A 57,671-nucleotide genomic window follows, 5' to 3' on the forward strand; every position below is an offset into this window, starting at 1 on the left:
CCATCACCCAGTCCGCTTAAGTTAATCCCGGATATGGTTTGTCCTGGCCCTGCAACTGTGCCTGAACCTGTTACAGGAATACCACCTCCAGTACTGCTGAAACTATAATTGTAAGTAGCTCCTATTTCGGCTGCTGTAAAAGTAAAACTTACCGCCGTCTCATTACCACCATTGATAGGATCCTGATTGATCAATACTGTATACCCGCTTGGAGCTGTATTATCTACCAGAAAAGTCGCACTAGGACCTGCAGCAGATGCTGTGTTGCCCGCATCATCAGAAGCTGTTCCAGCAGCTAGTGAAATGCCTAGTGTTCCATCGCCAGTTATACCGCCGATCGTCACTGTTCGAGTAGATCCGGCACTTCCCGATACCGATGCCGAACTCGCCGCAGCTGTTCCTGTTGGGTTCAAGACTATATCATCATCGGATAAGGATATCGAGGACTCCCCTGAATATGTAACAGTGTAACTAACTGGCCCACCCGAAGTGGGGTCTGCACTTGGGGCACTGATTAAAATACCAGGTGGAGTAGCATCATATACAAGTGTAAATGATGGGATTAATAGTAAATTTGGCAATCCACCGGTAGTTGCTACTGCTACACCAGCAGGTATATCTACCGTAACTGTTCCATCAGCTATTGGAGATATATCAACCGTATAGATAGAGTCTCCATCACTTCCTATAAAATTGGAAGTTACTCCATTAGTCACTATAATGTCCGCCTCCACAAAAGAGTCAACTGGTTCACTAAAAGTTATTGTAATACCAAAGGAAGTAGCATTAGTTGGTGAGCTTTCAGTAGTAGTAACGCTCACAATAGGTTGCGCATACCCAAAAACCCCAAACATCAAAAAGAGCCCGAAAAAAAGCAGGCTTTTTGAATTGAGGATACTCCAAAACAATTTCGAGAGGTTTACTAATAGTTTTATTTCCATATACAATCCCAAATAGGCCCTAAATTTGCAACCTGATCGACAAACTACATACTTAAAACAGGGAATCAATATTAAGAAAAATTGAACCCCCAGACTAATAAAAAGGCCTAATTAACCTTTTTTCAGATATATGGCAACTATCACTAAAAATATGGAAATTAACTTTCGGGAAGTTCAGCTGAAGAAGCTACGGCGTTAGGGTCTATCTTCTTCACCAGACCTTGTAAGACTTTGCCCGGGCCAACCTCGATAAAAGCAGTTGCCCCATCGCTGATCATATGTTGTACACTTTGTGTCCAGCGTACTGGGGCGGTAAGCTGAGCGATCAGATTATTTTGAATATCCGAAGCTCTGTTTACAGCCTTAGCAGTCACATTCTGATAAATCGGGCAGCTCGGTTCAGAAAAGGAAGTGTTCTCAATGGCAGCTGCCAATTCTTCCCGGGCTGGTTCCATCATTGGGGAATGAAATGCCCCGCCTACGGGAAGCATTAAAGCCCTTCTGGCCCCTGCATCCTTCAATTTCTCACAAGCCTCTTCAACAGCGCTTATCTCCCCGGAAATTACCAACTGGCCAGGGCAATTATAGTTGGCAGGAACAACAACCCCTTCAATAGAAGCACAAATCCGCTCCACTACACCATCTTCCAGCCCTAAAACAGCAGCCATTGTACTTGGCGCCTTTTCACAGGCTTTTTGCATGGCCATGGCCCTTTTAGAAACCAGTATTAAAGCATCTTCAAATTTCAAAGCCCCATTAGCTACCAGGGCAGAAAATTCTCCTAAGGAATGTCCGGCAACCATCTCCGGGCGGAAAGCATCTCCCAATACTTTGCTGAGGATAACGGAATGTAAAAAGATGGCGGGCTGAGTCACCTTGGTCTCTTTTAATGCATCAGCCGATCCCTCAAACATAATGTCTGTAATAGTAAAGCCTAAAACATCGTTAGCTCGTTCGAACATTTCCTGTGCTAGAGGATACTTTTCATACAAGTCGAGGCCCATTCCACTGAATTGCGCTCCTTGTCCGGGAAATAGATATGCTTTCATTCTCAATTAGGTTTTATGTTTCAAAAATAAACAATTCGAAGAGATCCTACCTAGGCTCTTTAAACCAACTGGCGTATTTCACATAAGAATTTGCGATTCGCCGGATTTCCCCCTCGCTCAAATCCTTGCTCACTTCCTTGATCTTCCTGGCCGGCATCCCGGCATATACGCTTCCGGGTGGCACCCGGGTACCCTTGGTAAGGACCGCACCAGCCGCAATAATACTGTTCGACCCTACTATACAATCGTCCATGATGATGCTTCCCATCCCTATCAGCACATCATCCTCCACCGTACATCCGTGCACTATGGCATTATGCCCTATGGAAACATTGTTCCCGATGGTTGTCGGGGATTTTTGGTACGTACAGTGTATGATCGCACCATCCTGCACATTAACCTTATTCCCCATTTTAATATAATGCACATCACCTCTTACTACAGCATTAAACCAAACACTGCACTCCTCCCCCATAACTACATCACCTACAATGGTCGCATTTTCAGCTATATAACAATTCTCACCTATTTTAGGGGATATCCCCTTTACCGATTTTATGATCACCCTATAACTTTGAAGATTAATAATTCTTGTAAATCCAGTCTTATTCGAAATACGAAAGTAATTCCTTTTTCCTGGACGCCGACACCAGCAGTTCCTTCCCGTTCGATATGACCACACTTCCCCCCTTGCCCTTCCGATACTTGACTACTTCATTAATATTCACAAGAAATGACTTGTGAATCCGGACAAAGTAATACGCCCCAAGTGAATCTTCAAAAAACTTTAAAGTTTTACTAGCTACGATCTTTTTATCCCCGGTATAAATCTCAGTATAATTGTCATCTGCTGCACAATAGAGTATCTCCGACACGTTTAGCACCTGAAAGCCATCTAATTGGGGTACCGTAATCTTCCCTTCTACTTTCCTGACTGATGATGATAGTATTCTATCATGTAAAAGTTCTTCTTTCGAGACAATCTCCTCAACATAGGTCACAGCATTTATAAGCTCATCAATGTTTATTGGCTTCATAAGGTAATAAGCCGCATGCTGATTCAAAGCATCCTTCGCATACTGGTCATAGGCTGTCACAAAGACCGTTTCAAAAGTCCTGTCAGGCATTTTTTCAAGCAGGTCAAAAGCATTTCCAAAAGGCATTTCAACATCAAGAAATACCAAATCAGGTTTATTTTTCTCGATTAGTGCGACCCCCTCATTAACAGACCCTGCTTCCCCCAGTATATCTACCTGATTACAATAGTCCCGGAGATAATTCCTGAGAATTTCTCTGCCAGTAATTTCATCATCGATGATTACAGCCTTTAATTTCATCTTTCCCTATCTATTGTTAATACAACCTTGGTCCCTGTTCCATCTTCCTGTAAATCCGTGACCGTTACCCCAATATTACTTTTATACATATCATTAAGTATGGCGATTCGCTTTTGAATATTCCCCATGGCGGTGGAACGCTGTTTTTTTTGATGCTGTGTTTTGAGGGTGGCCGACTTTCGCCTGCCAATACCGTTATCTTCTATACTTATCTGAAGGCTATTTTTATTTATTTCCGAAATACATATTTTCAGACTCCCCTGCGATTCTCTATAGCGAAGTCCGTGCCAAATAGCATTTTCTATATAGGGCTGTAATATCATTGGAGGGATGGTATAGGCTTCTCTGTCTAAAGCATCTCCTACTTCAAGGCTGTACTGAAATTTATCCGGAAACCTGGAATGTTCCAGTTTCAGATAAAGTTCCAACAGTTCAATCTCCTTGTTAAGTGAAATAAAATCCTCTTCAGAATTTTCCAGAACAGCTCGCATGAGCCTTGAAAAATCACTTAAATAGCGATTTGCACTGCGCTCATCATTTTTAGAGATATAGTTATTGACCGAATTAAGGGCATTGAATATAAAATGTGGATTCATCTGGGAGCGCAGGGATTTTAAGGCCAGCAAATGGTTTGCTAATTTCTGCTTCTGCGTGCTCCTGTAGAAGAAAAAGGCGGCTAATGACATAAGCAACATTCCAAACAACAAGGAATAAATAATCCACTGTTGCCTTTTGTTGCTCTCTTCTGTTAATCGCTGTTCTGCCAGGGCCAGGTCGTATTTACTCTGAGACAATTCGCGCTCCTGCTCCAGCCCTGTAATACGATTCTGGGAGGCAGCAATTTCCCGGTTCAATCTGGCTGACCTGGATATTTCCTGTTCTTTGCGGATATACAAAGTGTCGACTACCGCTACGTATTTTTGATAGGTTTCTAGGGCTTTGTCAAAATCTCCCTGCTGTCTATAAACTTCAGATAGCTTTCGGGTAGCATCCTTTTGAACGACGAGATCTTCCTCCATGTCGGCTGTTGCTATACTTCGTTCTAAATAAGGAATGGCTTCCTCATATTTATCCTGAGCTATATAAGCATTGGCTATTTTGTAGTTGATTCGCTGCTGGGTGATGCTATCAGGGCTTTTAGATACTCCGGGTTCTTTTGTTATCGCCTCTGGAATCTCTTCCAGTTCCCGCAAACTACTCTTACGCAGCTGAATTTCATCATCGAATCGATTCGTTTTATTTAAAAAATCGGCAACTTTTTCCTTTTCCCTGATGGCCCGTTGTGGCGCCTGTTTTTTAGCTTCACTCAGAGAATTGTCGTAATATGCTTTTGCCTCCTCCATTCGATTTACACTGGCATAGGCATCCGCTATTTTAGAATTCAGATCAGGAATTTTAGGGCTAATCTGATTTTTCCTGGCAATATTTAAACCCTCCTGGTAAAAGGCCACCGCCCTGTTGATATCACCAGATCCGGCGTATGCAGCCCCCAGATTTTCATATGTTTCCACGCGTTGATATGGGACCAGAGCTTTGTTTTTTTCAACAGGAGAAAGAATAGATATCGCATCTTCCCATTGGCGGTTCAGGACATAAACCTTTCCCAAGGCCAGGGCGGCAGAACTACTGTAATTCAATTCAAGAGCATCTTCGTAATTAGCAATAGCAAGGTCGAATTGCCGGTAGTTACTATATACCTCAGCCAGAAGTACCAATGAGGCCGCCAGTTCCTTTTTATTACCCTTGGTTCCTAATTCTGATATGGCCCGGGCGATATAATCAATGCTCTTTTCTATATCGGTTTGTTTGTACATCCTGGCTGAATCCAGAAAGCCCTGATGCCTTGCCAAATCAGCCTCAGTATCGGTCATATCCCTACTCTGGAGTTTTGTTTGAGCAAAAACACCAGAGGTTAATAGAACCGTGGTCAAAACCAGAATTAATGTGCGAGAAAACTGTAACATCAGGATAAACTTAGTCCATTTGAACGGCATTAAAAAATGGCTATTAAGGAGTTTGTGCCTGAAAACAGGCCTTTAATTCCACTTCCATAAAACATCATACCCTTTCACTCATTCAAAGGGGCAGTTCCCTCATTGGCGGTTTTTTAAAAAAAAGTATCGTCCTAGTTTGCCACCATTATAATAATCCTTAAAACAAAATGTTATGAAAAAGATTATCAACAAAACACTAATACTCCTCGCTCTAATATTTTTTGGAAAGAGCTTTGCCCATCATGAAGTACTATCCAAAGAATTTGACACTCAAGCCCTGCAGATCAGATCTGAATCGAAAAAACCATACAAAAGGCAAACCGTTAAAATTGCTTTGCTGCTGGATACCAGTAATAGCATGGACGGACTCATCAATCAGGCTAAATCACAACTCTGGGATATTGTAAATCAATTTGCCTTCGCCAGATGCGGCGACAAGAGCAGGCCCGAGTTACAAATTGCTCTTTATCAGTATGGAAATGACGACCTATCGGCTCAGGAAGGTTATATTCAGCAGGTACTCGGTTTTAGCAGCGATCTGGATAAAATCTCAGAAAAGCTGTTTTCATTAACCACTAACGGCGGGGAAGAATATTGCGGGCAGGTTATCCATAAATCCCTAAAGCAGTTAGACTGGGGTAAAAATCCTGATGATCTTAAAATGATATTCATTGCAGGGAATGAACCTTTTACCCAGGGAAGTAAAAACTTCAGGGATTCTGCTGTAGATGCCAAAGAAAAAGACGTCATCATAAACACAATTTTTTGCGGTAATTACTCAGAAGGTGTCAACACCCGGTGGCAGGAAGGGGCTGTGCTAACCGGAGGTGAATACATGGCGATTGACCACAACAGACAGATTGTCCATATTAAAACACCCTACGATGACATTATTATAAAATTAAACACTCGCTTAAATAACACCTATGTCTCTTACGGTCCGAAAGGTGCCAGCAGGAGAGCACTTCAGGAAGTGCAGGATCAGGAAGCCATGGCTTTGGAAGAAGCAGTAGTGGTAAAACGAGCAGTTAGTAAGAGTTCAGCCTATTACAACAACGCCGAATGGGACATGGTAGACGCCTCCAGGGAAGATGATTTTGATTTAAAAAATTACAAAAAAGAAATGTTACCCCAACCTCTAAGGGGAAAAACAGAGGCTGAAATAAACAAATTCCTGGCAGAAAAGAAGGCAGAAAGAAGTAGCATTCAGAAGGAAATACAGGAGGCGAATGCCAAACGAGAAGAATACATTGCCAAACAACAAAAGAGTGAAGCCGGAGAATTGGAAAAGGCTATGCTGCAAGCCATTAAAAAGCAAGCCTCAAATAAAAACCTGTATTGGGAATAAAGTAATAAAGTGACCGGATAAAAGGGACTCCGAAGTAATTTTTGGGGTCCTTTTATTAATTGGCCGCGGGACAAAAACAGTCGTACCTGTTCTCTCTTTCCGGACCAAAATCGTAGCCCAGCGTGATCTGGTGAAATCCGCCATTGTCAAATCGGATATCCCCATTCTGATAGGAGTAATTATAGGAGAACATAAATCGGTTGTAATTAAATCCGACTATTGGAGTGAAGAGCTGCAAACGCTGCTCTCCAAACTGACCATTGGCCTGGTATTGCGCCCCGTCAAAACTTCTTCTGTATGACAATCCAGCCCACACTGTTCCAAAAGAAACATCCCGGTAAACCTTAGCATTGATGTCTATGGTTTCCTCTTCTGTAAATTCGGTAAGTTGAAATAACACAGAAGGTTCAACTCGCCATTCACTCTTTCCAAAAATATAACCTACAGAGAAAAGATATCTCCTCAGATTGTCAAATTCAATGGCCGTGTAAAGATCCCGCCCACTTCCCAAAGCATTGAGCAAAGTAGCGTGAGCATAAAACTCCATATAACTGTAAGACATCCCAAAATCCACATTAAAGTACCCAACACTGTTACGGGCACCGGAAATAATGGGATCTGGTATTACCGATCTGAATTCAGTTTCATCGAGGCTGCTAAGAATAAAACCTGCGCTGAGACCAAAAGATAGTTGATTCAGCAGACGTATATCCCCTCCAAACTGCAGGTGATGGGCGTAAGTTGCTTTAAAACCGGTTTGGGAATGATAGCCGTTGGCATCATTAAATAAGATGGCTCCTACCCCACTTGGGCTTTCCCCAAGGCGGTAATTCACACTCAGGGTTTGCAAATTCGGGGCTTCATCCACATTAAACCATTGTTTACGGGCTGTTAGTCTGATCTTTCCTCCTGCACCTATACCAGCCATAGAAGGATGAACCAGGTAATAATTATCGGATAGATAATCGAAATAAACCGGAATACCTTCCTGTGCATTGGCAAGACCAATACTACTGAGGTAAGCAAACAAAATAAAAAGGATTTTTCTCATCTAGGATGGGACAAGGTGTATAGCCAGGTGTTCAAATATAATGTATAACGGCATAAATAGAACATTATTATATGTTCCGGGGCTGGAAAAATGGTTGTATTTTTGCGAAAAAGAAACAAGGATGAGTGAGTATGTAATTACAGTTAAGGAAACCAGCAATAAAGCCATATTGAAGTTTGAAGCAAATCAGTTTCTTACTACTAACAAAAATTACGAATTCAATAACATTGATGAGGCCAAATCATCACCCTTGGCACAGCAACTCTTTTATCTGCCATTTGTAAAAACAGTGTACATCTCCGGAAATTTTATAGCCATCGAACGATTTGACATTATTGAATGGGAAGATGTGAAGGATGAAGTGGCTCAACAACTTGTAGAATACCTCAATTCAGGCGCTCCGATACTAGTGGAAGAAGAACCGGCATCGGCTATTGCCATCACCTTATACGCTGAAGTGACCCCCAACCCGGCGGTAATGAAATTTGTTGCAAACAAAAAACTGGTCCCCGCTACCTTCGAGTTTAAGAATATTGATGAAGCGAAAGATTCTGAGCTTGCCAGGGCACTTTTCCACCTGCCGTTTGTAAAAGAAGTCTTTATGGATGAGAATTACATTTCTGTGACCAAGTTTGAAATGGCCGACTGGAATGAGATCACTATGGAGCTCCGCGAAATGATCCGTACCCATATCGCCGAAGGAAAAGAAATCGTTTCTTCGGCTGCTGAAAGCACTCAACTCAGACAACAGGAAGGCAGAGGCAAGGTAAACCCTGATGATGAGACTTCGCAGCAGATCATCCAAATCCTTGAAGAATACGTTAAACCGGCAGTTGCCAGTGATGGTGGGAATATTCTTTTTCAGTCCTATGATGAAAAAGACAAAACCGTTAATGTGATACTCCAGGGGGCTTGCAGTGGCTGTCCTTCTTCTACATATACCCTTAAGAACGGCATAGAGACTATGTTGAAAAATATGTTAGGAGATAAAGTTGCTGAAGTGGTGGCCATAAACGGGTAAAAGCCCCTGTTTTATTTGCTTTTTGCCTAAATTCTTCAGACCTTTAAAAGAACCTAAAATTAATACAACATGGCTATTTTAAAAGTTATAGAAGTACTGGCAAATTCCGGTGAAAGTTGGGAAGACGCCACACAGAAAGCAGTTTCTCAGGCATCCAAATCTGTTAAGAATATCCGATCGGTTTATGTAAATGAACAAAGTGCAACCGTTAAGGATGGGAAGGTCGATGACTTCCGTGTGAATGTGAAAATCACCTTCGAAGTAAAATAGGTTGTCTTACGATTTATGAAGCACCTTTCGAGGTGCTTTTTTTTTGCTAAAGTATCTGAAAAGAGCAGTTTTGAAATCAGCCCCCGAACATACAAATTCCTTAATCCACGAGACCAGTCCGTATTTGCTTCAGCACGCACACAACCCGGTAAACTGGTACGCGTGGAAACCGGAGGTGCTTAAAAAAGCCAGGAAAGAAAACAAACCTCTTCTAATTAGTATCGGTTATGCCGCCTGTCACTGGTGTCATGTAATGGAAAATGAATGCTTTGAAGATCAGGAAGTTGCCGAGGTAATGAACAGGCACTTTATAAATATTAAGATCGATCGGGAAGAACGACCTGACATTGACCATATTTACATGGACGCCCTGCAGATGATGACCGGAAGCGGGGGATGGCCACTCAATGTGGTGGCATTACCCGACGGACGACCCTTCTGGGGAGCAACCTTTGTTCGTAAACAGGACTGGATAAAGGTCCTGGAACAGCTTGCAGCACTTTATCACACCAATCCATCCAAAGTGCAGGAGTACGCTGCACAATTGGAGGAAGGATTACATACAATTAATCTTATACCTGCACCGGAGAAGGAAGGGCATTTAACCCAAAAAGACCTCACATCTATTGTAAAAAATTGGTCGCAGTATTTTGACACTTTCCTGGGGGGATATAAAAGGGCGCCGAAATTTATGATGCCCGTTAATCTCGATTTCCTGCTGCATTACAGTACTCTATTTCAGGATTCCGAAACTGAGGAATACCTACATACCACACTTCGCCGAATGGCTTACGGGGGAATCTATGACCATCTTGGTGGTGGATTTTCACGCTATTCCGTGGATGTTAAATGGCATATCCCTCACTTTGAGAAAATGCTTTATGATAATGCCCAGTTGATATCGCTCTACGCCAAGGCTTATGCCACAGTAAATGATCCTCTTTATAAAGATATAGTGGAGGAATCCATTGGATTCGTCACCCGTGAATTAATGCATCCCGATGGGGGCTTTTACTCTTCTCTGGATGCAGACAGTCTGGACAAGCACGGAAATCTGAAAGAGGGGGCCTATTACGTGTGGACAGAAAAAGAATTAACTGACAATCTAGGAGAGGATTATCAAATTTTCAGTGACTATTACAATATCAACTCTTATGGTCACTGGGAGGAAGACAACTATGTATTGATCAGGGATAAAACCGATGAAGAAGTAGCAAAGAAATACAAGCTGTCAGCCAAAGACTTAAGAGCAAGGATAAATCAATGCAAAAGAACTCTGCTAACTAAGAGGGAACTTCGTCCCAGACCACGTCTCGATGATAAAATCCTGACCTCCTGGAATGCCCTTATGATAAAGGCTTTGGCAGAAGCATATCGCTACCTGGGGAAGAAAGAATACCTGGTCATAGCCAGAGAAGCAATTGCATTTCTCGAGAGTACCGTCCTGACTGAAGACGGTGGCCTGTTTCACAATCACAAGGAGGGAAAAAGCACCATTGAGGGCTTTCTGGAGGATTACGCCAACCTGATTAGTGCATATTTGGAACTATATGAGGTTACTTTTGAAGAGTCCTGGGTAAAAAAGGCCAGTAAACTCTCCGAGTACTGCCTCCTTCATTTTTTAAATGACAAAAGCGGCTTATTTTATTTCACTTCAGACAAGGAAGAAGTAACGGTTAGGAGATCCTTCGAAACCGCAGATAATGTCATTCCGGCATCCAATTCTGTTATGGTTCTCAACTTATATAAACTCTCCATACTTTTCCCTGAACAACCATTTGGAAGTATAGTGGATAAAATGCTCTTGCAAATGAGGGAAAGTATACTTGAAAACCCCAACAGCCATGCCAACTGGATGCATCTCCCTTTATATAAGGTTTTCCCCTTTAAGGAAATAGTGATTTCTGGCCCTTCTACTGCGGAGTTTGCAACTTCCCTCCTCTCACGATATCATCCGAACGCCTTATTTGCAGGGGCTGTCAGGGAAGGATCACTTAGTTTGCTCGAGGGGAGAATCCATGCTGAGAAATCTCAGATCTTTATCTGTGAAAACGGGGCTTGTAAATTACCTGTCAATACTCCCGAAGAAGCCTTATCTCTGCTTTGACATGATCTGTAGTTAACAAGACTTTAGTGGTTTAAATTTGAATAGACCGCGAATTTTTGCTTGTTTTGCACCAAAATTTAAGCATATGGCTTCCTTATCGGAATATCAGGAATATATAGATGAAGGTATCAATTGGTTGATGGATATTTTACCCAACCTGATTACAGCAATTGTTATCCTCATTGTAGGTTGGTGGATCGTTAAATTCATCAACAGACTGGTTCACAAATTCTTTCAGAAAAAGGACTACGACCTGGCTCTGGAGTCTTTTCTTCAGAGTTTTATCAGTATAGCCTTAAAACTCCTGCTTTTTGTTTTGGTTATCACTCAATTGGGTGTTAAATCATCCTCCCTGGTTGCCTTAGTAGGTGCGGCAGGCCTTGCTGTAGGCCTTGCTTTACAAGGATCATTGGCCAATTTTGCAGGAGGGGTACTGATTCTCATTTTTAAACCTTTTAAAGTAGGAGATTTCATTTCAGCACAGGGAGTTGACGGCACGGTAAAGGAAATCACCATTTTTACGACTAAGCTCAACACCTTTGGAAACCAGCTTGCCATTCTACCTAACGGTCAGCTCTCCAATAACAATATCATTAATTATAATGCCGAAGATACGCGGAGAGATAAGATTGATATCGGAATAGGCTACGGTTCCAACATTAAAAAAGCAAAAGAGATTCTTCTCGAGATCTGTGCAGATCAGGCCGGCATCCTCAAAGATCCTGCTCCTGTAGTGTTTGTAGGTGAATTGGCTGACAGTTCTGTAAATCTAACCCTGCGATTCTGGGCGAAAAATGAAGATTTCTGGGATGCCCATTTTGCGGTAATCGAAGAGACAAAATTAAGGTTTGACGAGGCTGGAATTGAGATTCCTTTCCCACAATTAGACGTACATCAGAAAGCTTAAAAAGCCTCTTTAGTTTACCAAAAACTTACGATTTGGTTTTGGTCTGAAGGATAAAATCTTTCAGGTAATAAGGTTCAAAATAGGCGACATCCTCAAAATCATCCTTTTCAAACTTTTGATAGGCCGCTCCACACATGGTTATGGATGATGGAATTACCTCATCATCAAAATATAAGTTTGGATGGTCCAGAATCTGTTTGCACTTTGTTGCGCCGCTTCCTATGAGATAGACAGGTCCTTTTTCCGCATATTCCTGGAAGGCATCGGCCGTTATTACCAATGCTTTGGTCGGTGATACTTCCTTATAATCAGAGTCGAAAACAGCCATATAAACTTCCATCCGCCGTGCATCCAGCATAGGAATGATCACGCCATTATTGATCTTCTTTTGAAGGGCCATTCCCCTCAGAGTCCGGGTTGAAATCAGGGGTATATCCAGAGCATAGCAAAGTCCCTTAGCCGTTGAAACCCCAATACGCAGGCCTGTATAAGAACCAGGCCCTTTACTTACAGCAATAGCCTGTAGCTCGGTCATTGTTACTCCGGCTTCCTCCAATACCTCCCTGATAAAAACGTGCAGTTGTTCTGAGTGGGAGTAAGAAGCGCTGTTATGCTCCTTACAGGCAATTAATACTCCGTCCCGTGAAAGCGAAACGGAGCAATTCGTACTAGCGGTTTCTAATTGTAATATCAAGGCCATCAGGCCACAAAGATAGTTTAGTTCAGGACAATAGGAAGCCCGTAAAAGAATTCCAGCACCTTGATCCTGAAAATGTAGTTGTATTTATTACGTACCACCTCAGCTTCGGCATTGTCTACTCTGGATTGAGCCTGACTAAAGTCGAATGCATTCATTAACCCAACATCAAATCGGTCTTTTGAATAGTCGTATGCAAGTCTTCTGGCTTCCAGGGTTTTTTGGGAAGCTTCATAGGCTTTGGCTGAGTTTTGCACATCAACATACGCCTGGTTGATAGTTGTCTCTAAATCGAGTTTGGTCTGTTCCAATTGTAGTTTTGCCTGTTCAACATTTATTTGAGAACGCCTGATATTATTCCTGGCACTGAAACCATTGAAAATTGGAATGGTAAGCTGTGCTCCATAAGATATACCATCATTGATCCATAGCTGATCCTTAAAAGCGATCTTTTCGCCCGTAAATGGATCCCGGGTTTGATCGGAATACCTGGTGTTGTAGTTAAAAAATGCACCTATGGTTGGATATACCGCCCCTTTTGCAATTTGCAGATCCTTCTCGGCAAGAGCCACCCCTGATTCGGAGAATTTGATATCGTTTCTAAAGGTCAGTGCCTTATCAAAGATCACCTTGGGAGAGTACTTCAAAATATCGGAAGGGGGTACATTAAATTCCTCATCGGCAATGTCAAAGTTTTCGTAATCCGTAATCTGTAAAAGTTGTGCCAGCGCGATTCTGGAGAGTAAGACCAAATTCTGGTTGTTGATGATGGTCTGCTCCTGCGTTGCGGCAGTCGCCTCTACTTCCAACAGGTCTCCCCTGGGTACAACCCCTGATTCAACCAGCTCTTTAGTCCTTTTCAAATCCTGTAAAGTAACGGCATACTGGGCCTCTGCTACTTTTAAGGTTTCCTTGTTGGAAAGTATACTCAGATAACTATTTGCAACGTTGAGCCTAATATCATCTACAAGATCATAAAGACGATATTGATTAGACAGTTCGTTCAACTTTGCCCGGTTCATCCGGTGTACATTCCTCAATCCGTCGAAAAGGGTAAGTCCCGATGTGGCACTTGCGCTGGCCGAAAAGATAGTGGCAGAGACAAAGCCGTTAGTCGTAGGATCCAGGATGAGTCCGGTACTCCCTGAAGTATTCATTTGTGAATTCAGGCTAGGTAAAAAGTTCCCAAGGGCATCCGACTTATCGATCCTGGCGTTTTCAAGATCGAGTTCAAACTGTTCTATAGTTATATTATTATCTACCGCGTAGGTCACACATTCCTCCAGCGTCCACTTTCTCATCTGTGCTGTGAGGGTCCCAATGGTAAGCAGGAATAATAGGATGGATATTCTAAATCTCATGTTCGCGTTTTTTGATTGCTTATTTAGTTGATTTTTTATTCGACTTATCAGGAATTTGCTTCCTCTTCTTCATCCTCGCCTCGCTTAATAGGCTCCGTCTTGTTCCAAATCTTTACTTTATCTTCTTCAGTAAGACCTGAAATAATTTCTACATTGACCCCATCTGAAATTCCTATCTCAATATCTCTGCGCTCAAATTGCTGGTCACCTGTCGCGATCTCAACATAGGGTTTATCATTTTCCTTATCGAATTGCAACAAGGCTTCCGGGATAACCATAATACTGTCTTTCTTCTCTAGTACCAATGACGCGTTGGCACTGTATCCTGCCCTGATAAAGATGGAATCATTGGTGGCTACATCCCCTTCAATTTTAAACTGAACGGCACCGGCTTCCTCCACACCTTTTGGCGCAATAAATTTTAATTTGGCTTCCAATCTCTGGTCTTCGATTGCTCCAAGGCTAATTTCCAAAGGCATTCCCACTTTTAATTTCCCAACTTCACCTTCATCTACCTGCCCTTCGAAAATCATCCGTGTAAGGTCTGCTATTGTTGCGATAGTTGTTCCATCGTTGAAGTTATTACTCTGGATTACCTGATCTCCCTCTTCCACAGGGATCTCCAGGATAGTTCCATTTACGGTTGCCCTGATGTTAGTGTTGGCGCTGGAAGATCCTCCGGCCGACCCCATACGTATAATCTGAAAATCTGCCCTTGAATTTTCCAGTTCCAGAACCGCCTGATCATATCGTAATTTCAGGTTATTAAAATCCTGACTGGAAATTACTCCCCGGTCGAAGAGTTGTTTGTTCCTGTCATATTCAATCTTAATATTATTCAAAGCTGCTTCCGCATTCCTAACTCTACCTCGTGCTGAATTCAGCGCCTGTTCATTGGGAACCACTTTGATCACAGCAATCAGATCGCCTGCTCTTACATCATCCCCTTCCTCCATGTAAATCTTATCAATGATCCCTGAAATCTGAGGTTTAATCTCTACCTCATCCTGCGGGACAACCTTTCCGGTGGCCACCGTCTTTTTCTCTATATTCGCTATAAAGGGATTTTTAGTATCATATTCGATGGCTCCTTTGCTATTCGACTTGATAAAGAAAGCCGCTGCCCATAATGCACCTAAGACCAGGACCCCTATTAGTCCGAATTTTACATATTTATTCATCTTCTCTGCGTGTTATTTAAAGTTGTTAGTTATTATTTTATTCTTCTCTTAATGCATCAATAGGTTTAATACTGACCGCTCTTTGCGCCGGGATCAACCCGATGAGGGTCCCCAGAATAACCATGACAAGCAAGGCCCCGATTACTAATGGAATGGGCACGGTAGGGTTGGTATAAGGGAAATCTATGCCTTCTGTCATTGAATTGATCAGGCTCAGCACCCCGGCACCCATAATAATCCCGATAATTCCCGCAATCATGGTGAGAAAAACGGATTCCAGGATGATAAGGGATCTCACTTCCCGGGGAGTTGCCCCAAGGGCACGCCTTATTCCCAGTTCCTTGGTCCGTTCTTTTACGGAGATCAGTAAAATATTTCCAATTCCGATTACCCCGGCGAGAATGGTTGCCAGGCCTACTATAAGCGAGACAAAGGTGAGGCCGTTGGCAAAGCCCATGATCTTACTAAAGACTTCGCCCAGGTTGAAAGCTCCAAATGCACGCTCGTCATCCGGGTGCACGTTGTGAATACTTTTCAGAACCGCCTTAATATCTTTTTCCACCTGTACCACATCCGCATCGTCATAGGCAGCAATAGTGAAATACTGCGCATTATCTCCTGTATTATATAACTTTTTAAAAGTTGAAAATGGAATATAAATATCCCCATCTGTACCAAAGGGGGTAGTTTGTGTAAACTTATGTACGCCTACTACCTGAAAATATATACCATCTATCCTTATATATGCGCCAATAGGGTCTTCATCCTTGTCAAATAATTCCTGCTCGGTTCTTTCCCCGATTACACAAACCTTTCTTGCCTGTTCCTCATCTTCATCATTGATAAAACGCCCATTATCATAAATCTTCTGTGTAGCCATTTTTGCGATGACAGGAAAGTAGCCATAGACGGGATAACTGTTAGACTTTAATCCCCTGACACCCAGGGCAGCTTGTCCTCCGAAAACCCCTTTGGTATTAACCGGAGCGATATACTGAATTTCCGGAACTCTGTTTTGCAGGGTAACGGCGTCCTGAACTTTAATCGTTAATCGCCTGCCTGTTTTATATCCGGCGTAAGGCATACTGGTGGATTGTGACCAGGCCCAGATACTGTTCTTGGCAACAGATTCAAAATTCCGTTCAAAGCCATTATCCAGTCCTTTAGAGGCACCCGCGAGGACTATATAGATAAATATCCCCCATAAGACACCGATCACCGTAATGATCGTTCTTGTCTTGTTCTTGCCTATAGAACCAAAGATCTCCTGCCATGTATTTTTATCAAATAGAAATCTCATACTATTCGTCGTTTAGAGCTTCAATAGGTTTTATTCTCGCTGCCCTTTTGGCTGGTACATATCCTGCCAGGGTTCCAAAAATGATAAGCAGCAGCGTGGCAAAAACTGCCAATCCCGTACCTATTCCCGGGTTTCGGATAAAGTAATCATCCATCAGCGTATCCCCCAGGGTACTTAAAAGAGCTATTCCCACAAACATGCCCAAAAAGCCTGAAATGGTAGTAATAAAAACAGATTCAAGTAGTATTACGGAGATCACTGATCTCGGAGTTGCGCCTATAGCCTTTCGAATGCCTATTTCCTTGGTCCTTTCTTTCACTACATAGACCATGATATTGCTAATCCCTATTATTCCTGCTATAATTGTTCCGAAAGCCACCAGGGCTGCGATAATGGCGAGTACTCCTGCGAAATCCTGGTTCTGTTTGAGCTGATCGGCTACATTTCTCACGAAAAAGCCATTCTCATCTTCGGGATGAATAAATTTTTTCTGTTTCAGGTATTTTTCCAGACTGCGCTGGAAGGCCATGGCTCCAGTATATCCTATCTCCTCTTTAAACCCGATGACAATCTGCCCGATTTCATCCGTATTCTTTTCAATGAGCTGTCTTGTGGTATAAGGCATATAGAGCTGTCGTTCTTCGTTGTCTCCCCCGTCATCCTGAAAGACGCCTACAACCCTGAACATACTACCGCCAACATCTATGAATTCACCAATTGAATTACTATTGCCAAAAAGATCCTGTTCAACCAATCTTCCTATGGCTACATTTTTGGTTCTATTTTTAACATCTTCCTGGTTGATATACCGACCTTTCATCATAATGGTCTTCTCGGCAAATTGCTGCCCCCAATCGACCCCTATTGTCGTGTAATTATTTGATTCTTCCTTGTACTTAACCAGGGCACTCCTGAATATTCTAGGAGAAATGTAATCCACGAACATCGGGAAGTCTTCCTTGATATCTGTGAGATCGCTATTATCAAGTTCTATGCGCCGAAGCGATTTGTATCCCTTGTACGGCATGGATGTCCTTCCCGGGAAGATATACATCACATTGGTAGCGTCCTGGGAGAAAAAATATTCGAAAGTATTCTGAAGTCCGTTTGTCAACCCCACAAGGCCCACAAAAATTAAGATTCCCAGCGATACTGTAAATCCCGAGAGAATTGTCCGGAGTTTGTTTTTCCGAATAGTGAGAAATATTTCCTGCCAGGTATCCCTGCTAAACATTGGCGAGGGCTTTTACTTGTTTTACTTTTTCGTCTTTGACGATTACCCCATCCTTTAGATGAACGATGCGCTTGCACATCTGGGCTATATCGGGTTCGTGAGTAACCACCAGAATGGTATTTCCCTGGTCATTGATCTTCTGTATCAAATCCATCACCTCATAAGAGGTTGTACTGTCCAAAGCACCGGTAAGCTCATCAGCCAATAAAACCTTAGGTTCTGCTACCATGGCTCTCGCAACAGCCACACGTTGTTTTTGCCCCCCTGAAAGTTCACTGGGTAAATGATGCGACCACTCTTTAAGACCTACCTGGTCTAAATACTTTAATGCCTTTTCCTGTCTTTGCTTTCGCGGCATTTTCTGGTAGTAAAGCGGAAGGGCGACATTTTCCAGTGCTGTCTTATAATTAATGAGGTTAAACGATTGAAAAATAAATCCTAAAAATTTATTCCTGTAGTTTGCCGCTTTTGTCTCATTGAGATTTTTAATCGGGATGCCATCGAGCAAGTATTCTCCTTCATCAGCTTCATCTAACATTCCTAGAATATTCAGGAGGGTCGACTTCCCTGATCCCGAGGAACCCATGATGGCCACTAATTCTCCTTCTTCAACGGAAAAATTGATTCCCTTGAGAACATGAAGGGAATTACTTCCCATTTTATACGATTTGTGCAGATCCTTGATTTCAATCATGGTTGGTACTTTTTCTTTATTTGGATTCCAATCCTGTGATAGGACTAGCAAGTTGTGGAATTGTTACAATAATTGTTAAAAAATAATGTTAAAAAATCTATCCGCCAAGGGTTTCAGGCTGTAGGGCATTCCAGACCTTTATTTTATCTTCAATTGAAAGGCCAGACTGGACTTCAACGTAAATGCCATCACTTACCCCTAATTCTATATCTTTTCGGGTGAATTGCTGATCTCCTGTAGCTATTTCAACAAAGGGTTTTTTAGTTTCGGGATCAAATTGCACCAGGGCTTCTTTAATAGCCAGGACGCTGTCTGCTCTGGCCAGAATGATTGAGGCATTAGCACTAAGACCAGCTCTTATAAATACTGTATCGCCTTTGTTTAAAGTTCCTTTGATCTCAAACTGAATGGCTCCGTTCTCGGCCTTGCCTTTAGGTGCGATATAATCCAGGACCGCATTAAATACTTTATTCTCTATAGCTCCAACGGTAATTTCGAGAGGAAGGTCTTCCTTAATTTTCCCTACTTCAGATTCGTCAACTTTTCCTTCAAAGATCATTTTATTTACATCGGCTATGGCAGCAATAGTGGTCCCTTCATTAAAATTATTGCTTTCAATCACCTGATTTCCGACCTCCACCGGAACTTCCAACACCATCCCGCTTACGGTAGCTTTTATCAGGGTATTTGCTGCGTTGCTCAAGCCCCTTGTAGTACCGGTTTGTACAATATCATATCGTTTATTGGCAGCCGAATAGGCTTGTTTCGCCTGGTCATATGTTACCTGTGCCCTTTCCAGGTCGACTTTGGAAACCACTCCTTTAGAATAAAGTTCACTCTGCCTGTCGAAATTCCGTCGCTGATCCTCGAGATTGATCCGTGCGTCTTCAATTGCATTTTTCGCATCGTTCAGAGCATTGAGATTGGGCACTACCTTAATCCGTGCAATAAGATCTCCGGATTTCACGTAGTCGCCCCCTTCTACATAAACCTCTTCAATTACCCCTGAGATGTTTGGTTTTATCAATACCTCTTCAAGGGGCAGAATACTCCCGGTTGCTACTGTTTTCTTAATGATGGTGCGTTTTTCTGCCTGTTCAGTTTCATAGACAACAGGATCTTCCGCATTTTTTTGATACAGATAGACCATTGCCCCCCCAAAAGTGATCACTATGATTAAGAGGATAATTACGGTAACTGATTTTTTCATTTTTATTTTAATTTGATCGGTTAATCTTATTCAGTTCTCAAGGCATCAATCGGACGTATTTTGATCGCGCTCTGCGCCGGGATAAAGCCAGCAAGCAGACCAGAAATAATCAGAATTACCAAAGCCGCCGAAACAACTCCGAGATTTACACTGGGATTCATAAACATATCCACAGGTCCATTTGCCGCCAACAGGGCATTAACTCCATAAATAAACAATGCACCTATAACAATACCTGCCATCCCTGAGATAATAGTCAGAAAAATAGATTCGAGCAGTATCTGTTTCCTGATTGACCAGGGGTCTTCTCCCAAGGCACGGCGAATTCCTATCTCCTTGGTTCTCTCTTTTACTACGATCAGCATAATATTACTTACACCGATGATTCCTGATAGAAGGACAAGAATCCCAACGAAATACCCTATAAAACTCATGGCTCCAAACAAGCTTTCCACCCTGTTGAACTCTTCGTATAGATCAAAAAAGCCAACGGCCCTGGAATCTTCAGGATGTACCTTATGAACTTTTTTCATCTCATTAACAATACCGGTTTTTAAATCTGTAATAGGAAAGCCATCTTTTGCCGTAATGGCCATCCATCCTACGTTGTTTCCCTGATTGAAGGCCTGGGAAAATGCAGTAAAAGGAACGTAGATTTCTTTTTGACCTTCTTCTCCATTTCCATTGCCAGATCTTTTTTTATACGTACCTACGACCATAAAATTAACCCCCTGTATCTTTATATAGGAGCCTAAAACCTCTTCTCCCGCGTCGTATAGTTCATTGCGCACCCCTAATCCCACCACAGCAACTTTTCGTTTGTTATCAATATCGTTCTGATTGATAAAACGGCCTGCAGTAATTGCCATAGGCTCCTGCTGGATAATTTCAGGATAATCGCCGTAAACATTATACGCACCTGTCTTGATTCCCCTGACTACATTATTATTTCCACGGAATCCTCCGAGTTGGTTTCTGGGAGAAATAAATCGCAATTGAGGAAATTTTTCCTTTAGTGTTTTAACATCTTCCGTCTTAAACCTAAAATTCCTTCCGATGGGCATACCCATATGGGCCTTGGTAGTACTACGGGTCCACATAAACATAGTATTGGTAGCTATATCCCCGAAATCTGTCCTTATGCCATTCTCAAGACCTTTTCCTGCAGAAAGAAGGATAATCAGGATCAATATCCCCCAAAAAACCCCAAAAGCCGTCAGGACGGTACGGAACCAATTGGTGGTAAGTACCTCCAAAATTTCTTTCCAACGATCTCTGTTAAACATTGTCGATTCTACTTAGCTTATTATTCATCGCGCAAAGCGTCAATGGTATGTATATGTGCCGCTCTCCATGCAGGGAAAAATCCCGCAATAGTACCTGCCACTATTAAGACAAAAACTGTTGCCAGGGCAACATTAAAATTAACTGATGGATTCACTACATAATCTACTTCAACATAAGGGCCAACAATTTCCAATATCCCCATACTAAAGATGAGACCGGCAAAACCCGAAATGGCCGTTACGAAGATCGCCTCGTGTAAGATCATCAAAATGATCGACCAGGGTTTTGCTCCCAGGGCCTTACGTATCCCGATTTCTCTTGTGCGCTCCTTAACTACAATCAGCATGATATTACTCACACCAACGACACCGGCAATGATGGTGCATATCCCTACGAACCAGAAGAAAAATTTAATATTGTTAATAAGGCTGAAATACCGTTTGGCCTCCTCAAGGGCACTCCAAACCTGGATGGCACTGGTATCATCCGGGGCTACAGTATGGGCCTGCTGGAGATAGGACCGCAAATTATCTTTAAACAAGACAGCCTGTGCGACGGCTTCATCAAAATTTTCAACCTTAGGCAGGGTATACGAAATGTTATTGATATAGTCTGCCCCGTTAAATACCTTTTGCGCGGTTGTCATCGGAATATAGATGCGTTCTTCTTCTCTCTGCTCCCGCTCATCAAATACCCCGATAATCTTAAACAGAACACCGGAAATATTGATGTACTCCCCTATTGGAGTATCCAGGTTCTTAAAGACATCCTCTTTGATTTTTTTTCCGATAAGAGCTACTTTCCCTGTCCCGGCTATATCCTGATAATTAAGGAATCTTCCTTCGTGTAATTTGGCGTTATCAATAAACTGGTAATCATAGGAGACCCCCCTGACGCTGTAGACCAAGGCTTCTTTTCCGTAGTTTACATTGACATTTCTAACAAAAATAAGGGGTGATTTATATTCAACTTCCTCGCCAAAGAGTGAATTAGCAGTTTCGTAATTCTCATTGCGTAATTGAATCCTCCTGCCTGGATTTAATCCTTTGTATTCCTTTGTAGTTACACCTGGCCAGACCTCTACTATGGTGGTGGCATCCTGTTCAAACTCGTAGCTAATCCCATTTTGCATTCCCTGACCAAATCCTAAAAGGATGACCAATATAAAGATACCAGAGGCCACAGAAACCCCGGTCAGAAAAGTACGCAACTTATTTTTCCTGATGGTATCAAAGATCTCTTGCCATCTCTCAAGATCGAACATTGGGTCAGTGTTTAAACAATGCAGTATAAAATAGACTCCTCAAGGTCTGTATTGTTACAACAATCTTCCTTAAATCAATGTTAAATTTGAAAAGTTCAGGATTTTAACTTGCGGTAAATAAAGAAAAATAGAGCTCCAATCAGAATATAGGGGATGGCCATCAGGTAAACGATGCCATTATTGATTCCTTCTGCGACGGAAGTATTGCCTTCACTCTCCAGTACGGCCCTGCACATGGCACATTGTGCTTCAGACATAATAGGAAGCAGCATAAAAAGTCCAATGGTTAGAACTAAGCGATATCGAACCGACAAAGAAGAAGGTTTTTGCATCATCTGATCTTTTAATAGGAATAATATGGCGATATCATAAGATAAACAATTACACCTGTTAGGGCCACATATAACCAGACAGGAAAAGTAATCCTTGCTAGTTTTTTATGTCGCTCAAAATTCTTTAAATAAGCACGGGCATAGGTATGGAGTACAAGAGGAATTATGGCAATGGAAAGCAGGATATGTGTAATCAGGATAAAATAATATACTCCCCTCACCCAACCTTCGCCCCCAAAAGGTGTAGAATCTGAAGTCATATGGTAGGCAACATACATCACCAGGAAAACGAATGACAGCGCTATACAAGTGGTCATAAGGCGTTGATGTAGTTGTTGTTTCCCATTTTTTATTGCCCAGACGGCAGCGACTAGTAAAACTGCTGTAAGACCATTGATGCCTGCGTAGATCGGAGGCAGAAAACTTAGGGGTTCCACATCGGGAAGACGTACCCCAAACAATGCGGCTACCACAAGAGGGATAAGTATGGATATGATAGTTATCCATCTGTTTACCTGCTTTTCATTTAAGCTTAGCGTGCTCATTCTATTCCTGCAATAATTTTTTTATGTCCTCTTTTAAAATACTGATTTGCTCCTGCTCCCCTTCAAAATTCTCTCCCTGAGATTCTTTTATCGTTCCGCGATAATAAATCAGCGGGTTACCGTAGGCATCTCTTCTTGAACGCAAGTATCCGTTTTTATCTACGAGGGCAAAGAGGCCTGAATGCTCAAAACCCCCGGGCACATCCGGAGAACTGGCTGCAAAAATATTAAAGCCTTCATTGGCCAGCTTCATCACTTCTTCAGAGTTGCCTGTAAGCAGGTTCCAGTCCATATCGGTGATTCCATACTTCTCGGCATATTCCTTTAAAACCATGGGAGTATCGTAATCCGGATTGATGGTAAATGAGGCTATCCCAAAATTTTCAAATTCCCTGAATTCGTTCTGAATCTCCACAAGATTCTGATTCATAACCGGGCAGATGGTGGGGCAGGTGGTAAAGAAGAACTCTACTACATAAACCTTGCCTTTGTAATCTTCATTTGTGATCAGCAAACTGTCCTGATTAAGAAAACTAAAAGGCGGAACTTTGCGTTTTTTATCATTCAGGGTGATGTATTCCAGAGGTCGCTCTACCCCTTCTGCGATATTCATCCTTGTGTTTTCTACTATGTTCCCCGACTTAATCCTTTCTACGATCCTTGGAATAAAGATAATTCCGAAAACCAGTACAATCAGCGATACCCAGATATAAGTGTATTTCTTTTTCATCAGTTGCTTCTTTGGGCGTTATTTCTCTTCAGGGCGAGGCGGTATTCGGCCAGAATGATCTTTACATCATCCTCCATCTTATTGTTGAGTTCAGCTACGGAATTGGTATTGAAGCCGAACTTAGTGCCTTCATCTTCATCGTCTGTTCTGCCCCTTAAGTTGCGGTCTTTATCAATGATAAATACATAAGGGGTTCCCAAACCTTCATCCAGTTTTAAATCGGTTTGGAGTGAAGAAAAAATCCTTTCAATCTCTTCGTCTTTTGCAAAGACGAATTTCCAGTTTGAGGCATCTGTAAGCTCATTGAGTTCCTGACGGATACTTTCAACGACATCTTCTGTCCCGTACGGCATCACCATGACCATCTGGAAATCGTGAAACTCGTAAAAACGCTTATAGATTTTTTGATTGAGGTTAAAAGCGTTCCCCTTTCTCAAATCGGCATCTTTCCCCAAAAATCCCAGAATAGTGATCTTATCCTGCAAACTTACATCGGGGCTTATTGCGACCATATCTTCCACTTCTTCAGTGAGAGTGGGGAGACGTCCAAAATTATTTACCCCTGAGGCAAAAAAGAGATATGCTACTAAAGGAAGGATAAACAAAACAATTAGGACAAAGGTCTTTTTCATGGTCAAAAAGAAACAGTACAAAAATAAAAAAGACGGTTCTTATACCGTCTTTTAAAGTTGTTAATTCCGTGTTAGAAATTCCATTGTATATATCCGTCTTTAAAGACGTTGTAAATGTAATCGGCTTCGAACAACAGAATAAATATCAGGTAGCTCACCAGGAAGATAGGTGTCCATACGATTGCCCTTCTCAGGGAACTTTTCTCATCGCGAAGGTGCATAAAATCCCAGGCTATATAATAAGCCTTTACCAGGGTCAGGATGATGAATATCCAGTTGAGCAATTTCATTCCGATAAAAGTATTTGCCACGAAAATTTCAGGTTTGGTTATTCCCAGGGCTACCTCAATGGTTGTAACTATAGATAAAAAGATCAGGACACCCCATATTTTCTGGGTATTCGACTTGAATTTCAAGGTCCCTCTGAAGATGGCTAATTTATGTTCGTGTGACATATTAAAGTCGTTTATTACTATTATTCAGACGATTATACAAGATAAAAGAAGGTAAAGACAAATACCCATACAAGATCTACAAAGTGCCAGTAGAGACCAACCTTTTCAACCATTTCATAATGTCCTCTCCTTTCATACGTACCAAGGATGATATTAAAGAAGATGATGACGTTTATCACCACTCCTGAAAACACGTGGAATCCGTGAAAGCCGGTAATAAAGAAAAAGAAATCGGCGAATAATCGGCTTCCGTATTCATTTCTGACGAGATTGGCACCTTCTACTACTAATTGAGCATCTTTAATTTTGGCCAGAGATTCTTCCCTGGTTAGAAGAGTCTTCTCTCCTTCTTCATTAATCGTTTCAGTACGGATCAGAATATTTGGATTAGATAAGAAACCCTGAGTGACTTCTTCCAGGGAATAGGAAGGAAGAGAAGTTTCATCTGAGTACCAGATCCCAACATTCTTTTGCTGGGTCACTCTTTCCGTTTCTATCTGTTCAGCAAAATCTGCAAGGGCAGCGCGTTCTCCGGTATCTGCTTTAACAAACTGCAGGATACGTCCACCTTTGGTCTCAAGTGCACCGTAATCTCCCTTTATAAAAGTTGCCCATTCCCAGGCCTGTGAGCCAACGAAAATTGCTCCTCCGATGATCGTAAGAAACATATACAGGACCACCCTGTTTTTCATCATTCTGTGACCGGCATCTACTGCAAGCACCATGGTTACAGAGGACATGATCAGGATAAATGTCATAAACGCCACGTAGTACATGGGAAAATTTCCATGAATAAAAGGTACGTGTGTAAATACCTCATCGGCAATTGGCCAGGTCTCAATAAATTTGAATCTGGAAAATCCGTAAGAAGCTAAAAATCCTGAAAAGGTGAGGGCATCAGAAACGATAAAGAACCACATCATCAATTTGCCGTAACTCGCACCTAAAGGCTGGTTACCGCCACCCCATACACTTTCTTCTTCTGCTCCTGTTGAGATCGTCGAATCCATATACTTATGATCTTATTAAGATAATTTTAGCAAAAATACATTTTTTTAGGCTAAAGAAAAGCGATTCCATGCTGAATGGAAGAGATTTTTTCTCCTGCTTTAAAAGAAATAGAAAAACAGCATTAAATAGACCCATAAAAGATCGAGAAAATGCCAGAAGGTAGCACCCAGTTCCATCCCCAGCATGTTATCTGAGGTGTATTTACCTTTCTGCTGTCTTACCAATACCACAATCAGTGAAATCATCCCCGCTATAACGTGCACAATATGAACGGCAGCGATCAGGAAGATATAGGACATGGTTATATTACTTGTGGGACCTGTGAAATAATACCCCTGTGCAATAATTTCATTAAAGCCCGTAAACTGAAGAATAATAAAAATGATCCCCAACAACAGGGTTCCGTATAACCAACTCGTTGCCGCTTTCTGAGCATCCTTGTTTACGAGGCGTTTGGCCTGAATATATGTAAGACTACTGAGGATGAGTACAACTGTACTGTAGAAAAAAGCTGTAGGCAACTGAAAATTATTTAACCAGTCTTCTCTTGAACTACTTACTATAAAAGCACTGGTCCACCCGGCAAAGCCCATTAGCAGGCTAACAATCCCAAACCAAAGCATCATCTTTTTTGCCCTGGCATTCTTCTCCTTTTGTGTCCCCTGTGTTAAATCCATATTTGCGTAATAAATTTATCTGCTACATAAACCAGTTGCATCAGGCTTATGTATGTAACGCTGGCCAGCATTAATTTTCTGGCTGTAGCATTGTTTCTTTTTTCAAATAGTCTCAAGGCGAAAACAAGCATGATCAACCCCATAAGTAAAATGATAATCGCTCCGGTTACAGAAAGTTGCAAGAGGCCAGTGATCCCAAAAACCGGGATGACAGAAATGACAATCATCCAAACGGTGTACATTATAATTTGCACGGCAGTTCCCTTATCTTTCTCCCCGGTTGGGAGCATTTTAAACCCTGCTTTTTTATAGTCCTCATCCAGCATCCATGCCAGGGCCCAGAAATGCGGGAATTGCCAGAAAAACTGAATCATAAAAAGGGTTCCTGGCTCTATTCCAAAATCGTTGGTCGCCGCCACCCATCCCAACATAAACGGTATTGCCCCCGGGATAGCACCTACAAAAACAGATAAAGGCGTAATTGTCTTTAAGGGGGTGTACACACTGGTGTACAGAAAGATGGCAATTGCACCGAACATGGCGGTTTTCGGATTCAAAAAGTAGAGAATCCCGATTCCGAGCAAGGTCATTATTACTGCAATTGTCAAAGCTGTGGAAGGAGCCATTCTGCCTGAAGGCACAGGTCTGTTCCTTGTCCTTGACATCAATGCGTCAAGGTCTTTTTCTATAACCTGATTAAAGGCATTTGAAGCGCCTACCATACAATAGCCCCCCACCGCAAGCATCAGCACTGATGTCCATTCTACCTGATCGGCTCCTAAAAAATAGCCGGCTACAGAGGAAAACACAACGCTAAGGGCAAGCCTTGCTTTGGTAATCTCTTTAAAGTCAGAAAATGTCAATGTCCAGGAATGTGTTTTTACCGAGCTTACAGCCGACTTCATCATCGAATTTATAAGGGTGCAAAGATACGGTCCGGAGTATATTTTTGCAACGAATTGATACTGTTTATGCTAAGTTTAGGAATTATTGACATGGAACCTCCTGCAGCGTATGATATAAACATGCTTTGGATGTACAGCATAAAATAACCCCGTCATTTCAGGACGGGGTACTTTTTTACCTTGATCTCCTATTGCAACTTAAATAAAATCGGAATACTGAAGGGCACTCTTACAGGTTTTCCCTTTTGTTTTCCAGGGGTCATTTTTGGCAATTTCTGGATAATCCTCAGAGCTTCTGCTTCCAGGTTTTTATCCGGGCCACTGTAGCGTATATTTCCAATGCTCCCGTCATTCTGAATGGTAAACATTACACTCACCCTTCCCTGTATCCCCAGTTCCTGAGCAATCTCTGGGTAACGAAAATTCTTGATGATGTGTTTTTGCATCATTTCATTAAAACAGGCCTTTTTATCTTTTACATCTTCACAACCCGGAAACACCGGAACCTCATCCACTAAATCAATCAGGATAAGCGGTGGTTCATCCTTAGTGGAATCGCTGTACCGGATAGAATCAAGTGGTAAAGGCGGAAATTGGGGTATTTCAGGTTGAATCAAAGCATCGACATCCACTGGATCAGACTCTGAGATAATGAATTCCGCAGGATTGTATACTACCTTAGTTTTTAGTGGGATTGGTTTTTCTTCCTGGATAACTGGAATCTGCTCCATAACAATAATGGGTTCTTCCCATTCACTAATTGTAAGAATACTGTTTTCACTAGACTGGAAGGAGGCTTCAAGACCCAGGTAAGTGAGGATCATGGCGAGGATCAGGCCCAATTGGAAGTAAATAGCACCCCTTTTTTTAAGATTCGCCTCTTTTTTTCTCATCCATCTTGGAAGCGGCTTTGTTCTTACATCTCGTTTACTGTCTGATAATACAGGTTTCCTGGGTGCTTTTTTCATCGTAAATGGTTTAGTGTTACGATGTTTTAGAACACAAGAAACATACCAAAAAAAACCCTGACCAGCTGGTCAGGGTTTATATTTATCTAAATATTCTTTTATTGCAGTTTGAATACAATTGGAATACTGAAGGGCACCCTTACAGGTCTTCCTCTTTGTTTTCCAGGGGTCATTTTTGGTAATTTCTGGATAATCCTCAGAGCTTCAGCTTCAAGGTTTTTGTCCGGACCTCTGTACCGTATATTTCCAATACTTCCGTCTTTTTGAATGGTAAACATTACACTTACCCTTCCCTGAACGCCCATTTCCTGAGCAATTTCAGGATAGCGGAAATTTTTAATAATGTGCTTTTGCATCATTTCATTAAAACAAGCTCTTTTATCACTTGCTCCTTCACAACCCGGAAATACCGGTACATCTTCAATTACCGCAAAGGGTACATCCACATCTTCGAAATCGTCCTCAACAATTACATCCTCTACTTCAATGATCTCTTCTTCCTGACTGGTTTCTGTAGACTCAATTACGGTTTCCTCGACTTCCTCTTCATCTTCAACTACTTCAATCACTTCAGGTGCAGCAGGAGGTGGTGGAGGCGGAGGTGTTTTGATCTGTTCTGTCATTGGAACCTCTTCATCAAGGGCATCTTCTACGTTGAGAGAGATATCATAATCAGCTACTTTGTCATAGGTCTTCCATTCAAAAGCGATAAATACCAACAGCATTACAACCATTAACCCAAGAACAAAATAGAGGCCACTATTCTTTCTTAAATCGGCTTTGGGATTCTTCTTAAGTTCCATATTTCTTGATTTAAACGTTTGCTAATTTAACTATTAATTTATAAAAACCGTAATTAATTTTTCCATTTTAACCTGGTTTTGTCAGAAAATATCGCCCACATCAATAAAGTTCCAAATAGTGCTCCTATAGAATTTGCCAGAACATCCAAAATTTCCCCACTTCTGTAGGTCGTTAGGCTCTGTTGTAATACCTCAATAATTATACCATATATCAGCAGACTGCTAAGTAAAATCAGTGTTCTTTTTCTAGCAGATGTAAATTGCTGGTTTCCGGCATGTATGAACAACATCCCCAGAACGGCTGCAATAAAATAAAAACTAAAATGGACTACTTTGTCAAGATAAGGGATTTGAATGTCAAGGGATAAGTCGTCTTCAAATGAAACAAGACTAAGGACACTAATGGCAATCATCCATGCAAAAAACCCGACACCAAATGCATAGCGTTTAAGCACCTACGAGTTCCTTATAGGCTGTGTCACTCATCAAATCCTCCAGTTCAGCCTCATTGCTAAACTTAATTTTAATCATCCATCCTTCACCGTAAGGATCTGAATTCACTTTCTCCGGTTCATCTTCGAGAGATTCATTAAATGCGATGATCTCTCCACTTAAGGGGAGAAAGAGATCAGAGACGGTTTTAACAGCCTCAACAGTACCGAATACCTCTTCCTTCTCAAGAGTCTCGTCTAAGGTCTCTACTTCCACGTAAACGATATCTCCCAGCTCGCTCTGGGCAAAATCGGTGATTCCCACAGTTGCTGTATCACCTTCAATTCTCACCCATTCATGGTCTTTGGTATATTTTAATTCGGATGGTATGTTCATGTTTTTTGAATTAGTTACGAAGGCAAATGTAACGGATTCTGTCAAGGTTTTCAAAAAACCTTTTCACCCTTAATTACCAAAATTATAGCGTAAAGTAAACCCAGTGTTTACAGTCGTCTGGGGAAAGGCAGTAGACACTGCAAATTGCGAGAAAGAATGGTCGTAAAAGAAAAGTGCATTCAAACTTTTACTGAGCGCGTAGTCTGCTGTAAATTTTACTGACAAAAGATTTTGCCCGGAGGTGATCTGGTTATTGTCGAGATCGAGATTTCGGATGATGGTAATATTATCGCGAAGACTTACATCTGCCTTTAAGTTCAGATCGCCTTTTAGTCTTTGCTTTTCGCCTCCGATGTTAGTGACAAAGGTCACGTCCTTAAACCGATACCCCAGCCCGAGCGTATATTCCTTTCCGTTAATCTCTGTTAGCAGATTGTTGTCAAAACTCAGTGACAGGGTGCGATCGGCTCTTACCTCAGCCACCACACTCAGGGAATTTTTCATTTCAAAATCTACTCGCATCAGGGGGTTGAACTGATCTGTCAGAACCACATTGTTTATAATGTTTTCCGGAAGGAAATCCTGGTTTTCAGGATCAATTTGTCCGTTCTGTCTTTCCAGGTTGGTCTGGAAACTATTGATACTATAAGCTGCCCTGTAACCATGACTAAGGGAGAAACGTTTGAACTTGCTCTTAAACCATTTATTCCTCATCAAACCTGTATACTTCACATTCCAGTTGGGAATGGGAATGTCCCTGAAGGCATCCAGATTTACCCTGTTTACGTCCTGACCTGTATAAGCGGCGAAAAAGGCCGGGAGAAGGACATCCTGACTCGTATTTCCATAACGGATGGGAAATCCATCGCCATCTACCCCTTCATCTGCTCCACCCCGGTCTGATAAGAGGCGGTTGGCAATGACAATACGATTATCTTTAAATGTTTCGAAATTATCGGAAGTGAACTCATCGCTTTTAGAAAAGAAAGTGCCAAGCATCAGGGTTGATATGCTGAAATTCCCAAAAGTATTAGGGGTCTGAACTATATACTCTCCATCCTCTACCTTGAAATTTTCCTGCAGACTACTCGAAAATTGGCGGTCAGCTACTAAATCGATAGTAAGATCCTGAACCGGTTGTGCAGTGGCAGTGATATTGAGTTGTTTATTGGTCCTTTTGATAAACTGCTCATTGAATTCAGGAAAAACTGTTAGCCAGCCGTTTCTGGCAGCCTCAAATCGAACATCAGCCTGACTACCGAATACAAACCCGAGAGTTGGCCTGGTGGTTCCTATAAATCCAATAGACTGTGTATAGCCCGGCAATACCTGGCCGTTGTTTTCATTGTAATTTACATTTAACCTTTTTATCATAGTGATAACATCCACTGCTGTATTCCAGAGTCCGGTGGTTTTTTTAGGTACACTGGCTTCTGCTCCAGTGGGTAAATTCCCTGCCTTATCCCTTCTTACATTGCTTGCCACACCCTTGCCAGTTTCCTTTTTCAGACCTATCTGATCGTAAAATCGCTGCATGTTCAAGGTGGCTGTCAGATTGTGAGTATTAGCATTCTGAATGGTATTGATATCCTCTCCTGTCACTTCCCTTATGGCGTCACCTCCCCGCTGCCAGTCGAAATTACTGGTATAAGTGTATTGCGCATTGATAAAATCAAAAATAGGGATCTTGTTCAGGGGTATTTCGTAATTCAACTGCATCTGCTGAGCATGGCGATTGGGTTCTCCTATATCAAAAAATCCATCCCATACATTTAATTCCTGATTGATCAGTGAGTTCGGATTTCCTTCCTCCTCAAAATAATTCCTGACAATATTGTTATTAGAAGATGTCAGATTGAGTCGGAGCGACTTGGTAATGCTGTAGTTAAGGGCGTATTGCCAGTTGAACAGGTAATTACGTTGTTGCAATAGTGGAAGTTCAAGACGTTCAACGCCCGGCTCCAAGACATCCCGGAAACGCTGCTGATTGAATTGCCTGTTGATATCCGATTGAAGCGAAATACTGGTAGGAAGTAAATTAAAATTAAGATCCTTAAGCCACTTCCAGTAGTTGCCTGTAAAAAGAGAATCCTTTTTGGCAAAAGGTGCAACAGATACGGGTTTAAAATTGTGGTTATACACAAAGCCCGTTCTTACATTCTGATCCCTGAGGTTTGCTATTTCAAAATCGCGGTGTTCCGTCTCGTTATAGGAATAATTGAAGGTGAAATTCTCAACATCATAGAAATTGGCATCTGCTTCTTCCCCCCTGTTTTTTCGTACTCCAATAAAATTAATACTGGTTCTTTTGGTGTAATCCTCTGCCTGTTCCCTGATTTCATCTGCCTCCTGGGCTGTGTCTGCCGCTGCAATGCGATCTTCAAGTTTCAGGTCATCATAGACCGGATCGAATTCCGGGGTAATGAGTTGTTCCGAAATTCCATAATTAAAAGGGATCTGCAGGTTCCATTTTTCGGGAAGCAATTTCCCCAGTTCCACGTTGGTCACCACATCATAAGAAATGGCATCTTCACGGGCCCTTTCATTAGGCATCTGATCAATGGCACCAAATCCTGAAGTGCTTTTACTTCCCGTAGCCGAAACATTGGCAAAATCTGCCATGTTTCCATCAAAGGCCGCTATGGCCGCCCATCCTCCCTCGTTATCGAGCCCAGCCAGCCTAAGTTCATTAAACCAGACTTCTCCTCTGGCTGCTGTATTATCGATGTTCTTTACCCCAACCATCATGCTCCTGATACTCCCTAAAGAAGGATTACCCCTGATCCCGATCCTGACCTGTCCAAGGTTCCGGGGAGCGAATTCCGCAACCGGAGTCACCTCTCCATTCACCACTTCATAATAGGTGATATCTCCCAGGGTCTGGTCTGCTATTCCCTGAGATTTAACTTTTTTCAAATCGTCGAGGGCAATGTCGAGTTCATTCACTGCAGGCCAGATATCTTCTGCAGCACTGGCCCCAAAAGAAGTAAACTGTAATGGAACTTCTATTTGATAGTAGTTTTCTGAAAAGTCGGTCCCAATCCTCAGGAATCCAACCAAAGGCACATCGTCATCCAGATAGTCTGAATTCAGCAGCTTCTCTGCATGCATAAACATCTTCAATCTCTCATACTGCCTTACATCAATGTTGACATTCTTAAATACACCCCTTGAATCTTCGGGTTGTAGGTTTTCCAGCAGGAAGGAAAGGGATTGTTCGTTCTGCCTGATAATGGTATTATTATTATTAAGCTGCTCCCTGATCACACCCGGAGGCAACACATAGGGAATAGGGATCCTGGAATTGTTCTCTTCAATATTTACTGTATTAACATCTACGATGGTTCCGTCATCCGAAGGATCATCATTATCTGCCTCCAGACTTTTCGTATAATTCCTCCAGTCGCCCCGAACAAGATCCAGAGTGGCAAACCTCAGCACCACATCATCCGTAAAGCCTGTAAGGTACATACGCATAAAACTGATCGATCTGAAATCGGATATCCCTCCAACGGCATTTGTAAAATCGCTCAAGGGAATCTTATACTGAATCCATCTACGGTTTAATTGAGTACCATTGGGAAGGTCGGGCGTTATACCCTCTTTGATATCAGTTACATAAAGATCATTAACCGTGGTATTGGGCTTGATATCAATGCGGTATTCGTAATAACTATTTATGGTATTCATGGTAAGGTCCCTGTCTACGTCTTCCACGTCGGGGAGGGTTGTGGATCCACGGTTAGTGTTGGTAACCGTTACCGGTGAATTTCCATCCACGTTGTTAAAATCGAGATATCTTTCGAGGATATTTCCCTCCCGATTGAGGTAATACTGGTAATTGTCCAGGGCAGGATCTTCTGCCGGACCATTATATCCCTGGGCAGCCTCTTCACTATCTGTGAGGCCATCGAAACCTAGATCCTGCAACGCACGGTTGGTTTCATCGGCATCAAAGGCGTAGACCAGTGACTGGGTGGCCGGTACTTTACCCCAGATCGTATTCGTTGTTAAGTCGTTGCTGTTCACTCCGGGTAATCCATTTTCATATTGCTTCCTTCCATCCGCCAGGATATCTTCAGAGATATTTCCAAGGTTGATAACCAGTTCTCCGGGGCCTGTAGCAATCCCGTCTACATAGGGATCCATCACCCAGAACTGAACGAATTCCACATTCGACTGTTCAAAATTTGTACTGCTGAGGGAGCGCATTATCCCGGCCCATTTCTCTGTAGGCAGTTCTGAACCAAAAGAGGGGTTTGCGTTATAGGGTCCTTTTACCGATGGGTAGTAGGCAAGATCGAGCGTATTTTGTACCGTGGTCTGCCCCTGGGCGATATCTACCTGCGGAAATACCTCATCGATAAATACTCTTCGGGTTGCATTCGTAGACAGATCGTTGTCTGAGATACCCGAAGGCCTCTGATTGGTAAAAAAGATAGGGTCGATCGTATACCAGGCCATTTTAGCACGTTCGAAACCTACTTCAAGATCGGTTTCTCCCTCATCCAGGAATTCCAGCGGAGTACTTGCCAGGGACCAGCCCAGTGACGAACGGATATCAATAAGTGCTTGCGCCCCTTCAAAATCATCGAGATAGGTAGTCGTCTCTCCTCGGAAGTCGGCATTTTTTGGTGAATTTGGAATTAGATAAGCCACTTCTCCCCTGAGGGAAATATTAGATGGCACATCCGTATCTATATTCGGCAATTTATTTGCCAGGCGGGTAAGGAAAGGAACCTCAGTTGAGAAATTACCATTCAGGCCGAAGATGGTATTATTCACAGGTTCAATTCCATAATTCGATTTTTGTGTCAGCGGACGCTCATTTAAGTTGAGCAAGGTTCCACCCAGGACAAAGTTCTCATTGAACTGATGCTCAATATTCACTCCAGTGAATCTCCGGGTTTGCTGCCCGAAAACTGCATTGTTCTCTACCGATATATTGATAGGGGTATTTGACGCCTGCAAGCTCGGGTCTAGGATTTGAACGGTACCTGCCTGGTAGTTCACGGTATAGTCTATCCCTTCCTGAAGTTGCCTTCCTCCGGCAGTTACACGAACTGATCCTCTTGGAACGTTGAATGCCCCGATCGGGATTCCGTTACTTCCTTCCGACTTATACCTTCCTTTTAGCCTGAATCTGTTCTTCTCCGCATCCTGCAGGGATGCTGCCTTTGTATTGGCATACATATTTCTGAATACGTACTTCTGCTGATTCGCATTATATCCCTGATCGTTATCCACTTCATAAGTACCCCCTCCCAGAATATTAAAAAGGTATTCCCCAAAGGGTTCAACCTTAGTGAAAATGATCTGACCGCCCTGGGTATTTACGGTTATTCCGGGGACAAAGTCGAAAAAACCATCCCCTCCCGGTTGCACATCCCGGTAGACATTGAGTCGGTCGAGGTTAAAAACATCGAGCAGAATTCGATCTTCAAGGGGTTTGGGAATTGATGGCCATCCGTCATTTGGATCTACGGGCGTGATATAATTCCTGGGTGTGGGATCTGAATACAGGATATTGAGTTTAAAATCTTCTTCACTCAATTGAAAAGCCCCTGTAGCATAGATGTTTTTCATCATTAGATCCCAGATAGGGTCATTGACATTGGTAATGTTACTCTTCAACAATTTCAATACGAGGGTGTTGTTGGTAATTTCGGGGGTTACTCCTCCTGCAACCGTAGTGGCATCGAGGCCACCATTGGCAAATTCCCCTACCTGATACACTTCGCCATTAAAGGTATATTGAAAGGCAACTGCAAGAACCTCATCATTGCTCAGACGTTGGTTCAGAGAAATGTAGCCTAGCTGAGTGTTATATTGATAATCACGGGTAGGTTCTAATTTCCTCGCATTTTCGAGTATGGCGTAATCAAATCCCTGATTGATCTGATATCCCCCGGAAATATTAAAGCCACTTTCAACCGTAGCGATATCCCTGATTTCTGAAGTTAATGCCCCTCCATTATTTATTAAGGCAGGATCAAAATCGTTTGCCCCGTTCCTGGGCAAATCCGGATTGGTAGCAGAAAAATTAAAAAAACCGGCAGGATCCCCATTGGCTCTTCCTATCCTTGTTTTCTCATCCAGTGCTTCCCCCAGATCCTGAAGTGCCACCACATTACGGACATTTAGTGTTTGCTGACTTCGGTTGGTTACCCAGACTTCGAGACGGGTAATCTGCACCTGGCTTCGTATGTATGGATAATTCGACAGGGCTTCATCGTACTGATCCCTGAAATATTGAGCAAGGAAAAAGTGCCTGTCTTCATCGTAGTCCAAAGCTGTAAGTTCAAAATCATTTATTGTTCCCCCACCCTGAGCAACCACCGTATTGTTTTGTGATCGCTGTTCTGAAAACACCGCTGTTACGGTGGTTTTTCCAAATTGTAGCTGAGTTTTTACCCCAAACAAACTTTGTGCTCCGGTAACCAGGGAACTATTCAGGGGCATATTTACATTACCAACTTCAATTTTTTGAATGATATCGTCTTCGGTTGGAGTATAATCGAGTTTTACAAGGTTTTGAAAATCGAAGGTTGCTTCTGTATCATAATTTGCCGTAACCTGCAGTCGTTCCCCTACTTTCCCGAGCATACTAAGGCTGATACGCTGATCAAAATCGAAAGACAGATTGGTCCTGTTCCTGGGTGAGAGTGCAGGATTGTCATTTTTTTGCCAGATAACTCCCAGATCCATGGCCACTGAACCCTGTGGAATTACCTCTATAGTGTTCCCCCCAAAAACCGATTCGAAGAAATTATTGTTGACATAAAAATTGGGAAGTAAGTTTCTCCGGGCCTCTTCACTTCCCTCTTTCTTCCCCGAAAAAGCGTCTATTTTTTCCTTGAAATAGGATTTTATGCTCTCTTTACGGACCAGTTCCAGATACTGGGCAGGAGTTAGGATTACGGGGTAATTAATATCGTAGTCGCCTACAGTTTCAGTGTAAATATATCTGTCAAGTTGAGGGTCATAGGTGTATTTGGAAACAATGCTGTTGGGGTTGGGCATTTTAATCGCACCCAAAGCTACTCCTGTTTGAACAGAGTCGACAACTTGTTCTTCCGTTTCCTGAGACTGCAGATGTCCGGAGGAAAGGAAAATAAAGGATAGGAAAAATAGCTTAAATGAAAATTTAAGTAAAGTTTTAGCCCCTGTTTTCAAACTTTTTACAAATTTTTCAGCGCATGTTTGATAATGTTCTCTACGCTTAGTGAAGTATCCTGGCCTAAAACCTTGTCAACCGCCTTTTCGGCTTGCTTTCGTTGAAAGCCAAGAACCTCTAAAGCAGATAACGCTTCATCTTTCTTTGTATTGTTTGAATTTGGGTAAACTTCGTCCAGATCGTAAATTTTTAAAACTTTGTCTTTCAGGTCGAGGATAACCCTTTGTGCGGTCTTTGCTCCAATACCCTTTATCGCCTGAATGGCGGGAACATCGCCCTGTGCGATGGCATCTCTTGTCTGATGGGGGGTCATGGAAGAAAGCATAGTCCTTGCAGTACTCGATCCAATGCCTGAAACGGACAGTAGTAAACGAAATATTTCACGCTCAGAAGCCTCTATAAATCCGAAAAGTGTGTGTGAATCTTCTTTGACCTGTAAATGGGTAAAAAGTCGGATATTTTCAGCATCCGGAATTTGAGAATAGGTGTGGAGAGAAATATTTACAAAATATCCTATCCCTCCACAGTCAATAACTACATGCGTTGGGTGTTTCTCTACAAGTCGGCCTTGAAGGTGAGTGATCATTCTAGGGTATTATAATATTAGTTTGGTACTTTAATTTTAGTGCTTTGTATTTCCTTTTTTTGCCTTCCTCCGTTTTTCCCTTTCTTGGGCATCGATTACTGCCACGGCCGTAATATTTACCATTTCTTCCACACTGGCACCCAATTGCAGAATATGTACTGGCCTTTTCAAGCCAAGCATGACCGGACCTATTGTGTCTGCAGCATGCAACTCCTTCAATAACTTATAGGTGATGTTCGCAGCCTCCAGATTTGGAAAAATCAGGGTGTTTACCTTTTTTCCGGCTATTTTTGAGAAGGGGAACTGACTTTGATGTAAATCCTTGTTCAGGGCAAAATCGGTTTGTATTTCTCCATCCACCACAAGTTCAGGATGGTTTTCATGCAGAATCCTAACGGCTTCTTTCACTTTCCTTGCATGGGGGTGATTAGATGATCCAAAATTGGAGTAAGACAACAGTGCCATTACAGGATTAAAACCAAAGGCCATAGCCAGGTTTGCGGTCATCATTGAAATTTCGGCAAGCTCTTCTGCTGTTGGATCTATATTGATGGAAGTGTCGGCAAGAAAAATTGGACCCCGATTTGTGATCATGATATGGACAGTGGCTGCTTTAGACACGTTGGCAGCCCGGCCTATGACTTCAAAAACGGGTTTGATGGAAGATGCATAGGATCTAGAATAGCCTGAAATCATTCCATCTGCATCCCCTTCGAGTATCATCATCGAAGCAAAATAATTTCTTTGACGCATTCTGCTCTTTGCGCTGTATAAAGTAGCCCCATTCCGCCTTCTCGCTTCCCAGTATTTCTGGGCATAGTGCATCCTTTTTTCAAATGAACTCTTTGCCTGATAGTCAATTATAGGTACATCTGCATCGAATTCCAGTTCTTTCTTCAGTTCCTGGATGATCTCAGTATTCCCTAGTAAAATGGGATGGGCAATACCCTCTTCATAGGCTATCTGAGCTGCTTTCAGTACATCAAGCTGATCTGCTTCTACGAATACGATCTTTTTGGGGTTGCTTTTCGCCCTGCTCATCAGGAGTCGCATCACCTTATTGTCTTCCCCTGAACGCTGTAGTAAGTCTTCCCTGTACTTTTCCCAATCTGTGATCGGAAATTTAGCCACCCCACTTTCAATGGCCGCTTTGGCTACTGCCGGCGGAATTTCAGCAATAAGACGGGGATCAAAGGGTTTTGGAATTATATAATCCTTCCCAAAAGTTAAGCGGGTTTCCCCATAGGCTATGTTCACCTGTTCGGGTACAGGCTGTTTGGCCAGACTTGCGAGGGCTTTCACCGCTGCCATCTTCATTTCTTCATTAATCTTGGTTGCCCGAACGTCTAATGCGCCCCTGAAGATAAAAGGGAACCCAAGCACATTGTTCACCTGGTTGGGATGATCGGAACGGCCCGTAGCCATGATAACATCCTTCCTTGTTTTAATGGCCAAATTGTACTTGATCTCCGGATCTGGATTCGCCATGGCGAAAACAATTGGATTATCTGCCATGGATTTAAGCATGGCCGGACTCATGGTATCGGCTATGGACAAACCTATAAAAACGTCTGCATCTTTAAGGGCATCTTCCAGAGTATGGAAATCCCGTTCGGTAGCAAACTCCTGTTTTTCAGCTGTCAGTGATTCCCGGTCTTTTCGGATCACACCCTTGCTGTCAACCATGATGATATTATTTGCACTCGCTCCGAAAGCCTTGTAGAGTCGGGTACACGAAATTGCCGCGGCACCGGCACCGCTGATCACAATCCGTACATTCCCTATTTTTTTCTCTGCGAGTTCCAGGGCATTGATCAGGGCGGCGGAGGAGATGATGGCCGTACCGTGCTGGTCATCGTGCATCACCGGAATATTGAGCTCTTCTTTTAAACGGCGTTCAATTTCAAAGGCTTCAGGAGCCTTTATATCCTCTAAGTTTATTCCTCCAAAGGAAGGCGCTATGGTCTTCACCGTTTCCACAAACTTATCGATGTCCTTGGTATCGAGCTCAATGTCGATCGCGTCTATGTCTGCGAATATTTTAAATAATAGACATTTCCCTTCCATCACCGGCTTGGAAGCTTCCGGACCTATATCACCCAGGCCTAAAACGGCGGTACCATTAGAGATGACGGCTACAAAATTTCCCTTGGCAGTGTACTTGTAAACATTCTCTATATTCTTGGCAATTTCCAGGCAAGGTTCAGCAACCCCGGGCGAATAAGCCAGGGCTAGGTCTCTTTGGGTTGCATAGGGTTTGGTGGGAACAATTTTGATTTTACCTGGAGTGGGTTTTGCGTGGTAAATAAGTGCTTCCCGCTTTTTTTTGTCTTTGGCCATCAAGTTAATTTAGATTTCAAATTTAAGAGTATTTCCTTTGATACGAACCTATCAGGAAATACAAAATCACAGCATCTTTGTCCCACAGAAAGTATTGGAATTAATGATGTCTGTTATTTTATCTTTTGCTTCTAGCCTCAGCTACATTAAGTCGTAAGGCCAGAGCTGCTGCGATCACAAAAAATACGCCGCCAAAAAGGATTGCGTTTACAGCACTACCTCCTAACAAATACTTATAAATGGGCCCAAAAGTTAAGGTTTCTATCCCCATAGGGATTACGATCATCATATTCAAAATACCCATATAAACCCCGCGTCGTTCCTGAGGAACTACTTTTGAAACCATAGTATATGGAATACCCATCATAGCTGCCCAACCGATCCCAAATAAGACCATTGGAGCTAAAACAAGTATCATATTATCAATAAATGGAATTGAAAATAAGGCAATTGCTGTACCTATTAAACTAAAGGCATATACCTTTTTACTACCGAATTTAAGAGTTAATGGGACTAATCCCAGGGCCACCACCATGGTTACGATATTATATGTTAAACTCATTTGAGCCGATTGTGATGCAGCTTCAGAAATACCAAAACCCATTGTTTTCATAAATAATGGGGTTATATACTGCCAATAAACAAAAAGCGCATACCATTGAAAAAGATATACCAGGGAAAGTTTCCACATAAATTTTGGCATTTCTTTTATCGCAATAGCTATTTCGTTAAAAGGCTGAGCCACTTTTTTTATAAAAGGCTTATTTTTTGCTTCATTAATTTCTGCTAATTCTTCCTCTGATGGCGGGATTTCCGGAGTTTTTAAAACCGACCACAGAACCGTAGCCACGGACAATATTCCACCCAGGCTAAAGGAATAATACATCCAGGTAGGAATGACACCGTCTCCCGAAACGGTTTCAGCCCCAAATAATTTTTGAAATAAAACTATTGAGCCCATCGCCAATAAGATACCTGCACCCACAAAAAGACTTTGCATTTGATAGCCTAAACTCAGTTGTTTTTCCGGAAGCTTATCCCCGACAAACGCCCTGTACGGCTCCATAGCCATATTGTTTCCTACATCCAAGATCCACAGTAAACCAACGGCAAACCATAATACCGGACTCGTTGGGAAAGCAAAGAGACAGATACTACCTATTATTGCTCCTATCAAAAAGAAGGGTTTCCGCCTACCCCATTTTGGTGACCAGGTTTTATCTGATATTGCTCCAATAATGGGTTGCACCACTAATCCCGTAACCGGCCCTGCGATATTCAAAATGGGTAGCATTTCTTCAGGCGCACCCAAATAAAGAAATATGGGGTTAATTGCTGTTTGTTGTAATCCGAAACTGTATTGTATTCCTAAGAATCCAACGTTCATATTAAAGATCTGCCAAAAACTTAACTCCGGTTTACCAATTCTCATAGTCTTCCTTGTTTACGAATTAGAATTTTACGCTATTTTATTCCTCAAATAACAAGTTCTCAATATAGGGTTTTATCATTGTTTTTGTTAAAGTCTCCGCGGTAAAAATGAGTTTTAAACAAAATCAATGTAGTTGTGGTAGAGTTATTTAAGAAATTCGATGTTTCTTTTTAGTCCGCTAAATTTCGTCCGTTTTACTGCAGAACTGCGAAATACCTTCTTGAATACCTCTTCCGTAATCTCTTCCCAATCTTTTCTGTTCATCTCCAACATCTCGGGATGTGGATCAAAAAGTGGCTCTGAATGGGCTTTTGAAAAACGATTCCAGGGACACACGTCCTGACAAACATCACAGCCAAAAATCCAATCGTCCATCTTCCCTTTAAAGGATGCCGGAATCTCATTCTTTAATTCAATTGTGAGGTAGGAAATACACTTGCTTCCATCTACCACATAAGGCTGAATAATTGCTTCCGTGGGACAGGCATCAATACAGGCAGTACAACTGCCACAATGATCGGTAACAGGATGATCATACTCGAGTTCGAGATCGACAATAAGTTCTGCGATAAAGTAGAACGACCCTACTTGCTGAGTTAGAAGATTACTGTGCTTTCCTATCCAGCCCAGTCCGCTCTTCGCTGCCCAGGCTTTATCCAGAACCGGAGCGGAATCTACAAATGCACGGCCGTGAACATCACCTATTTCTTCTTCAATAAAGTTGTGAAGTTCTTTGAGTTTGGATTTGATGACGTGATGGTAGTCCTTGCCATAGGCATATTTTGAAATTTTATATGTGTCTTCATTTTGTTCTCTCTCCGGAAAATAATTGAGGATTAATGAAATGACGGATTTAGAGCCTTCGACCAATTTTCGCGGATCGAGCCTTTTATCAAAATGATTCTCCATATATGCCATTTCCCCGTGCATATTATTCTTGAGCCATTGTTCTAATCGCGGCGCTTCTTCCTCCAGAAAATCGGCTTTGGAAATTCCACAGGAGAGAAATCCGAGCCTTTTTGCCTCTGCCTTAATTAGTCGGGTATTTTTACTAAGGTCACTCAAGTTCGATGCGTTTTTCAAATTTCAACCTGACTTCCTTTGGCTTGAGGGAAATCAGAGGAACCAACTCCACTTCAGGATAGGTTGATGAAACCTTGAACTTCTTTACTATTTCACTGATGGTCAAAATCATTTCATACATAGCGAAATTATTGCCAATACACATTCGGGGCCCGGCTCCAAAGGGGTAGTAATACGGTCCCATCTCTTTTTTCTTTTCCTTTTCGAAACGTTCCGGTTGAAATGATTTCGGGGATTTCCAGAAGGCACTGTACCGGTGTAATTCGTAAACCGACATCAAAAGCATACTTCCTTTTTTGAAATTGTATCCTGAGAGTTCGATATCCTCTTTTGCCATACGATCGATCACGTACACCGGGGGATACAATCTCATGGCCTCTTCGATGCACTGCTGCGCAAAATTTAATTTTGATAACCAGGAAAGGTAATCATCATCGTTTATTTTATTATCAGATACCTCTTGATAGACCTGTTCTTGTATTTCCGGATGTCTGGCCAGAAGGAAAAGGGCAAAACTCAGGGCATTGGCTGTGGTTTCATGTCCTGCGGTAAAAAGAATCAAAACTTCATCAATTAGTTGCTTCCTTTCCATGTGTGTGCCGTCCTCATAGGTAGCTTTAAGAAGCATATCCAGCAGATCGTCTTCTTCTCCCCCTTGGCGGACTCTGTCCTCAATGAGCTCATTGAGTAAGACTCTGCTATCTTCGGAATAATTGAGGTGTTTTCTCAATTGTCCACTCAACTTAAACCACCAAACAAGGTAAGGTTGCCTCATTTCCCGAATCAACATTTTTTGATTGGTCTCTGTGATATGCTGCAATTCCCGCATTTTCTCGCGGATATCCGTCTTACTGAATAGCGATTTGGCTACTACCTGAAAGGCCAGATCTCCCATCAGGGGAAAGACATCCTGCTCCTCATTCTCAATAATACCTGAGAGTTCCTCTCTGATTGCCTTATGCATAGTTCCGAGGAGGCCAGCTAGTTTTTTCTTGTGAAAGGCGGGCTGTATCATCCGTCGCTGAGTTCGCCAATGCTCTCCCTCTGCTGTTAATAAACCATGGCCGATATACTTGGCCAGATCTTTAGTTTGCAGGGACGACTTTTTGAATTTTTTATGTTGCTTTTGAAGGACTTGCCGGACTATCTCAGGATCGCGGGTAAATATGATGGTTTGGTGGGGCCCGACCTTTACCCTAAAAGTGTCACCGTATTTCTGAAAATTTTCTGAGTGGAAGGGCAAGGGATTTGCCAGAATTCGTTTCCGATTTCTTATCACTTCCCATTGTGAAACCGTAGTGAGTTGTCGCATTTAAAAAAGTCCGGGCTGAGTACCTCCTTTGATCCTCCCCAGATGTTTATACGCCAGTTCGGTGACCTCCCTTCCTCTAGGTGTCCTCATGATAAAGCCCTGTTGAATTAGAAAAGGTTCATATACTTCCTCAATAGTCTCAGCACTTTCAGAAACAGCCGTAGCCAGGGTTGAAATCCCCACAGGACCGCCTTTAAATTTGTCAATGATAGTCAGTAATATCTTATTGTCCATCTCATCAAGGCCGTGAGTATCCACATTCAGCGCTTTTAGGCCGTATTTTGAAATCTCGATATCGATTTTGCCATTTCCTTTGATCTGTGCAAAATCTCGAATTCTTCTCAACAAGGCATTGCATATCCTCGGAGTACCTCTACTCCTACCGGCGATCTCAATGGCCGCCTCATGGGTAATCGGAACTTTGAGGATTTCAGCACTGCGTTCCACAATGGTGGACAAGAGTTCGGTGCTGTAGTATTGCAATCTGCTTTGAATCCCAAACCGAGCACGCATAGGAGCAGTCAGTAATCCTGATCTCGTAGTTGCCCCTATGAGGGTGAAGGGATGTAAATTGATTTGAACCGACCTTGCATTGGGTCCGGTTTCAATCATAATATCAATTTTGTAATCCTCCATGGCTGAATAGAGATACTCTTCCACAATCGGACTCAGGCGATGAATTTCATCAATAAACAAAACATCCCGCTCTTCCAGGTTAGTCAATAGGCCGGCGAGATCTCCCGGCTTGTCAAGAACAGGCCCGGAGGTCACTTTTATCCCTACACCTAATTCGTTTGCAAGGATGTGAGCCAAAGTAGTTTTTCCCAGGCCAGGGGGGCCGTGGAACAAAGTATGATCAAGGGCCTCATCTCTTAAATTTGCTGCCTGTACAAAGATCTGCAGGTTTTCTAAAACTGATTCCTGCCCTGTGAAATCATCAAAGGAAATGGGCCTTAACGCCCTTTCAATATCGAGTTCTTCCTGAGAGAAATTTTCAGCAGTGGGATCGAGATGCTCGTTCATAAAATCAAAGATAGTGAAAATCAAGTCGGATTTCCGGCCCTGGAAGACTACACCAAGGCATTTATTAAGAAATCTTTATCATGATAAAAGTCATCTTTTTAAATCTATATAATTCGCTTCTTTGCAGTAGAAATTCAACCAATTATTTAAATCACATTTCATGGGAACATTTGATCTGAAAAAGTACGGAATAGAAGTAGAAGAGATATATAGGAACAGTAGTGTACCTGTACTATACGAATTAGGCCTGAGGCAGGAAAAAGGAACAGCCATCTCCGATGTTGGTGCCCTTTTGGTTTACTCAGGGGAAAAGACAGGAAGGAGCCCAAAAGACAAGCGTATCGTGAGAAATCCCGATTCTGAGAAGAATATCGACTGGGGCGATATTAATATAGGTCTGGATGAACACACTTATATGGTTAACAGAGAGCGGGCACTGGATTACCTCAATACACGACCCAGAATATACGTGGTTGATGCCTTTGCAGGCTGGGATCCAAAGTATCGTCTTAAGGTGAGGATTATTTGTACACGGGCGTATCACGCTCTGTTTATGCAGAATATGCTGATCATGCCAACTGAAGGGGAACTAGCCAATTTCGGAGAACCTGATTACGTAATCTTTAACGGCGGTGGCTTCCCCGCAAACCGTTACACATCAGAAATGACATCTAAAACCAGCGTTGATCTTAACCTGGAAGAAAAGGAGGTTGTGATCCTGGGAACCCAGTATGCCGGAGAAATGAAAAAGGGTATTTTCTCCATTATGAACTACCTGATGCCATTAGAGGAAGTACTTCCTATGCACTGTTCAGCCAATGTAGGAAATGAAGGCGATGTAAGTATATTATTTGGTCTTTCCGGAACCGGTAAAACAACCTTGAGTGCCGACCCAAAACGAAAACTCATCGGGGACGACGAACACTGCTGGACAGACGAAGGTACCTTTAATATAGAAGGAGGATGTTATGCGAAAGCCATCAACCTTTCTGCAGAAAATGAACCGGATATCTTTAATGCGATCAAATTCGGGACTGTACTCGAAAATGTAGTTTATGATAAGGCCACACGCGAAGTTGATTACACGGATACTTCCATCACTCAGAATACAAGGGCATCCTATCCTATTGATTTTATCGAAAATGTACAGATTCCATGCGTTGCGGGGCATCCGGAAAATATCATTTTCCTTACCTGTGATGCTTTTGGAGTTCTGCCTCCTGTGAGTAAACTCACACCGGAACAGGCCAGTTATCACTTTATCTCAGGATATACTGCTAAAGTTGCCGGAACAGAAATGGGCGTTACCGAACCACAGGCCACCTTTAGCGCTTGCTTTGGTGCAGCATTTATGATGTGGCATCCCAACAAGTACGCTGAACTCCTGGCACAAAAAATCAAGGAACACAAGGCTACAGCCTGGCTTGTAAATACAGGATGGACAGGAGGTGCCCATGGAGTGGGGTCGAGAATTAAACTCAAATATACAAGAGCGATGATCGATGCGATTCATCATAAGGATTTTGAGAATGTAAACTATATCAAAGATGAAGAGTTTGGCTTTATGATTCCGGAATCCTGCCCCGGGGTACCATCAGAGGTATTGATTCCTAAAAATACCTGGGATGACAAATCGCGTTATGAGGAGGTAAAGGACAAATTAGTGACCCTCTTTAACGAGAACTTTAAAAAGTTTGAGGAGAATGTAAATAAGGAGATTGTAAATGCAGGACCAAAGAGTTCCATGTCTATGCAGTCCTAAGGAAGCTATCTAGCAATTATTTAATAAAGGTCCTCTTTTCGTCAAGGAAAGGGGACCTTATTTATTTCTTTTAAATAATTCAGCGCTGTCCTTAAAAGTGAGGAGTGAAATCTCGGGATCCCCGAAGAGATAACACCTGGCCTTCTCCGTAAGATTGAGTTCGGTATGTTCCAGAGCCATTATCCTGGTATCCGAACTACCCGCAAGTGTAGCGGAAAGTCGATCAGCTGCAAGGTCAACTGCCCGTATTTTGGCGTTGTCTCTACTCATCAACTCCAGATTATTTGAAGTCCCGTCTATCTGCAAAAGAGCGTTATCCTTTAAATAAATTTTTCCTGTAAAAGCGTTGGCATATACTGTAGCGTCCGCTTTGTGTTTTAATTGAACGGAAAGGGAATCGGCGGTCAGGGTAAAGTTACCCCTGGTGTTATCCTGCATGTTAAGACTTAATTGTCCTGCGTCGGCATCCAGTTTGATACGTGATAATCCCTCAGCTTGTATAACTAATTCTTCCGAATTGATACGCTCTCCTTCCGCAGTGGAAATACGTCCGTCAAGTAGCGTAACCTGATTGAGTTGCACATATGAAATTTGAATTGACAATTCTTTTTTTGCCGTGATCTGGTAGAAGGAGGAAACAACCAACACCCCATTCTCAACTTTAAACTTTAGCACATCAATCAAATTGTCATCGGCGGTGATCTGATACGCTTCTCCGGGGGCTCTTTTCAGGACGATATCCAGATCATCCCTGAGCTCAATAGCAGAGAAAGGGGGTAAGGATTCACTAACTTCGACAACATCTCTGTTCCCTTTAATTTTCGGTTTGCGCTGTGCCTGAATCCCTATACTATGACATATTAAAATGAGGATGAGGGATCTGAGTATTATTTTCATAAGAGGATCAATTTTAGGTCTTTAATTTCAATTAAAGATATTACAAAATGTGTAAGTAGTACATCAGACCCTCTTAAAATCAAAAAACCCATCCACTGACAATATCAGGGGATGGGTCCGTATAAATTCGCAAAAGAAGTTAGTGTTGTAGTTCCTCTTCATCTTCCTGTAATGGAACATCCTGAGGGACGAAATCCTGGTCTTTAATTACGTAGTCACCATTAGGCAAAGTCTTACTGTAGTCATATGCCCAGCGATGTACGTGAGGAATTTCACCCTCCCAGTTTCCGTGGAAATGTTCAATTGGCGCGGTCCATTCGAGAGTATTAGATTTCCATGGATTCTGTTCAGTGGGTTTTCCGTAGAACATACTGTGGATAAAGTTGTAAAGGAATACCAATTGAGCTGCTCCTGCTATAAGAGCGAAGACCGTGATTAAAATATTCACATCGGTAAGCTCGTCGAACATAGGAAATGCTGTATTCTCGTAATATCTTCTGGGTACTCCTGCCATTCCCACAAAATGCATAGGGAAGAAAACTCCATAGGCACAGATGGCCGTCACCCAGAAATGTACATATCCCAGGTTTTTGTTCATCATGCGTTTGTACATCTTTGGGAACCAGTGATAAACCCCTGCAAACAAACCATATAAGGCTGAGATCCCCATCACTAGGTGAAAGTGCGCCACAACGAAGTACGTATCGTGTACGTTGATATCCAATGTGCTATCACCTAAAATGATCCCGGTAAGACCCCCTGTGATAAAGGTAGAAACCAATCCGATTGAGAATAGCATGGCGGGATTTAATTGCAGATTCCCTTTCCAAAGTGTTGTTATATAGTTGAAGGCCTTTACTGCTGATGGAATGGCAATCAATAATGTAGTGAAGGTAAAGACAGATCCCAGGAAGGGATTCATCCCTGAAATAAACATATGGTGCCCCCATACGATTGTTGAAAGGAAGGCGATCGCTAAAATTGAAGCAACCATTGCCCTGTAACCAAAGATCGGTTTTCTCGCATTGGTAGACATCACTTCAGAAGTGATTCCGAGGGCTGGTAATAATACAATGTATACTTCCGGGTGACCCAGGAACCAAAACAGGTGTTCGTACAATACCGGAGAGCCTCCCTGATAATGCAGCACTTCTCCCTGGATAAATATATCTGACAAGAAGAAAGAGGTACCAAAACTCCTGTCCATTATAAGCAATAAAGCTGCCGACAAAAGAACCGGGAAAGATACAACCCCAATGATCGCTGTAACGAAAAACGCCCAGATCGTCAATGGCAGTCGAGTCATTGACATACCTTTTGTCCTGAGGTTGATTACTGTTACAATATAATTTAATGATCCCAACAAAGATGAAGCGATAAAAATGGCCATAGAAACCAACCACAGGGTCATTCCCATACCCGAACCGGGTTGTGCCATTGGCAAGGCGCTAAGGGGAGGATAGATGGTCCATCCCGCAGCAGCAGGACCGGCTTCAACAAAAAGTGATATCACCATTATTACACTGGATGTAAAAAACATCCAGTAAGACAACATGTTTAAAAACCCAGATGCCATATCTCTTGCACCAATCTGCAGGGGAATAAGAAGGTTACTAAACGTCCCACTCAGTCCGGCTGTAAGCACGAAGAATACCATAATGGTACCGTGTATGGTAACGAGTGCAAGGTATACGTCAGCATCCATCACTCCATCGGGCGCCCACTTTCCAAGTAAGGCTTCAAAAATGGGGAAGGATTCTCCGGGCCAGGCCAGCTGCATCCTAAAAAGGAGAGACATGGCTATACCAATAATCCCCATAATCAATCCTGTTACCAGGTATTGTTTGGAGATCATTTTGTGATCCTGACTAAAGATATATTTGGTAACAAAAGTCTCTTTGTGATGATGTCCATGATCATGTGCGTGATCATCAACTTGTGCATGTGCTGTAGCAGACATAATCTAATTTAATTTTATATTAATTTTCTTTTCTAGCCTTATTTTTACTTTAATTCATGGAAGCCATCAACTGAGAAAAGGTTTGCTGACTTTCCATCCATGCATTGTATTCCTCTTCGCTTTCCACGATGATCTTCATCTGCATATTGTAATGAGATTTACCACAAATCTTGTTGCAGAGCAAAACATAGTCGAATTCCCATGGATCTGAATTCGGTTCGCCATTGGCAGCTCTTTCGGCTCTGATGGCATTGGTTCTTTTTACTTTATCAATTACGTCGGGTTTGAGACGCATTTCCTCAGTGGTAATGGTTGGGGTGAAAGAGAATTCGGTGATCATCCCCGGTACACAATTCATCTGTGCCCTGAAATGCGGCATATAAGCCGAATGCAATACGTCCTGAGAACGAAATCTGAAATTGACTTTTCGGCCAACCGGCAGGTGCAATTCCTTTACAATCACATCATCTCCTGAATAGGGATCTGATTCATCCAATCCAAGGACATTAGCCCTATCGATGTCAATCATCCTGACATTGGCTCCTCCCAGTACATTATCCCCTCCGCCATATCGGGCAGTCCAGTTAAACTGCTGGGCGTATAGTTCAACGATCAGAGGGTCGTCCTCATCATTGACATCCATAATATTGGTCCAGGTGTATAGTCCCCAAAGGATGAGTCCGGCCAGTACAACAACAGGAATGATGGTCCAGATAAATTCCAGACGATCATTATCAGCATAGAACAGGGCCTTTTTCCCTTTTTCTCCCTTGTATTTATAAGAGAAATAATGCAGAAGAGCCTGTGTTATGGTCTGTACAATAAAGATGATCACAAAGGACCAGAGCATAAGGCTGTCGTACTCACCTCCGTGCTCGGAAGCTGCTTCAGGCAGTAATACTTTAGTATACTTCCAGAAACTAAAGATGGTAATCGCGTAAATAAAGATCAGGAAGGCGAACATAAGGTACCCGTTGTACTTGTTGTCCTTATCGTTAGCCACCTGAGAGTTATCTGCCTTAATCTGAGACAATTCAAAGATCTTGGTCATCTGCCAGATTGCAATTGCCACTAAGATTAAAACAAAAATCGTAAGTAATGTCGTCATTATCTAAACTAATAGGTTTCTGTAATCATTAATAGTGAAAATGTCTGCTCTCTTCAATAAACGGATTTCGTTTGGGCTGCAAAGGCACCTTGGTGAGCGCTCTGAAAACCCAGAGAATAAATGCACCGGCAAAGAAACAAACTGCTCCTAATTCAGGGATGCCAATTGACCACTGATCTCCAACAGTTCCGGGCATCACCATGTTGAAAACATCAATATAGTGTCCTGCAAGGATAACTATTCCCGTCATTACCACAAACCAGTTAATCCTTTTGTAATCGCTGTTCATCAGAAGGAGCAACGGAAAAACAAAATTCAATGCAACCATCCCGAAAAAGGGTAATTTATAATCTTCTATCCTGGTGACAAAATAGGTAACTTCTTCAGGAATATTGGCATACCAGATCAGCATAAACTGACTGAACCAAAGGTACGTCCAGAAAATACTGAATCCAAACATGAATTTCGCCAAATCGTGGATATGACTGTCATTGACGTCCGGGAGGTATCCTTTTGATTTTAAGTAAATAGTGATCATAGCAATTACCGTGATACCAGATACCATCATACTCGCAAAAACATACCATCCAAAGAGGGTGCTAAACCAATGTGGATCTACACTCATAATCCAGTCCCATGACATCATGGATTCGGTAACCAGGTAAAAAACCAGGAACCCTGCAGACCATCTGAAATTCTTTACAAAATTTCGGTTGTCACTTGCCTCATCCTGGGCCAGGGATAACCTTCTCGAAATTTCCCTGTATAAGATCCATCCACCAAGAAATATAGCAGCTCTTATTAGAAAAAAGGTTGGATTAAGATATCCGGCCTTGCCCTGCAATAAAGCATCCTCTGCCACCACATCAGCATCCATCCAGACAAACATATGATTAAAGTGCATGACGGAGAGTACAAGAAGAACAAAAACAGCGATACCGCCGGGTACCAGATAGGCAGTAATTCCTTCCATCACCCGGAAGAGCAAAGGAGACCAACCTGCCTGCGCTGCCCGTTGGATCGCATAAAAAGCCAGAACCCCTAGAGCAATCATAAAGAAAAAGAAGGCTGCCACATATACGGCTGACCAGGGTCTGTTCTGTAATTGGTGCATCAGGTGTTCGTCATGAGCGGCATCGTGATCAGCAGTTCCTGCGTGGGCAGTATCCTCTGCCAGATGTTGACCTTCTTCAGCATGAGAATCTCCGTGGCCATCATCATGAGCCGCTACCATCGCCTTGGCTTCTTCAGGAGAAGAAGGGACAGAAACGAATCCTACACCCATTCCGACGATTCCCAGGGCCATAAGGACAATTGCTCCGATTTTAAGTCTGTTAGAAAACGTATACATAGTTTAAGTCTGTGTCTTATTTAGTTAGGTCCTGCTTCAGTTTCATTACGTATTCTGATACCTGCCAGCGCTCTTTGTAATTCAATTGCCCGGCGTAGGACCCCATTGAATTTAGGCCGTAATAAATCGTATGATAGGTTGAGCCTACACTGATATTTCTGGCGGCATCGGCATAGGAGGGAACGCCAAGAATCTTCTCCCGTTTCACCAAAGTACCCTGTCCTGCCCCTTTCGGCCCGTGACAAATGGCACAATAGATATCGTATAATTCCTTTCCCACAGCAAGATTCTCCTCTGCATTGAGTGAATCGAGCGGACTGGGTTGTAACCTGGCCATATCTTTACCTGCAAGGTCATTGGCAAATTCATAAGGGAGCCAACCTCTGGATATGGAATTTTCGGCCGGTGTCATTGCCTCCGTGCCGGCTGGTAGAAAATCTACCTTCTGATAAGTTTCATACCCTACCGGAAAATACATATTGGGCATGTACTGATAGTTTGGGCTATCTTTATCAGCGCAGGAAACCATTGCTAAAACAGCCGTGAATAAAATTCCTATGTTAAGTATTTTCTTCATATTTCCAGTACTACTTTTCTACCTTATTTATCTCAACGGCACCTGATTCCTGTAACATCGTCATTAGTCCGTTTTCATCGCCGTGAACCTCAATTTCCATCACAAAATGATCATCAGTGGTTCTTACGTCGGGGTTTTCTGCCTTTTTAAAAGGCCATAATCTGCTTCGCAAATAAAAAGTAATCACCATTAAGTGTGCTGCGAAGAATACAGTAAGCTCAAACATAATGGGCACAAAAGCCGGCATATTTTCTATATAGGTAAAACTAGGTTTACCACCAATGTCCTGTGGCCAGTCTTCTATCATGATGTAATTCATCATAACGATAGCCACTATCAGTCCGAGACAGCCGTACATAAAAGAGGTTATGGCAATCCTTGTAGGTGCCAGACCCATGGCTTTATCGAGCCCGTGCACCGGAAAAGGACAATACACTTCCTCAATATGATGTTTGGTCGCTTTTACCTTTTTGACAGCCTGCATCAGGATGTCATCATCGTTGTAATAAGCATGTATAACTTTAGAGGCCATAATTACTAATTCTTGTTTAATTTCTTTGCCTGTCCGGCCCAGTCGTCACGTTGTGCCCTTCCGGGGAATGCCCCGGTTATTTCGTCGAGCATATCGTACTCAGCATTTGTCATCCTGCTCACCTGAGCAAAGGTGTAAATACCAATCTGATTAAGGGTCTGTTCCATTTTAGGTCCGATCCCTTTCACTTTCTTCAGGTCATCTGCCTTATCCGTGCTGGGGTCAAAAGTTCCCAATTTGGATAGCAGGTCAGCTGCTTTTGTTTCATTTTTTGGGGATGATATATCCGCTACTTTAACTTCCTCCTTAGGAGCGGCGGCGATACCCGAAGGCATTTGATATAATGGTTTTCCGGCGTCCCTTAATTTCTTATACCTGGATCCTGAGGATTTCAGGATCGATTTTACCTCTGCCTGAGCTATCACCGGGAATGTCCTGGCATAGAGGAGGAAAAGAACAAAGAAAAATCCGATCGTACCGATAAATATCCCGATATCCACAAAAGTGGGAGAGAACATTGTCCAGGAAGATGGCAGGTAATCGCGGTGCAATGAAGTTACGATAATTACAAATCGCTCGAACCACATTCCTATGTTCACCACTATTGATATTACAAAGGAGATAACAATACTGGTTCTGATCTTTTTAAACCACATCACCTGTGGCGAAACCACATTACAACTCATCATCAGCAAATACGCCCACCAGTAAGGACCTGTGGCTCTGTTGAGGAAGGCATACTGTTCGTATTCCACACCGGAATACCAGGCGATGAATAATTCTGTGATATACGCACAACCTACTATAGACCCGGTTACCATGATGATAATATTCATCAACTCGATGTGCTGTACCGTAATATAGGCTTCCAGGTTACTTACCTTCCTCATAATGATAAGTAAGGTCTGAACCATTGCAAAGCCAGAAAATATCGCACCCGCAACAAAGTAGGGAGGAAATATAGTGGTATGCCATCCCGGAATAACCGACGTGGCGAAGTCGAATGATACAATAGTATGTACAGAAAGTACCAGAGGTGTTGCCAATCCGGCAAGTACAAGTGATACTTCTTCAAAACGCTGCCAGTCTTTAGCCCTTCCTGTCCAGCCAAAACTTACCAGACCGTATATCTTTTTCTGGAAAGGTTTAACAGCCCTGTCTCTAATCATCGCAAAATCAGGGAGTAGGCCTGTCCACCAGAATACCAGGGAAACAGACAAATAGGTTGAGATTGCAAAAACATCCCATAAAAGAGGAGAGTTAAAATTAACCCAGAGGGATCCAAATTGGTTCGGTATCGGAACCACCCAGTAAGCCAGCCATGGTCTTCCCATGTGAATGATGGGAAAGAGTCCTGCCTGGATAACCGAAAAGATCGTCATGGCCTCGGCCGATCTGTTGATCGCCATTCTCCATTTCTGACGGAAAAGAAGCAGTACTGCGGAAATAAGGGTTCCTGCATGCCCGATACCTACCCACCATACAAAGTTGGTAATGTCCCAGGCCCAGTTTACCGTTTTGTTAAGTCCCCAAGTACCAATACCCGTGGAAATAGTATAAATAATAGCACCAATCCCCCAAAGGAGTGCTGCCAGGGCTATGGAAAATACAATCCACCATTGCCTGTTGGCCCTTCCTTCTATAGGAGCCGCGATATCTACCGATACGTCGTGGTAGCTTTTGTCTCCAATAACAAGGGGTTTTCTTATAGGTGCTTCGTAATGCGACGCCATAGATATTTGTTATAGTTAGGTATTTCTATTTCTTAATTACGCTTCGTTGGTATTCCTCACTTTAACGTGGTAAAATACATTAGGTTTTGTCCCCACTGCCTCCAGCAGATGGTACATCCTCTCATCTTTTTTCAGGCTTGATACCTGACTCTCCTTATCATTGATATCGCCGAAGACTATGGCCCCATTGCTACATGCATTGGAACAAGCGGTCTGGAATTCTCCATCCTCAACTTCACGGCCTTCTCTTTTGGCATCGAGAATCGTCTTCTGTGTCATCTGTATACAGAGTGAACACTTCTCAATCACACCTCTCGATCTGACAGTTACGTCGGGGTTGATCACCATTTTCCCAAGATCATTGTTCATATGGAAATCGAACTCGTCATTGTTGTTATAGAGGAACCAGTTAAATCGTCTTACTTTATAAGGACAGTTGTTGGCACAATATCTTGTTCCCACACATCTGTTATACGCCATGTGATTTTGTCCCTGACGACTATGCGATGTTGCCGCTACCGGACAAACCGTTTCACAGGGAGCGTGATTACAATGCTGGCACATTACAGGCTGGAATGCTACCTGCGGATTTTCCGCTGCACGTTCCATTTCTTCAAAGCCAGATTTGGATTCGAAGGCTCCTGAAAACTCATCCTTCTTAATGTTATCATCTTCAAAGGTGTCTTCTGAAGAGTAGTAGCGGTCGATTCGCAACCAGTGCATGTCTCTGGATTTACGCACCTCGCTCTTCCCTACTACCGGAATGTTATTTTCCGCATGGCAGGCAATAACACAAGCCCCACAGCCTGTACAGGCGTTAAGGTCTATCGACATATTAAAATGGTGCCCGATAGATCGGTCAAATGACTCCCAAAGATCCACTGTGGTGGCTGGTACTTCCTGATGGTTTAAGGAAACTTCAGGTACCGCATTCCACTCATGTGCATCCTCGGTATTATATTTTTCAAGGGTGGTTTCTTTGATGATCTCACCCCTTCCCATAAGCGTATTCTGTAACTGTATACAGGCAAATTCATGCATTCCACTTGCCTTTTCAATCTGGACAGATTGAACAGCATTAAAATCGGTGTAGACTGAGAAAGCATTAATTCCGGTTTGCATCTCCTCTTTCATTCCTACCTTTCGGCCATAACCAAAGGATAAACCAGCTGTATTTCTAGCCTGTCCCGGTTGAATGATCACGGGAACATTGTTAAGTGTTACACCATTGACAGTGACATTGGCGTAACTTCCGTCTAAACCACCATTGGCTGCATTCTCATTGATAAGTCCTAATTCAGTGGCATCAGCTTTTGAAAGGGTGATGTAATTATCCCAGGATACCCTTGTAATAGGGTCAGGGAATTCCTGTAGCCATGGATTACCCGCTTGTTGCCCGTCTCCCATTCCTACTTTGGAATACAAGGTGAGTTCCATTCCTGATGTGGTAGTGGAAGCCATGTTTTGCACTGCCTGTGATAAAGCATCATTCATTGGCATAACCTCAGGAGACTCCTCTTGTGTTGCCGCTTCAGGGGCAGACACCGAGTACACCCCATCGTGAAGCGCTTTGTTCCAGGAATCGGTTCCAAGAATAGATTCGGTCCAATTTCCTTTGATATAATCGTAATAGCTCTGATCACTTCCCATCCAGATCAGCAACGACTGCTGGAATTGACGTGTGTCGAATAACTCCTTGATTGTGGGCTGCATCAGGCTGTAATGTCCTTTCTTAATCTGAGTGTCACCCCAGGATTCCAGATAGTGATTCGCAGCAGCAGTAAACTGGCTGCGTTCGGTAGTTTCATTCCAGTTGGTAGAGAAAGTAACTGACAGCTCTACTTTTTCGAGTCCTTCAGCAAAATCTGAAGCATTAGGCAAACTGTACATGGGATTTACCCCATCCATAACCAGCAGGCCGACATTTCCTGCCTTCATGTCATTAATCAACTGTTGCACCTCTGCATTCTTGCCTTTCCTGATATATTTTGGAGCCTGGGCATCGAATGATTCACTACCCAGCATTTCATTGATAGCAAGAACCACCCTTTGGACATTAACGTCATCCAAACCACTTACAACTACTGCTTTACTTCCCTTGCTCCTGATTTCAGCCGCAATGCTATCTACCATTGCTAAAGCACCTTCACTAAGATCAGTGCTTACTCTGCTATTATTTAGTTTCCCGTAAAGAGCTGCCAGAGCCTTTTTTTGCTCTGATGGTTTCAGAGGCACTCTTTGATCGGCATTGGCTCCGGTAAGGGACATATTAGCTTCAAACTGCACATGCCTCGACATCTTACCTGCTTTGGGCACACGCCCTTTGGAATATCCTGAATCGTAGCCACCTCCCTGCCAGTCGGCAAGAAAATCAGCACTGAAAGAGACGATTAGTTCTGCTTTTTCAAAATTGTAATCAGCCAGTCCTCTCTCCCCGTAAGCCATTTCAAAGGCGTCTAATGCAGCACTCTCAGATATGGCATCATAAGTAATATGCTTTGCATTGGGATTGGCTGCAATAAAATCTGCTATAAGTTTTTCTGTAGATGGACTTGCATAGGTCTGGGTGAGTAAAACTGCCTGTTTAGCAGTTCCGTTAATTGCACCGAGTTTTGATTTTACCGAAGCATCGAGCAACGCCCAATCAACAGCCTCTCCG

At 42.6% G+C, this 57,671-nt stretch carries 48 protein-coding genes (1 of these 48 running past the window's edge); 6 read left to right on the plus strand and 42 right to left on the minus strand.

The genetic code is table 11. The features are described 5' to 3' along the window. The 5 genes from ACA086_RS13305 to ACA086_RS13325 form a co-directional block, all read right to left on the minus strand. Positions 1 to 941 (minus strand): Ig-like domain-containing protein (locus ACA086_RS13305; RefSeq protein WP_371003837.1); only part of this gene is annotated, 941 nt, incomplete at its 3' end. 158 nt (positions 942 to 1,099) lie between these two features. Beyond that, a complete protein-coding gene (fabD, locus tag ACA086_RS13310; protein ID WP_371003838.1) occupies positions 1,100 to 1,990 on the minus strand; it encodes an ACP S-malonyltransferase in 891 nt (296 codons plus the stop codon). A 46-nt stretch (positions 1,991 to 2,036) separates the two neighbouring features. Next, positions 2,037 to 2,555, minus strand: coding sequence for a gamma carbonic anhydrase family protein (locus tag ACA086_RS13315; RefSeq protein WP_371003839.1), 519 nt, complete (start codon positions 2,553 to 2,555; stop codon positions 2,037 to 2,039). Positions 2,556 to 2,595: 40 nt separating this feature from the next. After that, positions 2,596 to 3,327, minus strand: coding sequence for a LytR/AlgR family response regulator transcription factor (locus tag ACA086_RS13320; RefSeq protein WP_371003840.1), 732 nt, complete (start codon positions 3,325 to 3,327; stop codon positions 2,596 to 2,598). Next, positions 3,324 to 5,291, minus strand: a complete 1,968-nt coding sequence (locus ACA086_RS13325; protein WP_371003841.1) for a tetratricopeptide repeat protein — start codon at positions 5,289 to 5,291, stop codon at positions 3,324 to 3,326. The genes ACA086_RS13320 and ACA086_RS13325 overlap by 4 nt, the downstream gene beginning before the upstream one ends. A 202-nt stretch (positions 5,292 to 5,493) precedes the next feature. Here ACA086_RS13325 and ACA086_RS13330 point away from each other — a divergent pair, with 202 nt between their 5' ends. Then, the gene (locus tag ACA086_RS13330; protein ID WP_371003842.1) at positions 5,494 to 6,669 is read left to right on the plus strand and encodes a VWA domain-containing protein; all 1,176 of its coding nucleotides are present in this window, start codon (positions 5,494 to 5,496) and stop codon (positions 6,667 to 6,669) included. Positions 6,670 to 6,724: 55 nt separating this feature from the next. On the opposite strand, the gene ACA086_RS13335 is transcribed toward ACA086_RS13330, so the two are convergent. Continuing rightward, the gene (locus ACA086_RS13335; protein WP_371003844.1) at positions 6,725 to 7,720 is read right to left on the minus strand and encodes a type IX secretion system membrane protein PorP/SprF; all 996 of its coding nucleotides are present in this window, start codon (positions 7,718 to 7,720) and stop codon (positions 6,725 to 6,727) included. Between the two features lie 121 nt (positions 7,721 to 7,841). On the opposite strand from ACA086_RS13335, the gene ACA086_RS13340 reads away from it, so the two are divergent. The 4 genes from ACA086_RS13340 (at position 7,842) to ACA086_RS13355 (ending at position 12,025) form a co-directional block, all read left to right on the plus strand. Further along, entirely contained in the window at positions 7,842 to 8,741 is a 900-nt protein-coding gene (locus ACA086_RS13340; protein WP_371003845.1) for a NifU family protein, read from the plus strand. A gap of 69 nt (positions 8,742 to 8,810) precedes the next feature. Further along, the gene (locus ACA086_RS13345; protein WP_369746977.1) at positions 8,811 to 9,011 is read left to right on the plus strand and encodes a dodecin family protein; all 201 of its coding nucleotides are present in this window, start codon (positions 8,811 to 8,813) and stop codon (positions 9,009 to 9,011) included. Between the two features lie 70 nt (positions 9,012 to 9,081). Further along, a complete protein-coding gene (locus ACA086_RS13350; RefSeq protein ID WP_371003846.1) occupies positions 9,082 to 11,118 on the plus strand; it encodes a thioredoxin domain-containing protein in 2,037 nt (678 codons plus the stop codon). Positions 11,119 to 11,203: 85 nt separating this feature from the next. Continuing rightward, a complete protein-coding gene (locus ACA086_RS13355) occupies positions 11,204 to 12,025 on the plus strand; it encodes a mechanosensitive ion channel family protein (protein WP_371003847.1) in 822 nt (273 codons plus the stop codon). 25 nt (positions 12,026 to 12,050) lie between these two features. Here ACA086_RS13355 and tsaB read toward each other — a convergent pair whose 3' ends face one another. The 28 genes from tsaB to ruvB form a co-directional block, all read right to left on the minus strand. Then, the gene (gene tsaB, locus ACA086_RS13360) at positions 12,051 to 12,725 is read right to left on the minus strand and encodes a tRNA (adenosine(37)-N6)-threonylcarbamoyltransferase complex dimerization subunit type 1 TsaB (protein ID WP_371003848.1); all 675 of its coding nucleotides are present in this window, start codon (positions 12,723 to 12,725) and stop codon (positions 12,051 to 12,053) included. Between the two features lie 17 nt (positions 12,726 to 12,742). After that, positions 12,743 to 14,083 (minus strand): TolC family protein, encoded by a 1,341-nt coding sequence (locus tag ACA086_RS13365; RefSeq protein WP_371003850.1) that lies wholly within the window; start codon positions 14,081 to 14,083, stop codon positions 12,743 to 12,745. Positions 14,084 to 14,130: 47 nt separating this feature from the next. Then, entirely contained in the window at positions 14,131 to 15,264 is a 1,134-nt protein-coding gene (locus ACA086_RS13370; protein ID WP_371003851.1) for an efflux RND transporter periplasmic adaptor subunit, read from the minus strand. Positions 15,265 to 15,301: 37 nt separating this feature from the next. Then, a complete protein-coding gene (locus tag ACA086_RS13375; RefSeq protein WP_371003852.1) occupies positions 15,302 to 16,564 on the minus strand; it encodes an ABC transporter permease in 1,263 nt (420 codons plus the stop codon). Between the two features lies 1 nt (position 16,565). Continuing rightward, positions 16,566 to 17,798, minus strand: coding sequence for an ABC transporter permease (locus tag ACA086_RS13380; RefSeq protein ID WP_371003853.1), 1,233 nt, complete (start codon positions 17,796 to 17,798; stop codon positions 16,566 to 16,568). Further along, positions 17,791 to 18,492 (minus strand): ABC transporter ATP-binding protein, encoded by a 702-nt coding sequence (locus tag ACA086_RS13385; protein WP_369746969.1) that lies wholly within the window; start codon positions 18,490 to 18,492, stop codon positions 17,791 to 17,793. Before ACA086_RS13385 ends, ACA086_RS13380 begins: the two co-directional genes overlap by 8 nt. A 97-nt stretch (positions 18,493 to 18,589) precedes the next feature. Then, the gene (locus ACA086_RS13390; RefSeq protein WP_371003854.1) at positions 18,590 to 19,702 is read right to left on the minus strand and encodes an efflux RND transporter periplasmic adaptor subunit; all 1,113 of its coding nucleotides are present in this window, start codon (positions 19,700 to 19,702) and stop codon (positions 18,590 to 18,592) included. 26 nt (positions 19,703 to 19,728) lie between these two features. After that, positions 19,729 to 20,988: an ABC transporter permease gene (locus tag ACA086_RS13395; RefSeq protein ID WP_371003855.1), complete on the minus strand. Its 1,260-nt coding sequence runs from the start codon at positions 20,986 to 20,988 to the stop codon at positions 19,729 to 19,731. Positions 20,989 to 21,008: 20 nt separating this feature from the next. Continuing rightward, complete coding sequence (locus tag ACA086_RS13400; protein ID WP_371003856.1) at positions 21,009 to 22,253, minus strand: ABC transporter permease; 1,245 nt, start codon at positions 22,251 to 22,253, stop codon at positions 21,009 to 21,011. Between the two features lie 95 nt (positions 22,254 to 22,348). Next, positions 22,349 to 22,588 (minus strand): hypothetical protein, encoded by a 240-nt coding sequence (locus tag ACA086_RS13405; RefSeq protein WP_371003912.1) that lies wholly within the window; start codon positions 22,586 to 22,588, stop codon positions 22,349 to 22,351. Positions 22,589 to 22,596: 8 nt separating this feature from the next. Then, positions 22,597 to 23,130 carry a DUF420 domain-containing protein gene (locus ACA086_RS13410; RefSeq protein WP_369746965.1) on the minus strand — a complete coding sequence of 178 codons (534 nt, stop codon included), beginning with the start codon at positions 23,128 to 23,130 and terminating at the stop codon, positions 22,597 to 22,599. A 1-nt stretch (position 23,131) separates the two neighbouring features. Next, on the minus strand, positions 23,132 to 23,860 hold the full coding sequence (locus ACA086_RS13415; protein WP_371003857.1) for an SCO family protein: 729 nt from the start codon (positions 23,858 to 23,860) through the stop codon (positions 23,132 to 23,134). Then, on the minus strand, positions 23,860 to 24,492 hold the full coding sequence (locus ACA086_RS13420; protein ID WP_371003858.1) for a hypothetical protein: 633 nt from the start codon (positions 24,490 to 24,492) through the stop codon (positions 23,860 to 23,862). The genes ACA086_RS13415 and ACA086_RS13420 overlap by 1 nt, the downstream gene beginning before the upstream one ends. Positions 24,493 to 24,563: 71 nt before the next feature. Further along, positions 24,564 to 24,947 carry a cytochrome C oxidase subunit IV family protein gene (locus tag ACA086_RS13425; protein ID WP_371003859.1) on the minus strand — a complete coding sequence of 128 codons (384 nt, stop codon included), beginning with the start codon at positions 24,945 to 24,947 and terminating at the stop codon, positions 24,564 to 24,566. A 32-nt stretch (positions 24,948 to 24,979) separates the two neighbouring features. Beyond that, positions 24,980 to 25,957, minus strand: coding sequence for a cytochrome c oxidase subunit 3 (locus tag ACA086_RS13430; RefSeq protein ID WP_371003861.1), 978 nt, complete (start codon positions 25,955 to 25,957; stop codon positions 24,980 to 24,982). Between the two features lie 99 nt (positions 25,958 to 26,056). Further along, positions 26,057 to 26,635, minus strand: coding sequence for a heme-copper oxidase subunit III (locus ACA086_RS13435; RefSeq protein WP_371003862.1), 579 nt, complete (start codon positions 26,633 to 26,635; stop codon positions 26,057 to 26,059). Continuing rightward, the gene (cyoE, locus tag ACA086_RS13440; RefSeq protein WP_371003909.1) at positions 26,626 to 27,540 is read right to left on the minus strand and encodes a heme o synthase; all 915 of its coding nucleotides are present in this window, start codon (positions 27,538 to 27,540) and stop codon (positions 26,626 to 26,628) included. The genes ACA086_RS13435 and cyoE overlap by 10 nt, the downstream gene beginning before the upstream one ends. Positions 27,541 to 27,728: 188 nt before the next feature. Then, the gene (locus ACA086_RS13445; protein ID WP_371003863.1) at positions 27,729 to 28,508 is read right to left on the minus strand and encodes an energy transducer TonB; all 780 of its coding nucleotides are present in this window, start codon (positions 28,506 to 28,508) and stop codon (positions 27,729 to 27,731) included. Between the two features lie 98 nt (positions 28,509 to 28,606). Then, the gene (locus ACA086_RS13450) at positions 28,607 to 29,311 is read right to left on the minus strand and encodes an energy transducer TonB (RefSeq protein WP_371003865.1); all 705 of its coding nucleotides are present in this window, start codon (positions 29,309 to 29,311) and stop codon (positions 28,607 to 28,609) included. Between the two features lie 53 nt (positions 29,312 to 29,364). Then, positions 29,365 to 29,766, minus strand: coding sequence for a VanZ family protein (locus ACA086_RS13455; RefSeq protein WP_371003866.1), 402 nt, complete (start codon positions 29,764 to 29,766; stop codon positions 29,365 to 29,367). Then, positions 29,759 to 30,139: a glycine cleavage system protein GcvH gene (gcvH, locus tag ACA086_RS13460; protein ID WP_371003867.1), complete on the minus strand. Its 381-nt coding sequence runs from the start codon at positions 30,137 to 30,139 to the stop codon at positions 29,759 to 29,761. The genes ACA086_RS13455 and gcvH overlap by 8 nt, the downstream gene beginning before the upstream one ends. A gap of 69 nt (positions 30,140 to 30,208) precedes the next feature. Beyond that, positions 30,209 to 37,315: a cell surface protein SprA gene (gene sprA / locus ACA086_RS13465; RefSeq protein WP_371003868.1), complete on the minus strand. Its 7,107-nt coding sequence runs from the start codon at positions 37,313 to 37,315 to the stop codon at positions 30,209 to 30,211. A gap of 5 nt (positions 37,316 to 37,320) precedes the next feature. Continuing rightward, entirely contained in the window at positions 37,321 to 37,902 is a 582-nt protein-coding gene (ruvA, locus tag ACA086_RS13470) for a Holliday junction branch migration protein RuvA (protein ID WP_371003869.1), read from the minus strand. A gap of 36 nt (positions 37,903 to 37,938) precedes the next feature. Continuing rightward, positions 37,939 to 40,242 carry an NADP-dependent malic enzyme gene (locus ACA086_RS13475; RefSeq protein WP_371003871.1) on the minus strand — a complete coding sequence of 768 codons (2,304 nt, stop codon included), beginning with the start codon at positions 40,240 to 40,242 and terminating at the stop codon, positions 37,939 to 37,941. Positions 40,243 to 40,360: 118 nt separating this feature from the next. Next, entirely contained in the window at positions 40,361 to 41,674 is a 1,314-nt protein-coding gene (locus tag ACA086_RS13480; protein WP_371003872.1) for an MFS transporter, read from the minus strand. A 144-nt stretch (positions 41,675 to 41,818) separates the two neighbouring features. Next, on the minus strand, positions 41,819 to 42,739 hold the full coding sequence (gene queG, locus ACA086_RS13485) for a tRNA epoxyqueuosine(34) reductase QueG (RefSeq protein ID WP_371003873.1): 921 nt from the start codon (positions 42,737 to 42,739) through the stop codon (positions 41,819 to 41,821). Further along, complete coding sequence (locus tag ACA086_RS13490; RefSeq protein ID WP_371003874.1) at positions 42,732 to 44,069, minus strand: cytochrome P450; 1,338 nt, start codon at positions 44,067 to 44,069, stop codon at positions 42,732 to 42,734. Before ACA086_RS13490 ends, queG begins: the two co-directional genes overlap by 8 nt. Further along, positions 44,070 to 45,092 carry a Holliday junction branch migration DNA helicase RuvB gene (gene ruvB, locus ACA086_RS13495; RefSeq protein ID WP_369746950.1) on the minus strand — a complete coding sequence of 341 codons (1,023 nt, stop codon included), beginning with the start codon at positions 45,090 to 45,092 and terminating at the stop codon, positions 44,070 to 44,072. It lies immediately after the preceding gene. Between the two features lie 160 nt (positions 45,093 to 45,252). Here ruvB and pckA point away from each other — a divergent pair, with 160 nt between their 5' ends. Beyond that, the gene (gene pckA / locus ACA086_RS13500) at positions 45,253 to 46,854 is read left to right on the plus strand and encodes a phosphoenolpyruvate carboxykinase (ATP) (protein WP_371003876.1); all 1,602 of its coding nucleotides are present in this window, start codon (positions 45,253 to 45,255) and stop codon (positions 46,852 to 46,854) included. A 57-nt stretch (positions 46,855 to 46,911) separates the two neighbouring features. Here the strand turns inward: pckA and ACA086_RS13505 are convergent, their stop codons facing one another. The 8 genes from ACA086_RS13505 to ACA086_RS13540 all read right to left on the minus strand — a co-directional run. Then, entirely contained in the window at positions 46,912 to 47,751 is an 840-nt protein-coding gene (locus ACA086_RS13505) for a GIN domain-containing protein (RefSeq protein ID WP_371003877.1), read from the minus strand. Positions 47,752 to 47,890: 139 nt separating this feature from the next. Next, positions 47,891 to 49,711, minus strand: coding sequence for a cbb3-type cytochrome c oxidase subunit I (locus ACA086_RS13510; RefSeq protein ID WP_371003878.1), 1,821 nt, complete (start codon positions 49,709 to 49,711; stop codon positions 47,891 to 47,893). Positions 49,712 to 49,760: 49 nt separating this feature from the next. Further along, on the minus strand, positions 49,761 to 50,819 hold the full coding sequence (locus ACA086_RS13515) for a cytochrome c oxidase subunit II (RefSeq protein WP_371003879.1): 1,059 nt from the start codon (positions 50,817 to 50,819) through the stop codon (positions 49,761 to 49,763). A 28-nt stretch (positions 50,820 to 50,847) separates the two neighbouring features. After that, complete coding sequence (locus ACA086_RS13520) at positions 50,848 to 52,170, minus strand: quinol:cytochrome C oxidoreductase (RefSeq protein WP_371003881.1); 1,323 nt, start codon at positions 52,168 to 52,170, stop codon at positions 50,848 to 50,850. Positions 52,171 to 52,186: 16 nt separating this feature from the next. Then, complete coding sequence (locus tag ACA086_RS13525; RefSeq protein ID WP_371003882.1) at positions 52,187 to 52,747, minus strand: cytochrome c; 561 nt, start codon at positions 52,745 to 52,747, stop codon at positions 52,187 to 52,189. Positions 52,748 to 52,757: 10 nt separating this feature from the next. Then, positions 52,758 to 53,279 (minus strand): DUF3341 domain-containing protein, encoded by a 522-nt coding sequence (locus ACA086_RS13530; protein WP_369746943.1) that lies wholly within the window; start codon positions 53,277 to 53,279, stop codon positions 52,758 to 52,760. 5 nt (positions 53,280 to 53,284) lie between these two features. Then, on the minus strand, positions 53,285 to 55,012 hold the full coding sequence (gene nrfD, locus ACA086_RS13535) for an NrfD/PsrC family molybdoenzyme membrane anchor subunit (protein ID WP_371003883.1): 1,728 nt from the start codon (positions 55,010 to 55,012) through the stop codon (positions 53,285 to 53,287). A gap of 36 nt (positions 55,013 to 55,048) precedes the next feature. Next, positions 55,049 to 57,671, minus strand: partial view of a TAT-variant-translocated molybdopterin oxidoreductase gene (locus tag ACA086_RS13540; protein ID WP_371003884.1) — the 3' portion only. The gene runs 467 nt beyond the window's last position; 2,623 of the gene's 3,090 nt are visible here — the last part of the coding sequence; its start codon lies off the right edge, out of view; its stop codon occupies positions 55,049 to 55,051.

Source organism: Muriicola sp. E247, assembly GCF_041358175.1.
Taxonomy (GTDB): Bacteria; Bacteroidota; Bacteroidia; order Flavobacteriales; family Flavobacteriaceae; genus Muriicola.

What these genes read in the sequence shown, in the direction of transcription:
- ruvA (WP_371003869.1), bottom strand. Translation starts at nt 37,902, where the DNA reads ATGATCACTCACCTTCAAGGCCGACTTGTAGAGAAACACCCAACGCAT.
- ACA086_RS13415 (WP_371003857.1), bottom strand. Translation starts at nt 23,860, where the DNA reads ATGAAAAAGAAATACACTTATATCTGGGTATCGCTGATTGTACTGGTT.
- gcvH (WP_371003867.1), bottom strand. Translation starts at nt 30,139, where the DNA reads ATGAACATACCATCCGAATTAAAATATACCAAAGACCATGAATGGGTG.
- ACA086_RS13515 (WP_371003879.1), bottom strand. Translation starts at nt 50,819, where the DNA reads ATGACGACATTACTTACGATTTTTGTTTTAATCTTAGTGGCAATTGCA.
- ACA086_RS13395 (WP_371003855.1), bottom strand. Translation starts at nt 20,988, where the DNA reads ATGTTTAACAGAGATCGTTGGAAAGAAATTTTGGAGGTACTTACCACC.
- ACA086_RS13390 (WP_371003854.1), bottom strand. Translation starts at nt 19,702, where the DNA reads ATGAAAAAATCAGTTACCGTAATTATCCTCTTAATCATAGTGATCACT.
- ACA086_RS13325 (WP_371003841.1), bottom strand. Translation starts at nt 5,291, where the DNA reads ATGTTACAGTTTTCTCGCACATTAATTCTGGTTTTGACCACGGTTCTA.
- ACA086_RS13340 (WP_371003845.1), top strand. Translation starts at nt 7,842, where the DNA reads ATGAGTGAGTATGTAATTACAGTTAAGGAAACCAGCAATAAAGCCATA.
- ACA086_RS13430 (WP_371003861.1), bottom strand. Translation starts at nt 25,957, where the DNA reads ATGGATTCGACGATCTCAACAGGAGCAGAAGAAGAAAGTGTATGGGGT.
- ACA086_RS13380 (WP_371003853.1), bottom strand. Translation starts at nt 17,798, where the DNA reads ATGTTTAGCAGGGATACCTGGCAGGAAATATTTCTCACTATTCGGAAA.
- ACA086_RS13445 (WP_371003863.1), bottom strand. Translation starts at nt 28,508, where the DNA reads ATGAAAAAAGCACCCAGGAAACCTGTATTATCAGACAGTAAACGAGAT.
- ACA086_RS13475 (WP_371003871.1), bottom strand. Translation starts at nt 40,242, where the DNA reads ATGGCCAAAGACAAAAAAAAGCGGGAAGCACTTATTTACCACGCAAAA.
- nrfD (WP_371003883.1), bottom strand. Translation starts at nt 55,012, where the DNA reads ATGGCGTCGCATTACGAAGCACCTATAAGAAAACCCCTTGTTATTGGA.
- ACA086_RS13525 (WP_371003882.1), bottom strand. Translation starts at nt 52,747, where the DNA reads ATGAAGAAAATACTTAACATAGGAATTTTATTCACGGCTGTTTTAGCA.
- ACA086_RS13365 (WP_371003850.1), bottom strand. Translation starts at nt 14,083, where the DNA reads ATGAGATTTAGAATATCCATCCTATTATTCCTGCTTACCATTGGGACC.
- ACA086_RS13320 (WP_371003840.1), bottom strand. Translation starts at nt 3,327, where the DNA reads ATGAAATTAAAGGCTGTAATCATCGATGATGAAATTACTGGCAGAGAA.
- ACA086_RS13480 (WP_371003872.1), bottom strand. Translation starts at nt 41,674, where the DNA reads ATGAGAATTGGTAAACCGGAGTTAAGTTTTTGGCAGATCTTTAATATG.
- ACA086_RS13505 (WP_371003877.1), bottom strand. Translation starts at nt 47,751, where the DNA reads ATGAAAATAATACTCAGATCCCTCATCCTCATTTTAATATGTCATAGT.
- ACA086_RS13520 (WP_371003881.1), bottom strand. Translation starts at nt 52,170, where the DNA reads ATGTATACGTTTTCTAACAGACTTAAAATCGGAGCAATTGTCCTTATG.
- ACA086_RS13510 (WP_371003878.1), bottom strand. Translation starts at nt 49,711, where the DNA reads ATGTCTGCTACAGCACATGCACAAGTTGATGATCACGCACATGATCAT.
- fabD (WP_371003838.1), bottom strand. Translation starts at nt 1,990, where the DNA reads ATGAAAGCATATCTATTTCCCGGACAAGGAGCGCAATTCAGTGGAATG.
- ACA086_RS13330 (WP_371003842.1), top strand. Translation starts at nt 5,494, where the DNA reads ATGAAAAAGATTATCAACAAAACACTAATACTCCTCGCTCTAATATTT.
- ACA086_RS13410 (WP_369746965.1), bottom strand. Translation starts at nt 23,130, where the DNA reads ATGAGCACGCTAAGCTTAAATGAAAAGCAGGTAAACAGATGGATAACT.
- ruvB (WP_369746950.1), bottom strand. Translation starts at nt 45,092, where the DNA reads ATGAACGAGCATCTCGATCCCACTGCTGAAAATTTCTCTCAGGAAGAA.
- cyoE (WP_371003909.1), bottom strand. Translation starts at nt 27,540, where the DNA reads ATGAAGTCGGCTGTAAGCTCGGTAAAAACACATTCCTGGACATTGACA.
- ACA086_RS13490 (WP_371003874.1), bottom strand. Translation starts at nt 44,069, where the DNA reads ATGCGACAACTCACTACGGTTTCACAATGGGAAGTGATAAGAAATCGG.
- ACA086_RS13450 (WP_371003865.1), bottom strand. Translation starts at nt 29,311, where the DNA reads ATGGAACTTAAGAAGAATCCCAAAGCCGATTTAAGAAAGAATAGTGGC.
- ACA086_RS13375 (WP_371003852.1), bottom strand. Translation starts at nt 16,564, where the DNA reads ATGAGATTTCTATTTGATAAAAATACATGGCAGGAGATCTTTGGTTCT.
- ACA086_RS13400 (WP_371003856.1), bottom strand. Translation starts at nt 22,253, where the DNA reads ATGTTCGATCTTGAGAGATGGCAAGAGATCTTTGATACCATCAGGAAA.
- ACA086_RS13435 (WP_371003862.1), bottom strand. Translation starts at nt 26,635, where the DNA reads ATGGATTTAACACAGGGGACACAAAAGGAGAAGAATGCCAGGGCAAAA.
- tsaB (WP_371003848.1), bottom strand. Translation starts at nt 12,725, where the DNA reads ATGGCCTTGATATTACAATTAGAAACCGCTAGTACGAATTGCTCCGTT.
- ACA086_RS13355 (WP_371003847.1), top strand. Translation starts at nt 11,204, where the DNA reads ATGGCTTCCTTATCGGAATATCAGGAATATATAGATGAAGGTATCAAT.
- ACA086_RS13420 (WP_371003858.1), bottom strand. Translation starts at nt 24,492, where the DNA reads ATGAAAAAGACCTTTGTCCTAATTGTTTTGTTTATCCTTCCTTTAGTA.
- ACA086_RS13530 (WP_369746943.1), bottom strand. Translation starts at nt 53,279, where the DNA reads ATGGCCTCTAAAGTTATACATGCTTATTACAACGATGATGACATCCTG.
- ACA086_RS13405 (WP_371003912.1), bottom strand. Translation starts at nt 22,588, where the DNA reads ATGATGCAAAAACCTTCTTCTTTGTCGGTTCGATATCGCTTAGTTCTA.
- ACA086_RS13335 (WP_371003844.1), bottom strand. Translation starts at nt 7,720, where the DNA reads ATGAGAAAAATCCTTTTTATTTTGTTTGCTTACCTCAGTAGTATTGGT.
- pckA (WP_371003876.1), top strand. Translation starts at nt 45,253, where the DNA reads ATGGGAACATTTGATCTGAAAAAGTACGGAATAGAAGTAGAAGAGATA.
- ACA086_RS13385 (WP_369746969.1), bottom strand. Translation starts at nt 18,492, where the DNA reads ATGATTGAAATCAAGGATCTGCACAAATCGTATAAAATGGGAAGTAAT.
- ACA086_RS13425 (WP_371003859.1), bottom strand. Translation starts at nt 24,947, where the DNA reads ATGTCACACGAACATAAATTAGCCATCTTCAGAGGGACCTTGAAATTC.
- ACA086_RS13370 (WP_371003851.1), bottom strand. Translation starts at nt 15,264, where the DNA reads ATGAATAAATATGTAAAATTCGGACTAATAGGGGTCCTGGTCTTAGGT.
- ACA086_RS13345 (WP_369746977.1), top strand. Translation starts at nt 8,811, where the DNA reads ATGGCTATTTTAAAAGTTATAGAAGTACTGGCAAATTCCGGTGAAAGT.